Raw genomic sequence first — 57671 nt, forward strand, 5'->3', positions numbered from 1 at the left:
GCAGCGCCCGTGGCATCGGCAACGGCAGGCCGAACAGCGGCGACAGCACGAACAGCGCGATCGAAGCGCACAACGTCCCGTCCAGCAGCCACTGCGCGCTGCGCCCGACGAACAGCGGAAACGCGCTGGTCGGCGCGGCCACCAGCAGCGGCAGCGTGCCCGCCTGCCGTTCCCACGCCGTCGACGCGCACACGAACAGCGACACCAGCGCGGCGATGAACACCGCGTTCCCGACGAGCAGGTACTGGGTGCGCTCGGCCGACCCGAGCAGCCGCCCGATCACGGCGTAGAACGCCACCTGCGTCAAGATCCGGGACAGCCACGCGAACGACCAGGTGCGCCACGTGTAGATCACCTTCAGGTCGGCCCGCGCGCTGACGAACGCGGCGGCCAGCACCCGCACGTTGTCGCGGATCACGCGAAGCTCACCGCCCCCGTCGTGCGGACGCGTTGCAGGATGCGCCGCAGCACCCACACGCCCACCACCATCGCGGCCAGCCCCAGCCCGGCCACCACGGCCAGGCGCGCCGGCGCGTTCGGCACGGCGCCCGGACGCAGGCAGTCGCGGATCAGGTCGGTCGACCACGACAAGAAGATGACTTTGGTGATCGGTTGCAGCCACTCCGGCAGCAGCGGCGCGGGCACGACGGCACCGCTGAGCAGGTAGAACGGGTACGACAAGGCGTTCTGGAACGTCCGGGCCGACCGGGACAGCACGAAGACGCCCGCCAGCGCCGACGCGGTCATCGCCATCGCCACGGCGGTCAGCGCCAGCGTCGCCGCGAACAGTCCCACGTGGTGGACGTCCACCACCACGCCGAACGTGAGGCGAGCCACCACGACGCTCTCCACCAGGGAAAGCAGGCTGATCACCGTGATGGTCGTGGTCCGGCCGAGCACCACCAGCGACAGCGGCGCGGGCGTGCTGATCAACGCTTCCAGCGTGCCCTGGCCGCGGTCCGCGTCGATGATGTCGCCGGACTCGTTGATCGCCATCTGCCACACCGCGATCACCGTCGCGCCCACCACCGCGTACGGGGCCAGGTCCGCCCTCCCGGAGTGCACCATGATCGCGACCAGGGCGAGGGTGAACAGCGGTGTGGCGACGAGCGCGCTCAGGTTCGCGATCCGGCGCATCTGAAGCCCCTGGAACCACACCGCGGCGCCGAAGACCGTGATCACCGCACCACGCTGCCCCGGTCGCCGATGACGTGCAGGTAGACGTCCGCCAGCGACGGCTTGCCGGTGGAGATCCGCGCGACGCCCGCCTTGACCAGCAGCTCGACCACCCGTGCCGCCGCACCCGCCGCGTCGGTCTCCACCACCAGCGAACCCTCGGCCCGGGTGGCGTCCCGCACGCCCGGCACCGCACGCACGGCGACGGCCACGTCTTCGGGAACGTCCTCGGCGACCACCCGTTCGTAGGTGCTCAGCCAGTCGCCGATCGTCCTCGGGTTCTCGGTGGCCACGAGCCTGCCCTCGTCGATCAGCGACACCCGGTCGCAGACCGCCTCGGCCTCCGCCATGTCGTGCGTGGTGATCAGAATCGTCCGGCCCTCCGCGCGCAGTTCGCCGACCAGGGCGCGGAAGTCCCTGGCCGCCACCGGGTCCATGCCGATGGTGGGCTCGTCCAGCACGAGCAGCTTGGGGTCGCCGATCAGCCCGCGGGCCAGGTGCAGGCGCTGCTTCATGCCGCGCGAGAACGTCTCGACGCGCTCGTCCGCCCGGTCGGCCAGGCCCACCCGCTCCAGCAGGGCGGCGGACCGCTGCCTGCCGACGGATCGCGGCTGCCGGTACAGCGCCGACCAGTAACGCAGGTTCTGCCGCGCGGTGAGCCTGCCGTACAGGCCGCGCTCGCCGCCGAACACGATGCCGAGGAGACGTCGCACCGCGGCGGTGTCGGAGACCACGTCGTGGCCGAAGATCTCCGCCCGGCCGCCGGTCGGCAGCAGCACGGTGGACAGGATCTTGCACAGGGTGGTCTTGCCCGCGCCGTTCGGTCCCAGGAGGCCGTGCACCTCGCCTACGGCGACGGACAGGTCGATCCCGTCCAGGGCGACGCGCGGCTCCTGCCGTTTGCGCTCGTAGGCGCGCCGCAGCCCTTCGACGACGACGGCCGAGCCGGTCGGTTCGCTCATCAGGCCCCACCAGCGCGGTCGGCGTCGACACGGTCCAGTTCGGCGAGTGCCCGGTCGTACTGCTCCTGGGTCACCTCGGGGTGGTCCACCATCAGGTAGTCGCCGACCGGGGTCTCCATCACGACACCGCCGTCGTACCGCAGCACGCGGGACCGCGTCATGTCGTCGCGCCGCTCCTCTCGCAGCAGCAGGCCGCCGACCTCCCGGCCCGCCGCCAGCGCCGCCGCGATCGGGTCGTCCGGCGGTTCCGGCGATGACCAGGCGAGCCGCCGCTCCCGTTCCCGCGCGGCCGAGTCACGCAACGGCGGCAGCGCGTCGGCGAGCCCGCCGAGGTCGGTCTCGGGCGCCGCGAGTTCCAGCAGTTCCAGCAGTTCCGGCGCGAGGTTCCACTCGACGGCCGCGGCGGCGACGTCCGCGCCCGACCGGACCAGCGGGGCGAGCACGGCCACGTCGACCAGGTCCTTGGCGGTGAAGGCGCGCTGGAACCGCTCCTCTGCCACCGCGAGCAGATCGGACGTGACCGGGTCGGCCGGCAGCGGCACCCGGACCGGCACCGACCCCTGGTCGCCGGGGAACGCCGCGGTGGACAGCTCCACCCGGTGCTCCTTGTCCAGGAACGGGTCCGCGCCCGGCCACGCCAGGTCGATGATCAGGTGCTGCTCGGGGTGGCCGTACACCGACACCCCGACCGCCTCGACCGGGCACAGCTCAAGCACCGCCCGCACCGCGCGCCACAGCGCCTCCTCGTCGGCCACCACCAGGTCGAGGTCGCCGACCGCGCGCACCAGCCCGTCCGGGTAGTGCCGGGCGATCGACGGTCCTTTGAGGACGTTGACCGGCACGCGCGCGGAAAGCCCGGCGAGGACCCCGGCGTAGAGCGTCCGGCGCGTCGTGGTGCGGTTCAGCTCGTCCGACGAGCCGCTGCCCAGCGCCATGCCGTCGCGTGCGAACGCAGACAGCACCAAGGCGGGGAAGGACCAGCCGTGGTCGCGAGCGGTGCGCACCAGCACGTCGGGTGTGTCGTCCTCGTCCACGTCCAGCAGCCGGTGGAGCAGGGCGAGGTCGACACCGGTGGCGGTGGTGGTCATGGGGTGGTCATCCTCCGGCTCGTACCACGGTCGTCAGGTTGGCCAGCACGTCGGCGGCGGCCTCGGCGATCGCGCCGGCCGGCACCGCGGTCAGTGCCGCCAGGTCCGCGTCCGCGGACCACGGGACGCCGCCCGCACGGGACCGGACACCCGCCAACTTCGCAAGTTCCAACGGGTTCTCGGTCTGGAGCAGCAGTTGCACTTCCGCCCGGCGCTTGGCCGTGCGCAGGTCCTCGTCCTCGGGTCCGCGGTCGGCGAGTTCGCCGAGCAGGCCGCGCACGATCCGCTCGACGCGGTCGCCGTTGCCGTCGTCGACACCCACGAGCATCCGCCACGCGCCGGCCTCGGTGTAGCCGCGGTCCCACGTGTCGAACGCGTAGCCGAGCGCGTGCTCGTCACGCAGCCGCCGGTACAGCAGGGACGCGGGGCTGGAGTCCAGCAGCAGCGCCAGCAGGTCGTACGCCGGGCGTTCCGGGTCGCCCATCGCGGGGGAGCGGACGCCGAAGCACAGCCAGAAGTAGCCCTGCGGCCAGGTGATCGGGTCCCGCCGCACGGGTGTGAGCGGCGTGCGGTCGTCGGGCAGGCGGTCGTCGGCGAGGTTCGCGATCACGTCGCCGGGCAGGTCCGGGATCTCGGGTCCGACCACGGACAGGCTCACCGGGCGGGTCAGCACCGCGCCGGTGTGGTGCGCGCGCACGTGCTCGGGGCGGATCGCGCGGATGCCCTCCGGTGTTCCGCCGACCGGCGCGCCGAGCGGGTGACCGGGGAACAGGGCTTCGAGGATGGCGTCCTGCGCCTGCTCGCTCGGATCGGCCGCGCCACCGGCCAACTCCTGGAGCACGACGTCCTTCTCCCGCTCCACGGTCGCCTCGTCGGTGTCGAGCGAGAACGCCGCCTCCAGCAGCAGGTCGAGCACTTCCGGCGCGTCGTCCGCGTGCACCTGGGCGTAGAACTGCTGTTCCTCCAGGCCGGTGTGCGCGTTGACCGTGCCGCCCATCCGCTCGGTGCGCCGGCTGAACGACTCGCCGCCGCGCAGGGGGGCGGACATCACCAGGTGCTCGACCAGGTGGGTCAGGCCGCCGAGGCCGTCCGGGTCCGAACGCGACCCGCACGTGACGGTGAGGCAGAGACTGGTGGTCCGCAGACCTGGTTGGACCGCGGGCAACAGGGTCAAGCGGCGGTCAGCCACCGGGAACCACCTCCGCCGGCCGTGCGAGCGAGGACAACGGGAGTGACCAGTACGTGGTGTCCGGCCGCCAGCCCTTGGCCAGCAGCGCGTCGAAGACCTTGTCCGCGGTGGCGTCACCACCGGACACGTAGCCGCGCAGCGGGAGCCCCACCCGTCGGGCGTGCTCCACCGCAGCCGACGTGAGCAGCGGTCCCACGGGGGTGCCGTGCGCGCGGGGCAGCACGAACTGGTCGAACAGCTCCAGGCGGTCCTGGCCGGTCAGGTCGTCCTGGTCGGGCAGCACGGTGGCGTGGCCCGCGAAGCCGTCGCCGTCGTGCGCGACGAACACCGCACCCACTTCGAGCGCCTCGACGAACAGCTCGGCCGCATAGTCGTCCACTGTGGACTGGTCTGTGGTGGACCCGGACCGGCGGTAGCCGTCGACCAGCGCGGCGGCGAACAGCGGCACGACGTCGTCGGCGTCGTCCGCGGTCGCCCTCCGCACCTGCGTGCCCGGTGCCGGACGCGCGGTCACGAGCCGATCGGTGGCGAGCACGTAACGCATGTAGGCCGCACCGCCGGGTGTTGTGGGCGGCTCGCTGCCGGCGAGGAGCACCAGCACCAGTCGGTCGATCTCCGGGTGGCGTGCCGCCGCGGCCGTGGCCAGCTCCGCCACCAGGTCGGATCCGGTGTGGACGGACGGCGCGAGGAACGTGACCAGGGCGCGGGCGTCGCCGCTGACCTCGTCCACTTCGGGGGTGATCACGACGAGGTGGTCCGCCACCCGGGCGAGCGCGTCGGACCCGGCCAGCAGCTCGGCGACGTCGGCCGCGACGCCCAGCGCGCGGAGCTCGGCCGCGTCGGCGTCAGGACGCGACGACATGCGTGTAACCCTCCAACACTTGTGCGGCGAAGGCGCGGACATCGCCGTGGCTCACTCCGGCGAGCAGCCGCCGGACCGCGTCGACCGGGGGTTCGTCCGATCCGGTCCGGGGCAGCCACGCGCAGTCCAGGTGGGCCAGCGCGACCGGGTCCTCGTTGTCCAGCAGCACGGAGCCGACCGCCTGCCGTTTCGCGGCGTCGAGGTGCTCGCCCGCCAACCGGCCGGACGCCACGGCTTCGAGGCAGTCGTGGACCGTCCTCTCCACCAGCGGGACGTCTTCCGGCGGCGCGCCCACGACGACCGACCACGAGCCGACGTCGTGGTAGGCGGTGTGGAAGGACTGGAGTTGGTAGCCCATGCCGAGTTCGCCGCGCAGCCGTTCGTACAACACCGAACCGGGGGTGCCGCCGATCGCCGCCGCGAGCACTTCGGCCGCGGCCCACCGCGCGGTGGAGCGGCCCGCGCCGGGTCCACCCGCCACCAGGTACGCGTAGTCGGCGTCGGGGTCGGCGGCCGGTCGGGGCGGTTCGAGTGGTGTCCAGTCGGGTGGCGTCGGTGCGCCCGCCTGCTCAAGGCGGGCCAGTTCGCCGACGGCGAGCACGTCGAACGACTCGGCGAGCAGATCGGGCGGGCCCACCAAGCTGATGCCGACCGGGTACGACGCCAAGGTGTTCCGGTGCGCCCGGAGCACGTCCTCGGCGGACGGCTCGGGGAAGTCGTCGGGGTCGCCGCCGACGGGACGGGCGAACGGGCCGCCCGCGAACAGCTTGCCGTGGAACGATTCCCTGGCCACGTCGATCGGATCGGCCGCCGCGGCGAGGAGTTCCTGGAGGACGACCGAGCGCTCGGAGGCGCACAGCTCGTCGGTGATCCGCGGCTGTGCGACCGCGAGGTCCAGGTGGCGCACGCACTCGACCGCGGCCTCCGGGGGCACGCGGGCCCAGAACACCACTGCCTCGTGCGACGTGGAGGCGTTGGACTGGCCGCCGACGGAGTCGACCCACTTGCTCAGCGAGGTGTCACCGTGGCAGGGCGCCTCGAGCACCAGGTGTTCCACCAAATGAGACAGTCCACTCAGGTCTGCGGCATCGTGTGCGGCACCCGCTCCGAGTGACACGCACACGGTCACGCTGCGAACTCCGAGCGACCCGTCGAGCGCCACGCGGACGCCGTTGTCCAGGGCCTTCACCACGAACATCGCGCTCCCGGGGGTGTTGCGATCCGAAAGGAGTGCGGGGGCGGCGTCCGGGGACACCGCCCCCGCTCCGGGCACTACTTGCCCTTGCCCTTGATCACCAGCTTCGGGCGCAGCGTCGCCATGTGGTTGCGAGTCATTGTGAACCTCCCTTCAACGTAGTTCCCGGTCGCGCGAGCGCCACCGGAAATGGGGCTGGGCCGGGAGATCACGAGTAGGCGAGAGGCCGAGTCCCGCAAGCTCCCCCTGTTGCGGTTGCCGCCACTGTGTTTCCAGCGGGTGCAACGTGTCGGCCAGACTACGACCGGTGACCGGGTGGTGACCGAGGACGACTCGGATGTAACTTCGGACTCGCGCGTCACGACTGCCGGGCGGCTGCCCCCGCCGGCGGCGTCCGAAGCGCGGGATCTGCGCCGACGCGGGTCTTGCCGCTCTGGAACCGCCCGGCCGCCACCGCAACGGGCACTTCGGTCTCCAACTCCGTGAGACACCGCTTTGTGGCCGTAGCCGACGCTTCGCGGTAAGACTTCGCGGGGTCGCGGCGATATGCCCAGTGGACACCTAACTGGGGACGACGGTGAAAGATCATGTATGACGAGTTGAACCATCGGGCGCGGGCCCTGCTCCGCGCGATCGAGGCGGGACGGGCCGAAGTGACCCGGAGCAGCGAGCCGGACCTGAAGGTGGACGGCCTGCTCTGCTCCGACCAGGTCGCCGCCCGCGAACTGGCCCACGCCGGACTGCTCCGTCCGGCGCAACCGGGTCCCATCGGGCCGTGGGTGCGGGCGGAGTTGACGCCCGCCGGACGCGCGATCCTGGCCTGACCACCGCGAATCCCGGTCTCACGACCCTTGACGCTGCGTGCGCATAGCGGTTGACTGCGTGTCCGTAACCGGTTTCGGTACCGGTTACGCAGCCGCTTTCACTGGGGTCAGCAGCCGAGGAGTGTCACCGTGCGGGTCACGATCGCCGAAGTCGCCCAACGCGCCCAGGTGAGCAAGGCGACCGTGTCCCGCGTGCTCAACGGCAAACCGGACGTCGACGCGGCCACGGCGGCGCGGGTGCGGCAGGTGATCGCGGACGTCGGCTACGTGCCCAGCGCACGGGCCGTCGGCCTCGCCCGTGGCCGCGCCCGCACCGTCGGCATGCTGGTTCCGTCGCTGACCTGGCCGTGGACCGGCGAGGTCGTGCAGGGCGCGGTGGACGAGCTGGAGGCCGAGGGGTACGGCCTGCTGCTGTACACGGTGAACCGGGGCGCGGAGTCGTTGGCGCAGTTCGCGAGCCACGTGTCGGCGAAGGCGTTCGACGGGCTGCTGGTGATCGAGCCGCCGGACACGTTGAGCTACATCGAGACCTTGTACGACCAGGGCCTGCCGGTGGTGATGATCGACGACCGGGGCAGCAGGCCAGGCTTCCCGTCGGTGACCACCACGAACCGGGAGGGCGCGCAGCACGCGGCGCAGCACCTGATGTCGGCCGGCCGCACCGCGTTCGCCGTGGTGACGGGGCCGTCGAACTTCGGGTGCGTGCGGGAGCGGCTGGACGGTTTCCTCGACGCCCTGGGTGACGCGGGCGTGCACGTCGACCCGCGATTGGTGGTGGAGGGCGATTTCGGCACCGATCGCGGTGCGGAGGCGACGGAGAAGATGTTGGCCACCGGCCTGCGCTTCGACGCGGTGTTCGCGCACAACGACCTGTCGGCGCTGGGCGTCATCCGGGCGTTGAACGCGGCCGGCCGGACCGTGCCGGAGGACGTCGCGGTGGTCGGCTTCGACGACGTGCCGATCGCCGCGCACGCCGAGCTGACGACCGTGCGGCAGCCGATGCGGGAGATGGGCGAGGCCGCCGCACGACTGCTGTTGTCCCGGCTCGAAGGCGCGGTCCTGGCGCCGGAACCGGTCGTGCTGCCGACCGAGTTCATCGCCCGCCGATCCGGCTGAGCCGAGCCGGGCCTGTCCCGCGCGGCCGCCGCGGACAGGAGTTGCGAGTAGCCGGGCCGGGCCTGTCGCGCGCCTGCCGCGAACGGGAGCCGCGAACAGCCGGGCTGGGCCTGTGTCGCACAGGCCCGGCCCGGATCTGCACGTGCGGTGTCTCGTTACGGGTGGTCAGCGGAACAGGCGCAGCGGGATCGCCTCGGCCATCGCCTCGTTGCCCTTGTCGTTGGGGTGCAGGTGGTCGCCGCTGTCGAACGCCGCGAGGAGGCGGTCCGGTGCGGCGGGGTCGCGCAGCGCCCGGTCGAAGTCGATCACCGCGTCGAACGCGCCGCCGGTGCGGATCCACCGGTTCACCTCTTGCCTGGTGGCCTCGTTCTCCGGGCTGTAGAAGCCGAACGTGTCGTCGCGGAACGGCGTGATCGTGCCGCCGTACACCTTCAGGCCGCGTTCGCGCGCCCGTGCGATGAGCTGCGAGTGGCCGGCGATGATGTCCGCCGCGGTGACCTTCTCCGACGCGGGCGCGGTGGGCGTGCCGGGGTGGCCGATGTCGTTGACGCCCAACAGGACGATCACGTGCCGCGCGCCCGGCTGGACCAGCACGTCACGGTCCAACCGGCGCAGGCCGCTCTCGCCGAACAGCGCCGCGTAACCCTCGGCCGGTGAGCCCGCCGGCGGGTTGGGGTCGTGCAGCAGGCGGTTGCCCGCGATGCCCTTGTTCAGCACGCCCAGGTGCGGCGCGCGCCGGGCGAGGTAGTCGGACCAGCGGTTGTTGGCGTTGAGGGACGTCCCGGCGGTGATCGAGTCGCCGAACGCCACCACGGCCGGAGCCGCCGACCGCACGCTCACCCCGGACAGGAAGTACCACCGCTCGGTCGTGCTGGTCGGAGTGATGTCCGCGCTGCCGGTGACGTTGCCCGCCGCGATGTAGTTCTGCTGGTACGCGAACGCGCTGGTGGTCGTGCCGGGCGTGTGGTTCGGCAGGTGGACGCTCACGAGCAGGTCCACCCGGGCCTTGAGTCGCAGCGGGATCGGGTCGCTCAGCGCGGGCGCGCCGGGCGGGATGGTGACGGCCTTGCGGCCGCCGAACGTGACCAGGCGGTCGGTCGACGGCACCGCCCGCGCGCCGGAGTCGCGGAGTGCCACGTGCGTCTCGCCGACGACGAGCGGCGACGTGCCGAACTCGTTGGACAGCCGCACGCGCACCGAGTCGCCGCCGACGCTGGTCCGCACGACCTGCCGGATCGTCTGGTCCTGGAACGCGGTCGAGTCGCTCGCCGGCACGGTGGTGACCGCGCCGGACCACGTGCCGACCCAGCGGTCGGGGGAGGCGGCGGCCGGGGCGACCCCGAGCAACGCCAACACCAGTGCGGCGACCAGAGCTCTCACGGCGGCACTCTCCTCAGCACGTCGACAGAAAGTTTCGATCGAGTGCTCGATAGTTAAAGCCGTAGGCGACTCCCGGTCAAGAGCGGATCGCCGTGGCCGACGCACAGGACGTCCGGCCCGAGGTCCAGCAGGCGCCGCACCGACTCCAGGAGCAGCGGTCGGTCGAGGTTGAAGACGCCGGGGATCGCCGCGCCCTCCCACGTCGCCACGGTGTCGCCGGTGAACAGGACCCCGGCGTCCGGCAGGTGGATCGCGATGCTGCCCGGCGTGTGCCCGGGGATCGACAACACCCGCGCGCCGCCGCCGAAGTCCAGCACGTCGCCCTCGTCCACCTCGCGGTCCACGGGGGAGTGGGGTGCGATGGGCGCGCCGGGCGTCACGCGGTCGTACAGCTCCCGTTCCTCCGGCGGCACGATCGGCGGCGGCGCGGGGGCGTCGCCACGGATCACCGGGGCCTCCAACCCGTGCGCGTACACCGGCGCGTCCGTCAACGCCCGCAGTTCCGCCGCCGACCCGATGTGGTCGTCGTGGAAGTGCGTCAGCACGATCCGCTCGATCCGACCCAGTTCGGCGATCCGCTCGGCGTACCCGGCGATGCCGGTGTCGATCACGGTCAGCGCGTCGCCTTCCTGCCACACGTACGCCTGCCCGACCGGGAACCGCAGCATCCGCAGGCCTGGCACCACATCGATGATCTCCACGCCACCTACGCTAAGCCGCCCGAAGCAAGCCCTCACGCCGGTTTCGCCACCGGCAGACAGTCGCGTGCGCGCAACGCGATCAGGGTCGGCAGCGATCGGCTGTTCGGCGTAACGGGTTCGCCGGTCGGGCCGATTCCGAGGTATGCGCCTCTTGTTCGCGACCACGGCCAACGCGGGCCACTTCGGACCGATGGCGCCGTTCGCGCGAGCCTGTGCGGACGCTGGGCACGACGTGCGGGTGTGTGCCCCGGCCTCGTTCGCCGGCGCGGTGGAGCGGGCCGGTTTCCGGCACCTCCCGGTGCTGGATTCGGACCCCGCCGTGATGGGGCCGATCTTCGCCCGGCTGCCCGAACTGCCGATGGAGGAAGCCAACGCGGTGGTCGTCCGGGATGTCTTCGCGGGCCTGAACGCCCGTGCGGCCATGCCCGGCGTCGAGGCGGCGGTGCGGGAGTTCGAGCCGGACCTGATCGTGCGCGAGATGGCGGAGTTCGCGTCGTTCGTGGTCGCACGGCGGCTGGACGTCCCCCAGGTGGAGATCGCGCTCGGCCTGGCCGAAATGGAAGCCGCCGCGTACGCGATGCTCGGTGACGCCTTGGCGCAGCTGGGCTGCGACGACGATGGTGATCTGCTCACCACGCCGGTGCTGACCTGCGTTCCGGAGTCGCTGGACCCCACCGACGGCCTGCCCGCCCGGCCGGTCCACCGCTTCCGCTACGAGCCGCCCCCGGCGACGGCACGCGGCCTGCCGGAGTTCCCGAACCCGGACGACCCGCTGATCTACGCGAGCTTCGGCACGGTCGCCGCCGCTCTCGACCCGTTCCGCAAGACGTACCGCGCGCTGGTCGACGCGCTGGCCGACCACCCGTTCCGGGTCCTGCTCACGGTCGGCGAGGCGGCCGATCCCGACCTGCTGGGTCCGACCCCCGACCACGTGCGGGTCGAACGGTTCTGGCCGCAGCAGGACGTCATGCCGCACGCCGCCGCCGTCATCGGGCACGGCGGCTTCGGCACCACCATGACCGCGCTCGCGGCCGGCGTTCCCCAGGTCGTGGTCCCGCTGTTCGCGATGGACCAGTTCCACAACGCGCGGGCCGTCGAGCGGGCCGGGGCGGGCGTGGTGGTCGACGCCGCGCTCACCGACCTGGTCGACGCCCTGTCACGCGTGCTCCGGACCCGCCCGGCCGCCCGCCGCCTGGCCGCCGAGATCGCGGATCTGCCTCCCATCGCCGGCAGCGCGGCCGTCCTCACCGAAACGCCATCCTCACCGAAGCTCGGTCCTGACCGTCAGGACCGGGTGCCCGACCAAGCCGACCACAGCACGGCGTAACGACCACCGGCGGCCAGCAGCTCCTCGTGCGTGCCGCTCTCCACCACCCGACCGGCCTCCATCACGACCACGCGATCCGCCGTCACGGCCTGGGTGAGCCGGTGCGCCACCAGCAGCCCGGTCCGCCCGTCCAACGCCCGCGCCGCCGCAGCCTCCAACTCCCGCGCACCCGCACTGCCCGCGTCCGCCGTCGCCTCGTCCAGGATCGCCACCGGCGGATCGGCCAGCACGAGCCGGGCCAGCGCCAACTGCTGCGCCTGCGCCACGGTCAACCGGTGCCCGCCCTCGCCCACCACCGTGTCGAGCCCGGACGGCAACGCCGACACCCAGCCCGCCGCACCCACCCGCTCCAACGCGGCGAGGACGTCGTCATCCGTGGCGTCGGGCCGGGCCAGTCGCAGGTCGTCGGCCAGCGGACCGGCGAAGACGTGCACCTCCTGCGTGATCAACGCGACCGACCGCACGGCCGACCCGAGATCCACCCCGCCGAGGCTGATGCTGCCGCTGGTCGGCTCGTGCACGCCCGCGATCAACTTGGCCAACGTCGTCTTGCCCGCACCGGACGCGCCGACCAGCGCGACGCGTTCACCGGCGCCCAACTCCAGGTCGACGTCACGCAACACCGGGTGTCCGTCTACATAGGAGTAGCCGACCCCGGCCAGCTTGATCGTCGTGTCGACCGGCCGGACCCGCCCTTCCAGCACGGGCATCGGCTCGTCCGTCACGCCCACCAGCCGTGACAACGACGCGGTCGCCGCCTGCACGTCGTCCGCCAACGCCAGCGCCGCGTTGATCGGGTTGAACAGCCCGTGGAAGTACAGGGCCGCGGCGGTCGCCGTGCCGACCGAGGCGGAACCGTTGCCCACCAGCAGGAACCCGGTCACCAGCACACCGGCCAGACCGATGAACTCGGCCAGGTTCAGCCGCCCGTAGAACCGGGTCAGCAGCCGGATGCCGCGCAGCGCCAGGTCCACCGCCTCCTGCGACCGCGACCGCACCCGCGACACGTGCGACGACGCCAGCCCGAACGTCCGCACGGTCGCCGCGCCGCCGATCGAGTCCAGCAACTGCTGCTGCTGGACGCCGACTGCGACCCGCTGCGCCGCGTACAGCCGCACCGCCCGACCCCCGTACCAGCGCACGGTGTGCACGTGGATCGGCAGCGCCAGCACCACAGGGATCAGGAACCGCCAGTCCAGCACCGCGATCCCGACCACGGTCAACCCGATCGTCAACGCCGACCGCGCCATCACCGGCAGCGCGTTGCGCACCGCGTCACCGATCACCTGCACGTCCCGCGTCACCCGTGAGGTCAGGTCGCCCGCGCCCGCCTTCTCCACCCGTTCCAACGGCAGGTGCAGCGCGCGCTCCACGAACCTCTCGCGCAGGTCCGCGAGCATCCCCTCGCCCAACCGCGCCACCAGGGACGTGCCGAACGCCGTCGACACGCCCTGGACGATCGCGACCAGCACCAACACCACCACGGGCCACGTGAGGTCGGACGATCCCGCGCCGACGAGGTCCACGATCCGGCCCAGCACCGGCGCGGTCACCAACCCGGCCGCCGTGCCCGCCAACAGCACCAGCAGCGCCCTCCACGCCAACCCGCGGCGCGGTCGCACCAACTCGCCCACAGCGGCCCAGGTCCGCGTGCCGGACGCGGTCGCCAACAGCTCGCGCATCAGCTCAACACCACCAGTCGGTAGTCCTCGTCCGCCACCAGGTCCACGTGCGCGCCGGCCGAGACGACGACACCGGAAGCCAGGAACACCACCCGATCCGCCGCCGCCAACAACGCCGGGCTCGTCGCCACCACGATCGTCGTCAACCCCGCCCGCATCTGCTTGATCCCGGCGGCCAACGCCACCTCGGTCACGGCGTCCACCGCAGTCGTCGGGTCGTGCACCACCAGCACCGGGGGAGTGGCGGCCAGGGCACGCGCCAGCGCCACCCGTTGCCGCTGCCCACCCGACAGCGACCGGCCACGCGCCGAGATCACCGTGTCCAGCCCGTCCGGCAACGCCCGCGCCACGTCGTCCACCCGCGCCGCGTCCATCGCCTCGTCCACCCGCACCCCGCCGGCCGACACGTTGTCCCGCACCGATCCCTCGTACAGGTCCGCGTCGTGCGCCGCGACCAGCACCGCCGACCGCAGCGCGGAACCTTCCACAGTGGACAGCGGCAGCCCGTCCAACGTCACCGAGCCCGAGGCCGGGTCCACCTCGCGCGCCAGCACGGCCAGCAACGACACGGCGTCCGCCGGATCACGTGCCACCACGCCCAGCAGCTCACCGGGCGCGGCCGTCAACGACACCTCGCGCAGGGACCCGGACACCACGTCCGTCAACTCCACCCGCCCGGCCACTGAAGACGGCAAAGCGGACGAACCCGGCGGCACGGCCGGGGGAGCGGACAACACCTCGGCCACTCGTGCGGCCGACGCCCGGCCCTGCGCGAACAGCCCGTTCACCCACGAGAAGATGGCCAGCGGCCACAGCAGGAACTGCGCCAACCCGACCGCGGCCACCAACTCGCCCACGGTGATCGACCCGGACGCCGCCAACTTGCCGCCGACCAGCGCCACGATCGCCAGGAACACGCCGGTCATCGCCAGCATCGACCCGTCCAGCCAGGCCCGTGACCGCGCCGCCCGGATCGCCGCCTCCATGGACGACCGGCTGGTCACCCGGTACCGCTGCGCCGCGGTCGCCTCCGCGCCGATGCCCTTCAACGCCCGCAGCCCGGCGACCAGGTCGGCCGCCACCCCGGACGCCAACGCGGCCCGGTCCTGCTCGGCGTCACTGCGCCGTTCGAGTGGCTTGCCGAGGAAGTGCGCCAATCCCAACAACACCGGCGCGGCCACCAGGACCAGCAGGCCCAGCACCACGGACACCCGCAGCAAGGCCACCGCGCCCACCAGCACGCCGATCACGGCGGCGAAGGCGATCGGCAGCGCCAGGTTCACCTGACCGACGCGTTGCGCGTCGCTGGTCGCGATGTTCGCCAACTCGCCGGACAGCCTGCCCCGTGCCACGCCGCCGTCCGCCGACAGCACCCGCGCGGCCAGCTTGGACCGCACCTCGTGCGCGGCCTGGTGCGACGCCTTCTCGCTGTTGCGCAAGGAGAATCGGAAGCTCAGCGACAGCGTCACGAACACCGCGGCCAGCACGCCGATCCAGAACGCCAGCCGCCCGCCCGCGCCGGTCCGCACCGCTTCGTCGATCACCACGCCGATGAGCAGGGGCACCGCGGCCTCACCGGCTTGGTGCGCCGCGCCGAGCGCCGAAGCGACGGTCACCGACTTCCACTGCCCGGTCACCGCATCCCTCAGCACAGTATTGGGGACAGCAGTCTTGAGGTCGGGTTCCACCCGGTGCCGCCTTCCGCTAATTGGTAGGTGAGGCTACCCTAATGAAAAGAGAGGCCTGGATCACTCCCGCTGCGGATCAGCTTAGGTTAGGCTCACCAAAGTTCGATCATCTGTTGTCGCACTGATGGGACACCCATGCCACAGCCACCGGTCTTCGACGTCCTCGGCGTCGGCTTCGGGCCCTCAAATCTGGCCCTCGCGATCGCCGTCACCGAGTACAACGCCGCCGCGCGCCCCGAAGACGTGGTGACCGCCCACTTCCTGGAACGCCAGCCGGAGTTCGGCTGGCACCGGGGCATGCTGATCGAGGACGCCACCATGCAGGTGTCGTTCCTCAAGGACCTGGTGACCCTGCGGAACCCGAACAGCACCTTCACCTTCCTCAGCTACCTGCACGACCGGGGCAGGCTGGTCGACTTCATCAACCACAAGAACCTGTTCCCGCTGCGGGTCGAGTTCCACGACTACTTCGAGTGGGCCGCAGGCCGCGTGGACGACCTGGTGTCGTACGACCACGACGTGGTGGATGTCCGGCCGGTCACCGAGGACGGCCTGATCACGCACTTCGACGTCACGTCGCGCACGTCGTCCGGCGAGGTGGAGGTGCGCCGCGCCCGGAACCTGGTGCTGGCCACCGGTCTTCGCGCGGCCCTGCCCGACGGCGTCCGGCCGTCCGAGCGGGTCTGGCACAACCGGGACTTCCTGCACCGCGTCGAATCGCTCACCGACCCGCGCCGGCTCGTCGTGGTCGGAGCGGGGCAGAGCGGCGCCGAGGTCACCGCGTTCCTGCACGAGCGGTTCCCGTCCGCCGAGGTGTGCGGGGTGTTCGCCCGCTACGGCTACAGCCCCGCAGACGACAGCTCGTTCGCCAATCGGATCTTCGACCCGGACGCCGTCGACGACTACTTCGCCGCGCCCGAGCAGGTCAAGCGCCGGCTCATGGACTACCACGGCAACACCAACTACGCGGTGGTCGACAACGACCTGATCGCCGAGCTGTACCGGCGGGTGTACCGGGAGAAGGTGTTGGGGGAGCAGCGGTTGCGGCTGCTCAACCTCTCCCGCGTCGCCGAGCTGGAGGACTGCGCGGACGGCGTCACGGTGACCGTCGAATCGCTGGGCACCGGCGAGCGCGAGGTGCTGGAGGCGGACGCGATCGTCTACGCCACCGGCTACCGCGAGGCCGACCCGACCGCGCTGCTCGGCGATCTCGCCGACCGCTGCACGCGTGACGGGGAGGGCCGGCTCAGCGTCGGCCGCGACTACCGCCTGGACACCGACGACCACCTGCTCGCCGGGCTGTACCTCCAGGGCGGCACCGAACACACGCACGGCATCTCGTCGTCGTTGCTGTCCAACACGTCCGTGCGGGTCGGGGAGATCCTCCAGTCCGTGCTCGGTCGCCGTGAACCCGCCGTGTCGGTCCAGTCGGCCGATCCCGTGCAGCCCCGATTCGCGATCAGCGTCTCACCGGCTCACTGAAACCCCACGTCATAGGTTAGGTTATGCAAACCTAACTGGTAGTACTGCGGCGCGCCGCCGCGCCTCCGAAAGGGAAACCCTGATGTCCACGAAGTTCAGGCTGGTCGCGGTCGTCTCGGCCGCAGCGCTGGCGCTGGTCGCCTGCGGGGGCGGCGGCGACGCCGGCTCCGGGACGGTCCCGACCGAAGCCGCCTCCTCCTCCGGCGCGTTCCCGGTCTCGGTCGAGCACAAGTACGGCACCACCGAGATCAAGGCCGAGCCGAAGAAGGTCGTCACGCTCGGCCTGTCCGACCAGGAGCCCGTGCTGGCCCTGGGGGTGAAGCCGGTCGGCGTCGTGGACTGGTTCAAGGAGCGGCCGTTCGGCAACTGGCCGTGGACCAAGGAACTCTGGGGGTCCACCCAGCCGGAGATCGTCGGCGAGCGCGACGAGTACAACCTGGAGAAGGTCGCCACGCTCAAGCCCGACCTGATCATCGCGGTCTACTCCGGGATGAAGAAGGAGCAGTACGAGACGCTGTCGAAGATCGCGCCCGTGGTGGCGCAGCCGAAGGCGTTCCCGGACTACGCCGCGCCGTGGCAGGACCAGACCCTGCACATCGGCAAGGCGCTGGGCAAGGAGAACGAGGCCAAGTCGCTGATCGGCGCCGTGGCGAAGAGCTTCGCCGACGCCAAGGCCGCGCACCCCGAGTGGGCCGGCAAGACGATCGTGGTGGCCGACAGCTTCAAGCCCGGCCAGTACTCCGCGTTCGCTCCGACGGACCCGAAGGCCATCTTCATGAAGGAGCTGGGCTTCACCCTCGTGGACGAGATCGGCAAGCTCGCCGGTGAGAAGAACGTGGCCGAGTTCAGCGAGGAGCGGTTCGACCTGCTCGACGCCGACCGGCTGGTGTGGCTCATGTTCGACCAGACCGCGTGGGAGCGGGTCAAGTCCGTGCCCGCCTACCAGCGGCTCGGCGTCGTCAGCGAGAAGCGCGACCTGTTCCTCACCTACATGGACCCGCCGATCGGCGCGGCCATGTCGTTCAACACCGTGCTGAGCGTGCCCTACGGCATCGAGAAGGTCGTGCCGCTGCTCGAAGCGGTCAAGAACTAGTAGCTGTGTTGGATTGCCGCTGCTCCGCAGACGGCGACCTCGCGGGTGGGGGTGCCGACGTGCATCCCCACCCGTGGTGTGTGCGGGTGATGTCGGGAAGAAGCGGGAGAGGTTCGAGACCAATGGCGCTGCCCTTGACCGGTGCGCAGACCGGTGTCTGGCTGGCACAGCAGCTGGAGCCCGACAACCCCGTCTACAACGTCGGCTGGTACATGGAGCTGCGCGGCACACTCGACCTCGACCGGTTGGACGCCGCCGTCCGGCAGTCGCTCGGCGAGGCCGGCTCGCTGCACGTCCGGTTCACCGACGAGGGCCAGATCCAGGCGCCGGTGACGAGCCACGTCACGCACCTGTCGTTCGACTCGGTCGCCGACGCGCGGGCGTGGATGGACGACGACCTCTCCCGGTTGACCGACCTCGCCCACGGCCCGATGTTCCACCACGCGCTGCTGCGCGTCGCCGACGACCACGTGATCTGGTACCAGCGCTACCACCACCTGGTCGTCGACGCCTACGGCTTCGTGCTGGTCACCCGACGCGCGAGCGAGCTGTACGCGGCTCCCGGCGATCCGCGGCCCATGCCGGTGCAGCCGTTGGTCGACGCCGATCTCGCCTACCGTGATTCCCCGGCGCGGCAGCAGGACAAGGAGTTCTGGCACGCCCGGATGGCCGACCGCCCGGAGCCGGTGCGGCTCGTGCCACGTGCCGCCGGGCAGGTGCGCGAGGTCGTCCGACACACCTTCGACCTGCCGAACGCGTTGTCGTCACGGCAGGTCATCGCCGCCGTCGCCACCTACGTGCACCGCGTGACCGGCGCGTCCGACGTCGTGCTCGCCATGCCGATGACCGGTCGTCGGGACGAGGCAAGCCGGGTGACGCCCGGAATGGTGTCCACCGTGCTGCCGCTGCGCGTCACCGTGCGGCCGGACAGCACGATCACCGACCTGGTCGCGGACGTGGACCGGGAGGTGCGCGAGGTCGTTCCGCACAGCGCCTACCGGGGTGAGGACCTGGCCCGGGAACTCGGCCTGCGCGACGGCATTCCCGAGATGGTCGGGCCCACGGTCAACTACCTGGGGTTCACCCGGGAGAACCTGTTCGGCGACCTCGACCTGATGTTCCACCAGCTGTCGCTCGGGCCGGTCAACGACCTCACCACGTCGTTCCTCCAGCGTGTCGACGGGCGCATGGCGGTCACGTTCGAGGCGAACGCCGCTGTCTGCACGCCGGAGGAGTTGGTCGAGCACAAGCGCCGGTTCCTGCGCGTGCTCGACGCCGACCCGGACCAGCCGGTGGCGTTGATCGACCTGGTGGACGACGCGGAACGCGCGCGGCTGCTGGACTTCGGCACCTCACCGCGTGAGGTGGACGAGGTGACGTGGCCGGGTGCGTTCGAACGCCAGGCCTCGCGGACGCCGGACGCCGTCGCGGTCGTGTGCGAGGACGTCCAGCTGACGTACGCCGAGCTGAACGCCGCGGCGAACCGGCTCGCCCGTGCCCTTGTCGCCGAAGGCGTGCGGGCGGAGGACGTGGTGGGCGTGGCGTTGCCGCGCTCGGCCGACCTGGTCGTCACGCTGCTCGCGGTGATGAAGGCGGGCGCCGCGTACCTGCCGCTGGACCTCGACCACCCGCGTGACCGGGTCGAGTACATGGTGGCCGACGCGGGCGCGAAGCTCGTCATCACGCCGGAGACGCGGTTCGACCTGCCTTCCGACAGTTCGGACCTGGGGCTGGACATTGCGCTGGACCAGGCCGCGTACGTGATCTACACGTCCGGGTCGACCGGTCGGCCCAAGGGTGTCGTGGTGACGCACGAGGGCGTCGGCAGCCTGATCGCAACGGCCGTGGACCGGATCGGGATCACCCCGGACAGCCGGGTCGTGCAGTTCGCCTCCGTCGGTTTCGACGTGGCCGTGTGGGACCTGTGCATGTCGTTGGGCGTCGGCGGGCGGGCGATCGTCGTGCCGTCGCACCGGCGGGTCGCGGGGGAGGCGCTGACGTCGTACATCGCTTCCAATGAGGCGACGCACATGATCCTGCCGCCGTCGCTGGTCGCCGCGCTGCCGGCGGACTGCGAACTGCCTGCCGGCGCGGTGCTGATCGTCGGCACGGAGACGGTGCCGACCGAGCTGATCGCCCGGTGGGCACGTCGCCTGCGCGTGGTCGCGGCTTACGGGCTCACTGAGGCCACGGTCAACTCGACTTTGTGGGCGGCGCAGCCGGACTGGACCGGGCCGGTGCCGATCGGTGTGCCGGACCCCAACACGCGGTGCTACGTCCTCGACTCGGCGTTGCGGCCCGTGCCGGTGGGGGTCGAGGGTGAGCTGTACGTCGGTGGACGGGGGCTCGCGCGTGGTTACCAGGGGCAGGCGGCGCTGACGGCGTCCCGGTTCGTGGCCGACCCGTTCGGCGTGCCTGGCGCCCGGATGTACCGGACAGGTGACCGTGCCCGGTGGCGGGCGGACGGCAACATCGACTTCCTGGGGCGTGCGGACGGTCAGGTGAAGATCCGGGGGTTCCGGATCGAGCCGGGCGAGGTCGAGAGCGTGCTCATGGCGCACCCGGACATCGCGCAGGCCGCCGTGCTGGTGCGGGAGGACCACCGGCGGGTCAAGCGGCTCGTCGCGTACGTGGTCGGGTCGTCTGTGGACGCGCGGGAGCACGTCGCTTCGGCGCTGCCCGAGTACATGGTGCCGTCCGTGGTGGTGCCTCTGGCAGGGCCGTTGCCGTTGACGCCGAACGGAAAACTCGACCGGGCGGCGCTGCCGGAGCCGGACTGGACCGCGTTGGGCGGTGACGCGCCGGCGACGAACCCGGTCGAGCAGACGTTGGTGGACCTGGTGGAGGCCGTGCTGGGCCTGACGCCGGGGATCCACGACAACTTCTTCGAGCTGGGCGGCGACAGCATCGTCACCATGCAGCTGGTGTCGCGGGCGCGTGACGCCGGTCTGGTGATCACTCCGCGTGAGGTCTTCGAACACCGGACGGTGGCAGGTCTGGCCCGCGTCGCCCGTGCGGCTGCTCCGATCGCCGACGTGACCGGTTTCGACGGTGCCGTGCTGCCCGTGTCGCCGTTGCAGGAAGGCTTCTTCTTCCACGCGCAGTACGACACGGATGACTCGTACGTGGTGCAGGAAGTGCTGACGCTGGATGCCGGTCGGGAGGACGTGCAGGGCCTGCTGGACCGGCACCCGTTGCTGCGGGCCGGTTTCCGGCAGACCGAGCGCGGGCGGGTGGAGCAGGTGATCGCGGAGGCGTTGACGCTGCCTTGGCGCGACTACCCGGCCGCTGATGACTTGGAAGACGTGCTGGCGGCTGAGCGCGCTTCGGGCTTCGACCTGGCGGAGCCGCCGTTGATGAGGGCGGCGCGGCACGGTGACCGGCTTGTGCTGACGGTGCACCACATCTTGTTGGACGGCTGGTCGGTCGGGCTGCTGCGGCGGGAGCTGGTCGGCGGTCGGGTGGGGCCGGTTGATCACCGGCGGTATTTCGCGTGGTTGGCGAGTCGGGACCGGGACGCGGCCCACACCGCGTGGCGTGCGGCGCTGTCCGATGTGGACGAGCCGACGAAGATCGTCGGCGCGTTGGAAGCGTCGCCACGCCACGGCCAGCACCGCGTCCACCTGCCCGCCGACCTGAGCGCGGCCCTGGCAGCCGAAGCACGACGACGGGGCCTCACGCTCAGCACCGTCCTGCACGGCGCCTGGGGTCTGCTCCTCGGCGCACTCACCGGCCGCGCCGACGTCGTGTACGGCACGACGGTCGCCGGCCGCCCGGCCGAGGTGCCCGGCATCGAGAACGCCGTCGGCCTGTTCATCAACACCGTCCCCGTCCGCCAACGCTGGAAAGGCGGCGACAGCCTCGCCACCGTCTTCCAGCGCTTCCAGGACGAGCAGACCCGCCTGCTGGACCACCACCACCTCGGCCTCGCCGAAATCCAGCGGATCACCGGGCACGGCGAGCTGTTCGACACCCTGGTCGTGGTCGAGAACTTCCCGGACGTGGTGGACGACGTCGACGTCCGCGACCAGGTCCACTACCCCCTCGCCCTCATCGTCATGCCCGGCGAACGCATCGAACTCCGCCTCAAGCACCGCCTCCCGGACGCCGAAGTGGCCACCCTCGGCGACCGGCTGGTTCGGCTGCTGACCGCGTTCGCCACCACCCCCGACCGCCCGGTGGCCCGCCTCGACCTGGTCTCCGCCCGCGAATCCGACTGGATCGCCGAACTCAACGCCACCGCCGTCGACGTCCCCGAAGGCACGCTCGTCAGCCGGATCGCAGCCCAGACCGCCCGCACCCCGGACGCCGTCGCGGTCACCTACGGCGGAACGAACCTCACCTACGCCGAACTGGACCGCCGCGCCACCGCGTTGGCACGCAGGCTGCGAGCCGCCGACGCCGGTGACGTCGTAGCAGTAGCCGTGCCCCGCTCGGCCGAACTGATGGTGGCACTTCTGGGCGTGCTCAAGTCCGGCGCGGCCTACCTGCCCCTCGACCTCGACTACCCGGCCGAGCGGATCGAGTTCATGCTCGCCGACTCCGGCGCGACGACCGTCGTGCGGCCCGAGGACTGCGTCGAAGAGACCGCACCGGACGTCGAACTGCCCACCCCGCACCCGGACCGGCCCGCCTACCTGATCTACACCTCCGGCTCGACCGGACGGCCCAAGGGCGTCGTCGTCACGCACCGCGCCATCGTGAACCGCCTCGCCTGGATGGAGCACGAGTACAGCCTGGCCGCTGACGACCGCGTGCTCCAGAAGACGCCGTCCAGCTTCGACGTGTCCGTCTGGGAGTTCTTCTGGGCACTGTGCGAAGGCGCGGCCGTCGTCCTCGCCAAGCCGGACGGTCACCGCGACCCCGCCTACCTGGCCGACCTGATCCACCGCGAACGCATCACCACGCTGCACTTCGTGCCGTCGATGCTGGCCGCGTTCCTCGGCGTCCCCGAGGTGCACGAAAGCGCGAAGTGGTCCGCGAGCCTGCGCCGCGTGTTCAGCAGCGGTGAGGCGTTGACCGGGGACGTCGCCGCCAGGTGGCTGGAACTGACCGCCGTCCCGCTGCACAACCTTTACGGCCCAACGGAAGCGGCCGTGGACGTCACCTACTTCGAGTACGACGCCGCGCCGGACCTGGCCGTGCCGATCGGCCGCCCGGTTTGGAACACCCGGCTGCACGTGCTCGACCCGTTCCTGCGACCCGTCCCTGCCGGGGTGCCGGGTGAGCTGTACCTGGCGGGCGTCCAACTCGCGCAGGGCTACCACGGTCGGTCCGGGCTGACCGCCGAACGTTTCGTGGCCGACCCCTTCGGCGAGCCCGGCTCCCGCATGTACCGGACGGGCGACCTGGTCGTGCGCCGACCGGACGGTGTGATCGTCTACCTCGGCCGCACGGACCGTCAGGTGAAGGTGCGCGGGAACCGGATCGAGTTGGGTGAGGTCGAGTCCGCGCTGGGCAAGCTGCCGGGCGTGCAGCGGGCCGCCGTGATCGCACGGGACAACCAGCTGCTCGGGTACGTGACACCGGCGGACGTCGACCTGGACGCGCTGAAAGCCGGTATCGCCCAGGCGCTGCCCGCCGCGATGGTCCCGCACGCCCTGGTCGCGCTGCCCGACTTCCCGCTCACCCCCAGCGGCAAGCTCGACCAGAACGCGCTCCCGTCCCCGACCGCCACGACCACTGAACGACGTGCGCCGCAGACCGAGCGCGAACGCCTGCTGTGCGGTGTGTTCGCCGACGTGCTGGGTGTGCCGGAACCGGGCGTGGACGACGACTTCTTCGGGCTCGGCGGCGACAGCATCACGTCGATCGCGGTGTCCAGTCGGGCCCGCAAGCTGGGCGTCCAGATCAGCCCGCGCGACGTGTTCGAGCACCGCACCGTCGCCGCACTGGCGACCGTGGAGACTGTAGACAAGGAGATTGAATACAGTCTTCTGTTGGCACTGACCGACGAACAGCGCCGCGCCCTGCCCGAGGCCGAGGACGTCTGGCCGCTCTCGCCGTTGCAGGAAGGCCTGTACTTCCACTCCAGCTACGACACCGACGCGCTCGACGTCTACCTCTCCCAGGAGACGATGGACTTCGCCGGCCGCCTGGACGTCGACCGCCTGCGCCGCGCCGGAGCCGCACTCCTCGACCGCAACCCGAGCCTGCGCGCCGGGTTCACCGGCGAAGGCGTGCCCGGACCGGTGCAGTTCATCGCGCCCGGCGTGGAAATCCCGTTGCGCGTGGTCGACCTGGCAGACGAGACCGAAACCGCCGACCTCCTGGCCGCCGACCGCCGTGAACGCTTCGACCTCGCCGCACCACCGCTGTGCCGGTTCATGGTCCTGCGCCTTCCGGACGGCCGCGACCGGCTCGTCATCACGCACCACCTGATCCTGTGGGACGGCTGGTCGGCGTGGTTGTTCCTGGAGCAGCTGCTGGAGCTGTACCGGGACCCGCAAGCCGAACTCCCGCCCCCGGGCTCCTACCGCGACTACCTGGCGTGGCTCAACCGCCAGGACCACGACGCCGCACGTCAAGCCTGGCGCACCGCCCTCTCCGGCCTGCGCGAGCCAACCTTGGTCGCACCGGTGGACAGGTCCCGCGAACCGGTCATCCCGACCGAGTTCCACCAGGAACTGACCGAAGACCTGACCGACCGGATCCGCGCCCAAGCCAGGCGGCACGGCCTCACCGCCAACGCCGTGTTCAACGTCGCGTGGGCGCTGGTGCTCGCGAGCCAGGTCGGCCGGGACGACGTCGTGTTCGGCACCGCCGTCGCGGGCCGCCCGGTCGAGGTGGAGCACGTCGAGCACGTCATCGGCATGTTCCTCAACACCATTCCCACCCGGATCGCGATCGACCCCCGCGAGACCGTGCTGGACCTGCTGCGCCGCGTCCAGGCCGAGCGGACCGCGCTGATGTCCTACGAGCACGTGGGCCTCGGCGAGATCCAGCGGGAAGCCGGGCACCGGCAGCTGTTCGACACGCTGTTCGTGCTGCGCACCGGCGACGGCGAGGACCGGCAGGCCGAGCTGGCACAGGCGCACGGCGTCCTGGACGTGTCCAATGTGGACGGCACGCACTTCCCGCTGACGCTCGTCATCACGCCGGGCGCCCGCACCCGCGTCACGCTCGCCTCCCGGCCCGACATCTTCACCGCCGACGCCGCCGAAGCCCTGCTCACCCGCTACACGACCGTCCTGGAACGGCTGGTCGACGCGCCGGACGCACTGCTCGGCACGCTCGACGTCCTGCCCGACCACGAGCGCCGGGCGTTGGCCGAGGAGTGGGACGCGAGCGCCGACAGCATGGTCGAGGACACCATCGCCGACCTGCTCGTCGCCCAAGCGAGGAAGACGCCGGACGCGACCGCGTTGGTGTTCGGCGACCAGCGGCTCACCTACGCCGAGTTGCAGGACCGGATCGACACCCTGGCCCGGCTGCTGATCAGCCGGGGCGCCGGGCCGGAACGAGTCGTCGCGCTGGCGTTGCCGCGCACGATCGACATGGTGGTGGCGCTGTTCGCGGTGCTGCGCACCGGCGCCGCCTACCTGCCGCTGGACCTCGACCACCCGGCCGACCGGCTGCTGCTGATGATCGACGACACCAAGCCGCTGTGCGTGCTGTCGACCAAGGCCGTCGGTCTGGTGCCGGACGCGCTGTGTCTGGACGATCTGGGCTTGGACCGCTTGGACGGCATGCTTGGGTCACCGGCTGACTTCGAGTGGCCCCGGTTCTCGCTCGAACACCCGGCGTACGTGATCTACACGTCCGGCTCGACCGGCCGCCCCAAGGGTGTCGTCACGCCGTACCGGGGCCTGACGAACATGCAGCTCAACCACCAGCAGGCGATCTTCGCCCCGGCCATCGCGGCGGCGGGCGGACGGCGGCTGCGGATCGCCCACACCGTGTCGTTCGCGTTCGACATGTCCTGGGAAGAGCTGTTGTGGCTGGTGGAAGGCCACGAGGTGCACGTGTGCGACGAGGAGCTGCGCCGTGACGCGGCGGCCCTGGTCGCGTACTGCGACGAGCACCTGATCGACGTGGTCAACGTGACCCCGACCTACGCCCAGCTGCTCATCGAGGAGGGCCTGCTCGACCACCACGTGCCCGCGTTGGTGCTGCTCGGCGGCGAGGCCGTGCCGGAATCGGTGTGGCAGCGGCTGCGCGACACCCCCGGCACGTACGGCTACAACCTGTACGGGCCGACCGAGTACACGATCAACACGCTCGGCGCGTCCACTGAGGACAGTGAGACGGCGGCCGTCGGCAAGGCGATCCGGAACACGCGTGCGTACGTGCTCGACGCGCACCTCCGGCCGGTGCCGCCCGGTTCGCCGGGTGAGCTGTACATCGCGGGCATCGGCCTGGCCCGCGGCTACCACGACCGGTTCGGCCTGACCGCGGAACGGTTCGTCGCCGACCCGTACGGTCCGCCCGGCACCCGCATGTACCGCACCGGTGACCTGGTGCGCGCCCGCCGCGACGGCAACCTGGACTTCCTCGGCCGCACGGACGACCAGGTCAAGATCCGCGGCTACCGGGTGGAACTGGGCGAAGTCGAGGCGGCTCTGGCGACCCAACCCGGCGTGACGCACGCCGCCGTCGTGGTGGACGCCGGTCCGGGCGGCGTGAAGCGGCTCGTCGGGTACGTCGTGTCGTCCGTCGACCCGGCGGTCCTGCGCGACGGGCTCAAGTCCAGCCTGCCCGACTACATGGTGCCTGCGGCGATCATGCCGGTGGACGCGCTGCCGCTGACCGTGAACGGCAAGCTCGACGTCCGCGCGTTGCCCAAGCCGCTGGTGAGCGGTGTGGCGTCGTCCCGCGCCGCCGCCACCCGTGAAGAGGAAGTGCTGTGCGGGTTGTTCTCCGACGTGCTCGGTGTGCCGTCGGTCGGTGTGGACGACAACTTCTTCGACCTCGGCGGCCACTCGCTGCTCGCCACGCGGCTGATCAGCCGGGCCCGGTCGGCGTTGGGGGTCGACCTGGCGATCCGGGACTTGTTCGACGCGCCCACGGTCGCCGAGCTGGCGTCCCGGGCGGGTGGCGGCGCGGTCCGTCCACCGTTGGTGCCCGTCGAACGGCCGGCCGAGCTGCCGCTGTCGTCGGCGCAGCAGCGGTTGTGGCTGATCCAGCAGATGGAGGGGACGTCCGCCGCCTACAACTTCCCGCTGGTGTTCAAGGTCTCCGGCCCGCTGGACGTGCCCGCGTTCACCGCCGCTGTCGGTGACGTGGTCGACCGGCACGAGGCGCTGCGGACCGTGTTCGGCGAGCACGAGGGCATGCCGTTCCAGCGGGTGCTGCGCGACGTCACGCCCGAGGTGGTGGTGCGTTCGGCGTCCGCGGAGGAGGTGCCGGGGATCGTGCGGGACGAGGTCGAGCGGCCGTTCGACCTGCGCACCGAACTGCCGTTGCGGGTGACCGTCGCCCGGCTCGACTTCGACGAGCACCTGATCGTCGTCCTGCTGCACCACATCACCACCGACGAGTGGTCCGACCGGCCGTTCCTGCGGGATCTCGCGTCGGCCTACCGCGCGCGGCGGATCGGTGAGGCTCCGCGGTGGGCGCCGCTGCCCGTGCAGTACGCCGACTACACGGTGTGGCAGCGGGACGTGCTCGACGTCGTCGGCGAGGAGCAGTTGGACTTCTGGGCGCGGACGTTGGCCGGTGCGCCGGAGGAGCTGGAACTGCCGGTGGACCGGCCGCGTCCGGGACGTCCGACCTTCCACGGCTCGGACCTGGAGGTCGTGTTCGAGCCCGGGTTGGCGGACGGGCTGCGGTCGCTCGCGCAGACGTCCGGCGCGTCGATGTTCATGGTGTTGCAGGCCGCCGTGGCGGCTTTGCTGAGTCGGTTGGGCGCGGGGGACGACATCCCGTTGGGCGCGCCGATCGCGGGTCGCACCGACGAGGCGTTGGACGACCTGGTCGGGTTCTTCGTGAACACGCTGGTGCTGCGGGCCGACCTGTCCGGCGACCCGGGCTTCACCGAGCTGGTGGCGCGGGTGAAAGAGACTTCGCTGGCCGCGTTCTCGCACCAGGACGTGCCGTTCGAGGCGGTGGTGGACCGGCTGAACCCGACCCGTTCGGCGGCCCGGAACCCGTTGTTCCAGGTCATGGTCGGCTACCACAGCCGGGGGCGGGACGCGGGGGAGTTCGACGGGCTGCCGGTGACGTGGGTCGGGCACGAGACCACGACGGCGAAGTTCGACCTGGTGTTCAGCTTCACCGAGGTGGTGGACGGGCCGGTGGTGTGCCGGTTGGAGTACGCGACCGACCTGTTCGACCGGGTGACGGTGGAACGCCTCGGCGCTCGGTTGACCACGTTGGTGGGTGCGGTGCTCGCCGCGCCGTCCGCGCCGGTGAGCGCGGTGGACCTGCTGGCGCCGGACGAGCGCCGGCGGGTGGTGGACGAGTTCAACCGGACCGCCCGGGTGGTGCCGGAGGAGACGTTCACGACGATGTTCGCCCGGTGCGTGGCTACGACTCCCGACGCGGTGGCCGTGGTCGACCGCAACCGGTCGGTCAGCTACGCGTGGCTGGACGACCGGTCCGACCGGATCGCCCGACTGCTCGCCGCGCGCGGTGTCGGCCCGGAGTCCGTGGTGGGCATCGCGGTGCCCAAGTCGGCGGACATGGTTGCCACCGTCGTCGCCACCTTGAAGCTCGGCGCGGCCTACCTGCCGCTCGACCTCTCCCACCCGGCCGACCGGATCGCATACATGATCCAGGATTCCGCAGCCGCCCTCGTGGTCACCACCCACGACGCGCCCGTCCCCGATGTCACGGAGATCCTGACCCTCGACTCGGATGCTGCATACAAAGAACTGTCCGCAGAAACACCCGAAGGTAGTCTGTCTGCTGTAGACAATCGACCGACGAGCGCGGGCGCGGGCGACTGTCGGCCGTCGACTGTATACAGTGGACCGTCGGCGCTCGACTCGGCGATGTATGTGATCTACACATCGGGTTCGACCGGTCGGCCCAAGGGCGTGGTGGTGCCGCATGAGGGCATCTCCAGCCTCGCCGCGACCGCCATCGACCGGATGGGGCTCACGTCGGAGAGCCGGGTGCTCCAGTTCGCGTCGGTCGGCTTCGACGTGGCCGTGTTCGAGCTGACGATGGCGCTGTGCGTCGGGGGACGGCTGGTGTTCGCGCCGGACGAGGTGCGCGTGGCCGGCCCGGAGCTGACCGACTTCCTGCGCGACCGCCGGATCACGCACATGATCCTGCCGCCGTCGCTGGTGTCCGCGCTGCCCGCCGACTGCGAACTCCCCGAGGGCTCCACCATCCTGGTCGGCACCGAGACCGTGCCACCGGACGTGATCGGGCGATGGGCGGGACGGCTCAACCTGCTCGCCGCGTACGGCCTCACCGAGGCCACCGTCAACTCCACGCTGTGGAAGGCGGCGCCTGAGTGGGACACCGCCGTGCCGATCGGCGTCCCCGACCCCAACACCACCGTGTACGTGCTGGACGACCGCCTGCGGCCGGTGCCGCCCGGTGTGGTCGGCGAGCTGTACGTGTCCGGACGCGGTCTGGCCCGTGGCTACCTGGGCCAGTTCGCGCTCACCGCGTCCCGGTTCGTCGCCTCGCCGTTCGGCCCGCCGGGAACCCGCATGTACCGCACCGGCGACCGGGCGCGCTGGCGTGCCGACGGCAACCTGGACTTCCTCGGCCGCGTCGACACCCAGGTCAAGATCCGCGGCTACCGGATCGAACTCGGCGAGATCGAAGCCGCCCTCGCCCGACACCCCGCGGTCGTGCAGGCCGCCGTCGTCGCCGACCGCGCGGGTGACGTGACCAGGCTCGTCGGTTACGTCGTCGGCTCGACGGAGGACGACCTGCGGGCGTTCGTCGCCGAACGGCTGCCCGAGTACATGGTCCCGGCCACGGTGATCTTCCTCGACGGACCGCTCCCGTTGACGCCGAACGGCAAGCTCGACCGACGTGCCCTGCCCCAGCCGGACTGGTCCGCGTTGACCGGCGACGACCGGCCGGTGACGCCAGAGCAGAAGGCGATCGCGGAACTGTTCGCCGAGCTTCTTGGCGTGTCACCCGGCATCCACGACAACTTCTTCACCCTCGGCGGCCATTCGATGGCGTCCATGCGGCTGGTCGGCAAGATCCGGTCGGTGTTCGGGGTGGACATCGCGTTGCGTGACGTCTTCGACTCGCCCACCGTCGCCGGGCTGGCCGGGCGGCTGACCGGCGCCACGTCGGCCCGTCCCCGGTTGCGCCGGTTCGACCGGCCGGTGGACCTGCCGTTGGCGCCCGTGCAGCGCGGCCGGGCGTCGGGCAGGTGGGATCACGCGTTGGCGCTGCGGGCTTCCACGCCGTTCGACGTGCCCGCGCTGGTCGCCGCGTACGCCGATGTGGTCGACCGCCACGAGCCGTTGCGGACCGTGGTCGACGGTGGTGTGCAACGGGCGGTTCCCGCGCCACCGCTGGAAGTCGTGGGCGTACTCGGCCTGGACGGTGCGCTGCGCGCGATCGCGGGTGGACGGGTCCACCTGGCCTCCCAGCCGCCCGCCCGTGCACTGCTGGTGGTGGACGACCGCGACGGTGCCCAGGCGTTGCTGCTGACGATGAGCTACCTCGCGGTGGACGAGTGGTCCGTGGTGCCGCTGTTCCGCGACCTCCAGCACGCCTACGCCGCCCGCCGGGCCGGTGAAGCTCCACAGTGGACAGAGCTGCCGGTGACCTACGCCGACTACACGCTGTGGTCACTGGAGGTCGTGGAGTCGGTGGGGGAGAAGCAGCACGCGTTCTGGCGCGACACCCTGCGCGACCTACCCGTGCTCGCCCTGCCCTACTTCGACGGCCGCCATCCCGGGCGGCATCCCGCCGAAGTGATCCCGTTCGAGCTGCCGGCGTCACTGCACGCGTCCGTCGACCGGTTGGCGGCGGACACCGGGACCAGCATGTTCATGGTCGTGCAGGCAGCGCTGGCCGCCGCGATCACGCCGTACGGCACGGACATCCCGATCGGCACGATGGCCGCCGGACGGACCGAGGAGGCCTTGGCGGACCTGGTGGGCTCGTTCTTCAACCGGATCGTGCTGCGCACCGACACCGCCGGCCACCCCAGCTACACCGAACTGCTGTCCCGCATCCGCGCGACCACCCTGGCCGCGCTGGACAACGCCGACGTCCAGGTGCCCGCCGACCCACAGGTCATGATCGTCCACCACGAGAAGGCGGTCCTGTCGACCCTGGAGGGCGACACCGGCTCCCTGGAAGCCATCCCCACCGGCACCACCCCCGCCGAGCTGACCCTCAGCTTCTACGAACCGCAGGACGACGGCCCCGTGCCGTGCTACCTCGTCTACGCGACCGACTTGTTCACCCCGACCACAGCCCACAACCTGGCCGACGCGGTCCTGCGCCACCTGCACGCCGCGACGACCGACCCCGACCGGAGGATCGAGCCGTGACCAACCCCTTCGAAGACCCCGAGGGCCGCTTCCACGTCCTCGTCAACGACGAGGGCCAGCACTCCCTGTGGCCGTCGTTCGCCGACGTTCCCGCAGGCTGGACCGCCAAGTTCGGCCCGGACACCCGTGATGCGTGCGTCGCCTACGTGGAGAAGCACTGGACCGACCTACGCCCCCTCAGCCTCCGCGGCTGACGTTCGGGGGAACGGCGGCCCGGATCGGTACCGTGGCCGCCATGACCGGCGTCGAAAAGAGCCTTGTCGCCGAACGCGCTAAGCGCGTCCGCGGACTCGCGGGGCAGTACAACTAGCGGCCGGCCTGCCGACATCCCGCGAGTCGAACACCCGCGTCCACCGTGTCGAACGCTCAGGACCCCCGAGTTCGCCGTTCGGGCCCTCCAGGGTCCTGGCTCGGCCGAAGCACCACGACGCCGTGGTCGAGGTCGACGGGAAGCGGCGGTGCGCCTTGGCCGTCTTCCTCGCGCATCACGGCCATGGAATCGCGGTGGTCGAGCTCCATCCGCTTGCTGCCGTAGAACATCGCCGTGATCTCGTTGACGGTCGTCGTGGCCAGCGGCGTGCCCTTGCGCTTGCGCCGCTTCTGGCGCAGCAACTCGTACACCGCGACCCCGACCACCGTCAAAGTCCCGCCGGGAATAGTCCACGCCAACACCGTCTCCACCGCGTCCACGCCACCCCCAACGGCGGGACGTCCGGCGGAGTTCCAGGTGCTTCGTGAGGCTGTTCGGGCAACCCCACGAAGCACCCGGCCGGCACCCCGTCAGGCGATCCGATAGGCGTGGATCACCGTCTGGCGCACCGTGTTGCCCTTGCTGTCGGTCGCACCGACCCGCAGCGAAGCCCACGCACCCGGCTGACCGGTGTTGCGGACCAACGCGGTGCGGCCGACGACGGGAGCCTTCGACCACGTGGCGCCGTCGTCGAACGACACCTCGACGTCGATCCGGTCGATCCGACCGTTGTCCGCACCTCGCTGCTGCTCGACCACCAGCGGCACCGGGAGGACGCGGCCGGCGGGCGCCGCGCCGCTGTCGTCCAGCTTCGGCGTGAACCGGACGACCGACAGCGGCAGCGGCCGGACCTCGCCGCCGGCGACGGTGTCGGAGCGGAACGTCCACGCGCCGCTCACCGTGGTGGCGAACGGCGAGAGGTCGGCGGAACGCACCGCTTCGGTCTCCAACCGGTACTCGGCCGGACCCGGCGGCACGGTGAACCCGCCGTAACCGGCCGTCGGCAGCTCACCGACCGGCTGCCCGTCGCGGAACAGCGTGGTGCGCGCCTTGTCGACCATCGAGTCGCCCAGGTTGCCCGCCTTGTCGCCGAACAGCCACAACCCGGCGCGGATGTCGTCACCGCGACGGGACAGGTAGGGATCGGCCGACGCCGGCGCCGTGATGCCGAACACCGGTTCGTTGAACGACTTCCCGTACCGCCGACCCGCGCGGTAGACGTCGGGCGTCGAAAGCAGCAGCGCCTCGGCGCCGGACGCGTTCTGCTGGAGGAACGTCCACTCCCACTGGACGTCGGTCGTCACGTAGTCGATCGCGCTGCCGAGCGGGGTCACCGGGCGCATCCCCGCGACACCACCCAGCAGGTTGCCGGGCAGGCGCGCGTTGCCGCCGTGCACGTACGTCTTGTCCGGCAGGCCCGGTCCGAACCTGGTCCGCACCTCTGCCAGCTCGCCCTTCGCGGGAGCGCGCACCAGACCGGTGGGCGCCCGGCCCCGCTCCGCCCACGACAACCGGTACGACACCGGCGTGTCACCGATCGGCGCGCCGTTGAACTCCGCGCCGACGATCACCGCGGCCTGGTCCGCGGGCAGCTCCGGCCCCGCCTGACCGATCGCCATGTCCGCCGGGAAGCCGGACGGGTACACGCCTCTCAGGTAGTCCGGCACACCCTCATACGTCCGTTCGACCAGCACGGAGGCCACTCCGGTGGTGGCGGAGGCGTCCGGCGGTGTGATCCGCACGGGTTTCGCCGTCCGCGCGTCGAAAGTGATGGTGGTGTTGCCGGTGACCTCCAGGTCCGGCCGGATCAGCACCGTGTTGGCGATTCCTGCCGCACCCATGTCGGACAGCGCGTGGTAATCGCCCTTGGGCAGTCTGGTGGTGACGGAGCCGCCCGTGCCGCTGAGGAACCTCGACCGTTGGTTGGAGAGGCCGAGCACGAGCGTGAAGAAGTCGGGCTCGGGGTTGCCCGCCCGGTCGAGGTGGGTGAACGTGACGTCGTAGCTCTCGACCTCGCGGCTCAGCCCCAGCGGTGTGCGCAGAACCTCCGCGCCCGCGGAAGCGACGAGCGACCCGGAGTGGGCGCCGTCGACGGTGCCGAGCCTGGCGTCACCGGTGACGGTCACCTCCGCCTCGCCGCCCGCCGGCACCGTGACGGTGGAGGGACGACCGAGAAGACCCGGGTCGGCTCCCCGTCCGGCCCGGACGCCTCGACACGCAGGTCCAGCGTGATCGGGGAGGTGCCGGTGTTGCGGTAGGCAAGGTCGTTGCTCACCGGCACGTCGTCGTCGTGCGGCCACTTGTGCAGGCCGAAGCTGAGACTGGCCGGCTCGGTGGTGAGCGTGGTGGTGATCGCCTCGGCCAGGTCGACGCGGCCCGCGCCCTGGTCGAACGCGGTCAGGGCCGGATTGGGCTTCGCCGAAGCCATCAGCGCGGCCTTGAGTTGCGCGCCGGTCCACTCGGGGTGCTGCTGCGCGAGCACCGCCGCCGCGCCCGCCACGTGCGGGGCGGCCATGGACGTGCCGGACAGCGCCACGTGCCGGTCGCCCACGGGCGTGCCGATGACGCCGTCCGCCGACTTCGCCGCGACGATGTCCACGCCGGGCGCGGTGATCTCCGGCTTGACCGCGCCGTCGCCGACGCGGGGACCGCGGCTCGAGAAGGGCGCGATGCCGTCGTTCCGCTCGACCGCGCCCACGGCCAGCGCGGCGTCGGCGCTGGCCGGCGAGCCGACGGTCTCCGCGCCGCTGCCGCTGTTGCCCGCCGAGATGACGAACAGCGTGCCGTGCCGCGCGGACAGGGCGTCGACCGCCTCCTCCAGGAGGTCGACCTCCTCGGTGTCCGTGCCGCCCAGGCTCATGTTGACCACGTCCGCGCCCTGCTCGGCGGACCAGCGCATGCCCTCCAGGATCGAGGACTCGCGGCACCCGTCGCTCTCGCCGCACACCTTGGCGTCGAGCAACCGCACGTCCGGCGCCACCCCGCGGTACCGCGCGCCGTGGCTCGCGATGGTCGCGCCGACGTGGGTGCCGTGGCCGATCAGGTCCGCGGCATCTGGGTCGGCGGTGAAGTTGTGCTCGGCGACCTCCCGGCCGGCCAGGTCCGGGTGGTTCCCGTCCACTCCGGTGTCGACCACGGCGACCGTCACCCCGGCGCCGGTGTACCCGGCGGCCCAGGCCGCGGGGGCGCCGATCTGGGCGGTGCTGCGGTCCAGCGTCGGCTGGCGCACGCCGTCCAGCCAGACCTTGGCCGCACCGGGATCGGCCAGCAGCGACGACCACCCGGCCGCCGCGGTCGCCTTGGGCGCCACCGCGGCGACGGCGCGCACGGTGGCGAGGTCGCGGGTGATCCGCAGCGTCGACACCTGCGGTGACCGGTCGCCGGCGCGGGTGACGATGAGCGGCACGTCATCGCGGCGCGCGTCGTCATAGCCGGCCTCGACCAGACCGGTGACGTCGAACAGCCTCGGGTCGAGCCTGCCCTCGGCCAGCGGGCGGACCGCGTCACGCGGGACCACGTGCACGTGGCCGTCGCGCTGGAACGTCTGGAAGCTGGTGCCACCGCGCCCGTCGCCCGGGGTGACCGAAGCGAGCCGGTCGCCGTCGAGCAGGACGCGGTCGCCCGTGACCAGGGTGACCGCGTGGAGGCGACCGCCTTGGTCCTGGTCGGGTGCGGGCCCGGCGGCGGACGCCGGGGGTGAGGCGGTGACGGCGAGCAGCCCCACCACCATGGCGGCGGCCGGCCAGGCCACCACCCTGGATCTCGATCCGGAACCGGACACGAATACCTCCGTGATCATTCGACGTGAGGACGACCCCGGCCCGAACCTCGATCCGCCGTTCGGCGGAAATTCGTGCCGGCGAATACCCGGCGGTGTGGAATTCGCCGATCCGGGGCCGGGAAATTTCGACGTTAGGGTCACGAGGTATGTCCAGTGTCGGGATCCTCCTGGTGAACAGCGTTGCGTGGACAATCGGTCACGGCGAAGGGTGGGCACGGTGCCGCGTCGGGAAATCCCTTTGGCGTCCGAAGGAACGGTGCTGCTGCGATTCGCCAGTGATCTACGCCGTTTGCGGGACAAGGCGGGGAGGCCCACCTACCGCGAATTGAGCCGACGCGCGAACTACTCGACCGCGGCGCTGTCCGCGGCGACCGCGGGCCGGAAGCTGCCCAGTCTGGCGGTGACGTTGGCATTCGTCCGCGCGTGCGACGGTGATGTCGAGGAATGGCGTGAGCGGTGGACCGGGATCGCCGCGGAGGACGCCCCCAACCCGGCCCCCGGCGACATTCCCTATGTCGGGCTGGCGAGTTTCCAGACCAGTGACGCCGATCGGTTCTTCGGCCGGGAGACGCTCACCGCGACCCTGGTCGACCTGGTGGGCCGACGGCGGTTCACCGGCGTGTTCGGCGCGTCCGGCTCGGGCAAGTCGTCCCTGCTGCGGGCCGGCCTGGCGGCGCGCAGCGACGACCCGGTCGTCATCATCACCCCCGGCCGAGACCCGGTGGAGGAGTGCGCGGTCGCGCTGTCCGGGCTGACCGGCGAGTCGCCGGTGGCCGTGAAGGCGGACCTCGCGGCGTCTCCGGAGAACCTGCACCTGTGGATCCGCAAGGCCATGGACGAGCGGGACCTCCTGCTCGTCGTGGACCAGTTCGAGGAGGCCTTCACCCAGTGCGCCGCGGCGGACCGGGAGTGGCTGATCCGCGCGCTGACCTTCGCCGCGAACGCGGACAGCAGCCGCGTGCGGGTGGTGATCGGCGTCCGCGCCGACTTCTACGGGCACTGCGGCAGGCACCCGGAGCTGCCGCCCGCGTTGCACGGCGGCCAGGTGCTGGTCGGCCCGATGTCGGCCGACGAGCTGCGGCTCGCGATCACCGGACCCGCGGCGGGAGCGGGCGCCACCGTCGAGACCGCCCTGGTGGTCCGGCTGGTCGCCGACGTGACCGGTCGGGCGTCCGCCCTCCCGCTGGTGTCCCACGCCCTGGTCGAGACGTGGCGGCGGCGTCGCGGGATGACGCTGTCGCTGGCCGGGTACGAGCAGGCGGGCGGGGTCGAACACGCCATCGCCCGCACCGCCGAGGAGTTCTTCGGCGCGCTGTCCCCCGAGGGGCGACGCGACGCGCGGTCGGTCCTGCTGAGGCTCATCGCCCTGGGTGACGGCACCGAGGACACCAGGCGGCGGGTGCGGCGGCACGAGCTGGAGGTCGACCAGGATCTGCTGGACCGGCTGGCCCGGGTCCGGCTGATCACCCTCGACGACGACTCCGTGGAGCTGACCCACGAGGCGTTGATCCAGGCCTGGCCGCGGCTGCGGGACTGGATCGCGCACGACCGGGACGTGCTGCGGCGGCACCGCGAGCTGACCGACGCCACCGACACGTGGGAGGCGCACGGCCGCGATCCCGACGGGCTGTACCGGGGCGCGCGCCTGGGCCAGGCACGCGGCCTCAGCGACCGGCTCTCCAGCCGGGAACGGGACTTCCTCGACGCCTCCGCGGCCGCCGAGAACTCCCGGCACGCGGTCGAACGCCGACGCACCCGCCGGCTCAAGCAGTACGTCGCGCTGCTCGTGGCCCTGGCGGTGGTCCTGGCCGGCACCGCCGCCTACGCCGTGGTCGCCGAGAACAGCGCCGACCTGCAACGCAACAGCGCCCTCTCGCTGCGCGCCGCCGACGCCGCCCTGCGTCTGCTGCCGGACCGGCCCGACGACGCGGTCCGGCTCGCGCTCACCGCCTACCGGGTGTCACCCACGGCCGAGGCGCTCAACGCCGTGCGGGTGGCGTGGGCCGCGAGGAACGCCGTCGAACTGACCCTGCGACCACCGTGGCGGCGGATGTCGTTGGCGCCGGAGGGCGACATCGCGGTCTCCACGGAACCGGAGGCGCGGTCGTTCACGGTGTGGGAGGTGCGGGACGGGACGGCCCGGCGCCGTGCCGACGTGCTCGCCGAGGGGCGGGTCGACATGATCAGCGGGGACGGCGGGGTCTTCCTGCTGGAGAGCGATCGCGGGCCCACCACGGTGTGGAGCATCGCCGACCCGGACGAGCCGCGCCTGGTCGCCACGCTCCGGCAGGTGATCGTCCAGACCATGAGCCGCACCGGTTCGGTGCTGGCGGGCGTCGGGGAGCGCCACGAGCCCCAGCGCTTCGACCACCCGGAGAACGTGCTGTCCGGCACCGGGGTCGCCTCGATGTGGCGGTGGGGTGACGACGGCGTGGTCACCGAGGTCCGGTTGCCCGGCGAGCGGGTCGAGAGCGTCGCGCTGCGGGGCGACGCCCGGATCGTGGCGACCGTGCGGCTGGGCCCCGACTACTTCCAGCGCTACGTGGAGCTCTGGCACGTCGGCCTGACGGGTCGGGTGACACCCGCCGGCCCGCTGCTGATCGAGGAAGGCCAGGTGCGGGTGGTGTTCAGCCCGGACGGCGAGGCGCTGGCCCTCGTGAACGAGACCACCAAGACCGTCGACGTGCTCGACGTCGCCGACCCGTCCGCTCCACGGCACGTGGCACGGCTGGACGACCTGCCGCTGTCCGCGTCGACGGTCGGCTTCGCCGCCGGCAACCGGGCTCTGGTAATCCACGGCCGGCCGGAACTGGTCCAGGTGTGGGACATCGCCACCCCCGGGGCGCCCCGTCAGGTGGCGTCGATCGAGGGGCACCCGGCGACCGTCGACTACTTGCTCTACCGGCCGGACGAGCGTGAGCTGACGATCTCGGACCGGGACGGCGAACTGCTGCGTTTCGACCTCGACGACCGGCGGCTGCTGGGCGAGCTCTGCGAGTGGTCCGGGATGGACGAGGACCGGGTCGACTGGGGGCGGTACTTCCCGGGCGTGCCACGACAGCGACTGTGCCCGTAGCGATCGGGTCCGTGGTGGCCGGGCCAGGGATGACCGTGGGCCCGGGGTTGGCTGGGCCGGGATGGTCGGGCCGGGGTGGTCGGATTGGGGTTGGTCGGGCCGGGGATGACCGGGCGGGGGTTGGCCGTGGGCCAGGGATGACCGGGCGGGGGTTGGCCGTGGGCCAGGGATGACCGGGCCGGGGTTGGCCGTGGGCCAGGGGTGACCGGGCCGAGGATGGCCGGGCCGGTGGTGGCCGCGTCCGTGAGCCGCGTCGGTCGTGCGACCTCGTGGGGCGGCTGGGCGCCACCCCACGAGGCCTGGTGGCGTCAGTACACGAAGCACTCCGTGATACCCGCGTACCCGGCCGCACGCGCGTCCGTAGCGGCCAGCGAACCGGCGAACCGGCGGTCGACCTCAGCCCGCTCCGCCGCGTTCGGCAGGTCGTTGCGGCACGAGATGGGGGCGCTGGAGCCGGACATCAGGTCGGCGCACAGCCCGGTCCGCCGGTCCGGCAGGCCGAGGATGTGGCCGATCTCGTGGGTGGCGATCCGGGGCCGGTAGTAGCCCTGCTGCACGGCCTGGCGTCCCATGTAGACGGTGCCGTTGCCGAGCGACGAGACGTAAGCCCGGGGCCAGCCGTTGTCCGCGTAGATGCGGATGTTGGTCGGCGTGCCCGCGGCCCGGCGGGCCAGCTTCACGTTGGTCACTGAGTTGTTCCAGTTCACCGCGGCGCGATCCCAGTCCGCGGCGAACTCCTGGGCCTGGCTGACGTCGTAGTACAGCGTGCGCACCAGAGCGTGCGTGTCCGCCGACGCGCTGGGTGCGGCCACCGCGACGAGCGGCAACAGCAGGCCCAGCACGGTGGCGACGACCCACGCGGCCTTTCGTACGAGCATCGTTGGTCTCCTTGGGGGCAGGGACTTCCGGGAGCCGGTGACAGGGAGGCTCCCGGTACCCAACGAACCAGCCGTAGCCGGATGTCACCAGCCCCATACGTAGGGTTGTGCCGGTTCCGACTAGTTGACTCTGACTAGTCGGGCATGGATAGTCAGAGTTGACTAGGAGGTGGCGGTGGCGTCCAAGCGGAAAGTCGGCAACCTGCTCGGGTTGGCGGTGCTCGGCTATCTCGTCCGGGGTCCCATGCACCCGTACGAGCTGAGCAAGCTCATGCGCGACCACGGTGACGATCGAAGCATCAAGTTCACCCACGGCTCGCTCTACATGGTGTTCGGGCAGCTGGAGAAGAGCGGGTTCATCGCCGAGCACGAGACGTCACGCGAAGGGCAGCGGCCCGAGCGGACGGTGTACGCGCTGACCGACGCGGGACGGGCGGAACTCAAGGACTGGATGCGCGAACTCGTCGCCGAGCCGCGGCACGAGCACCCGCACTTCGTGGCGGCGCTGTCGATGATCGGGGCGCTGCACCCGGACGAGGTCGCCGTCCTCCTCCGTGACCGGCTGGTCGGGCTCGGACGTCAACTGGCCGAGGCCGAGGCGGTGATCGCCGGCGCCGACGCGCACCCGCTCTTCCTGGTGGAGGAGGAGTACCGCATCGCGTTGCTGAAGACCGAGATCACATTCGTCCGGCGCTTCCTGACCCGCATCGACGACTGGCGCCCCCTGTGGGCGGGATTCCACGAGGAGGAACGATGAGAGCGACCGTCATCGGTGGCGGCATCGGCGGACCCGTTGCCGCGATGGCACTGCGGAAGGCCGGGATCGAGGCCACCGTCCACGAACGTTACGACCGCACGGCCGACGGCTCGGGTGGCGCGTTGAGCATCGCGCCCAACGGCTTGCAGGCGCTGGACGTCGTGGGGCTCGCGGACGCGGTGGGGGAGGTCGGCGCGCCGATGACCGCGATGGCGTTGCAGAGCTGGACGGGGCGGACGCTCGGCCGGTTCGGCAGTGAGCCGCCGCAACTGCTGGTCTGGCGCTACGACCTCTACCGCGTGTTGCGCGACGAAGCGCTCCGGCGTGGGGTGACCATCGAGCACGGCAAGGAGTTGGTCGGCGCGGTCGACCACGGATCCCATGTCACGGCGCACTTCTCGGACGGGTCCGAAGTGGACTCCGATCTCCTGATCGGTGCAGACGGTATACGATCGACCGTACGCAAGATCCTGGATCCGAACGCGCCCGGACCGCGGTACACCGGCCTCCTAGGCTTCGGCGCCCGCCTCGCCCACACCGACGAACCATCCACCGACGGCGAAATGCGGCTGGTGTCGGGAAAGCGCGCGTTCTTCGGCTACCAGGTCCGCGACGACGGCTCCGCCGGATGGTTCGCGAACCTGCCCCGCCGGACGCCGATGACGATCGCCGAAGCCCGTGCCACCGCCCCGGAACAGTGGCTCGACGTCCTGACCGACGCCTTCGCCCCGGACCGAACCCCCGCCGTCCGCGTGATCACCGCCACCGACCCCGCCGAGCTCGTCATCACCGGCGCCCTCGAAGACGTGCCACGCGTGCCGACGTGGAGCAAGGGCCGGATGGTCCTGCTAGGGGACGCCGCGCACGCCACGTCACCCAGCTCCGGGCAGGGCGCGTCACTGGCGTTCGAGAGCGCCGTCCAACTCGCCCGCTGCCTGCGCGATCTTCCCCACCCCGAAGCGTTCCGAACCTACGAGAACCTGCGCCGGACACGCGTGGAACGGATCACCGCCCAAGCCGCGCGCACCAACCGCAACAAGGCCGCCGGCCCCATCGGCAGGGTCCTGCGCGACGCCCTGATGCCGGTGGCGATGAAGTTCGTCGACCCGGCCAAGTTCACCTGGCAGTTCGACCACCGGATCGAGTGGGAAGACACGCTGAGCACCGTGTAATGCGAGGTGGAACCGGACCCGCAAGATTGCGGAACCTTGCCGCCCCACGCTTTCCGAGCAGGTCTGTTATGTCCACGTTCAGGTGACGACAAGCGCAATCGGGACCGGTGGCCCAGAGCGGAGCTTTATCGTCGCGGCCTCCGCCGAGCCTCCCCGGGAACCACCATGAACGATGCGGGACATCCCCGTTCCACTGAACACCCGGTGGACAACCACATCACCGGCGACGCGGCCGGTGCGGTCGTGCAGACCGGCACGATCACCGGTGACGTCAACTTCCACGGCATCCCGGGTGCCGGGTTCGGCCCCGGTCTGGTGTCCATCGTGGCGCCGACGTTCCGCCTCGACGGCACCCTCTACGGGCGCGGAGACCTGATCAGGAAGTTGGTCCGGGCCGCGCGCGCCCAACTCGGCGCCCGCGTCGTGATGCACGGCGTCGGCGGGAGCGGCAAGACGACAGCCGCCCTGGCGTTCGCCGCGCGGATCGCCCGCGTCCACGACGACATCCGGGTGTGGTGGCTGGACGCCTCGGCCGAGAAGACACTGCGGGCCGGGTTCCGAGAGGTCGCGTTGGAGGCGGGCGGTCCGCTCGACCAGGTGATCCAGGCCTGGTCCGGCAAGCAGTCCGCGGCGCGGGTGCTCGGCTCCGCGCTCGCCGGCAGCACTCGCCCGTGGGTGATCATCATCGACAACGCGGACGACGGGCGGCTGCTGGACCCCTGGTGGCAGCCGCTCGTGCAGCAGAAGGGCGCCGTGCTGATCACGACCCGTGACGGTCGCCCGGCAACCTGGCGGAACGCGGAGCTGCACGGGGTCGGCCCGCTCGACGAGGAGGAAGCCGTCGCCCTGCTGCGCCACCTCGCCCCGAACGGCGGCACGGTCGCACAGGCCCGCGAGCTCGCCCGCACGCTCGCCCACCTGCCGCTGACCCTGTACCTCGCCGGCCGGTACCTCGACGCGGCGAAGTCGTTCCCGCCGGTGCCCGACGTGGACCTGCCTCAGGACTTCGACAGCTACCGGCTGACCTTCAGCAGCGACTTCGGCACCCTGGACGAGTTGCACGGGCTGGACCGCGCGCTGGAACCACGCGAACTGCTCACCCGGACGTGGGAGTTCACCCTCGACCTGTTGCACGAGCTGGGCCACCCGCTGGCCCGCCCGTTGCTGCGCTGGCTGTCCTGCTTCGCCCAGGCCCCGATCCCGTACTCGCTGGTGGACGCGCGCGTCGTCGCCCAGAGTCCGCTCTTCGCCGGTGCCACCAGCCGGTCGGTGCTGAGGACCCTGGTCGCGCTGGAGAAGTTCGGCCTCACCGAGAACGTCCCGTTCCGGCACGCCCACTCGTCTTCGGTCACTACGGAGTGCTTGCGACTGCACCCCGTGATCCGTGAGGCGAACCGCCACCAGCCGGACTTCCGGCGCGACCTCAGACCGTACGTGGCCTTGGCGGTCGCCCTGCTGGACGGCTTCACGTTCCACCTCTCCCACCTGTCCGCCGAGGTCCCGGAGGACATGTCCCGCTGGGCGGCGTTGAGTCCGCACTGCGAGCACGTAGTCGACTCGATCCATCAGAAGCAGGACGTGTTCCCCGAGGACTGGGCGCTGCTGGCCACCAAGCTCACGTGCACGGTGGCCAGGTTCGCGCAGGTGACCAACGCCCGTGTGCGCGCCGAATCGCTGTTCAACCACGCCATGGTCGTCCGGGTGCGACTGCTCGGCGAGGACCACCCGGAGGTGCTGGGCCTGCGGCGGGAAGTCGCGTGGCTGCACTGGAACAGCATCACCAACACCGACGCGGACCGGTTCCGGCAGTGCATGGACGAGTACGAACTGCTGACCGACCGGTGCCGCGAGGTCCTGGGGGAGCAGGACCCCCTCACCCTGGCGTGCCGGCTCGACCTCGCGTTGATCAAGTCGAACGACGCGGACGACCCGTCGGTGGCCGACCACTACCGCGATGTGGTCCTGCTGGGGCGCCAGGTATTCGGCAAGGTGGAGCGGACGGGCTTCTCCACGCAGGTCGGCTTGGTCGTCCACCTGTGGCGACGGATGGACCGGACCGGCACGGCGGACTACACGCTGGAGGAGGAGATCGTCCGGCTGATCGCCATGGTCGACGAACTGGACGGCGACGAAAGCGCGTGCGCCGACCTCGGCCTGCCCGCCGACCTTCTCCGGGACCAGTTCACCGGCATGCTGGAGTCCTGCAAGACTTGGAACGAGTGCGTCTCCGCAGCGCAGTCGGCGACGGCGCGGTCGGCGGACGAAATCCGGTCGACCGGTGCGCGAGGTCCTGATTACGTTCCGGTCGTGCGCCACGGCGAGTTTCGAGACTCCAGGCTTGTCCAGGTCTACGACGCGCAGTGCCCGTGGTCGGTGGACGACGACTTCTTCCTGTCCGTGGTGAACGAGACGCCCGGCGCCCGTGTGCTCGACCTGGGCTGCGGAACGGGACGGTTGGCGCTCGGCCTGGCTGCGGCCGGTCACCTGGTCACGGGGGTGGACCCGGCGGCGGCGTCGTTGGAGGCCGCGCGCAACAAGGCGGGCTCCGAGCGGGTGACGTGGGTCGATGGCTCGACGGACTGCCTGCCCGACGCGGCGTTCGACGTCGCCGTGATGACCAGTCACGTGGTGCAGTTCTTCGTCACCGACGAGGAGTGGGCGTGCGCGTTGGCCGATCTGAGGCGCGCTCTGGTCCCTGGCGGATGTCTGGTGTTCGACACGCGTGATCCCCGGGCCCGGAGGTGGGAGCGGTGGAATCCGGTGGAGTCACGGGACCGGGTCACGTTGGCCGACGGTGTCGAAGTGGTGATCTGGACCGAGGTGACGGCAGTCGAGGATGGCGTGGTCACGTTCGTCCACCACTACACGTTCTCCGACGGTGATGAGCGGCGGAGTGAGGCGACCCTGCGTTTCCGCGGTGAGGACGAGGTGCGCTCCACGTTGGCGGACGCCGGGTTCACCGTGGAGCACATCTACGGCGGCTGGCGCCGCGAGCCGATCGGCGCCCCGGACGGCGAACTCCTGGTCATCGCCCGATGACCGCGGCGGTCGGGGCGGGCAGTCGGCGGGCGTAGCAGACCGACTCCGGCTCACCGCGGTACGGGCCGAAGTTGTCGATGCGCCGGTAGCCCTCACGTTCGTAGAACCGCATGGCCTCGGGCTGCCGCGTCCCCGTCTCCAGCACCAGGTCCACCACCCCGGACCGGCGTGCGACCTGCTCCAACGCCCGCAGGATCCGCACCGCCACCCCCATGCCGCGCCACGCCGGTTCGACGTACATCCGCTTGATCTCCGCGGTTCCCGCCCCGAGGATCCGCAGGCCACCACACCCCACCGCACGCCCCGTCCCGGTCACGCGCCACCAGGAACACCGCGACGTCGTGCGCTCCCGGCGCGACACCGGGCTCGTGGTCGTCACTGCCATACCGCGCGTCCAACTCCGCACGCTGCGCCGCTCGCAGGCGCGTGCCGTCGACCCCGTCCCACGGTTCGACCTCGACCGCCTGTCCGCCGCGGTCTGAGCGGTCCTGGCGAACGCGGTCTACCCGGGCTCACCCTGCGCGCGGTCGCCGAACGGGCCGGCCGCACCACCGGGCTCGTGCTCCACACGTTCCCCGACAAGCAAGCGCTGCTCGTCCACGCCCGAGAGATGTTGCACCAGCGCACCGCCCTGCGCGCCGACGTCGCCGAAGCCGGTGCCGACGACCCGCTCGGCAAGCTCGAAGCCGAAGGCTGCTCACGCCGATCTGCCCCGACGAAGCCCGTCGTGCCCAGACCGCGAGGTCCCTGGTCGCGCTGGTCGAAGGCTTCAACGTCCTGGCCGTGCGCGATCCCGACACCTACACCCAAAACGTCAAGGACACCGCGATGGAGGCCGAACTCGACAACTTGCGGAAGTGCAGTCAGGGAACCGGCTAACCGCTCGTCATCGGCGAGACCCGGACGCGGTCAGCAGGAACCCGGGCGACCACCAGTAGTCGTCCAGTGGGGTGATCTCGACGTCGGTGAACCCCGCCCGCTCGACCTGCGACGCCCACCGCGACGCGGGCTGCTCCCAAGTCGCCCGGGTCGCACCCGGCACCAGCTGCCCGGTCAGCACCGGCATCAGGAAACCCTGTGCCACCAACGTCCGGTCGGCGTCGTACTCGGTCAGCCCGCGCTCGTACGCCTCCGCCAGGAACCGCCGGTGCTCCGGACTCCCGTGCGCCAGGTCCGGCACGTCGAACTCCACCACCGCCAGCACACCGACGTGCCCGACCAGATCCGCCAACACCCCGTCACGCACCTCGTGCGGCAACGTGTGCAGGGCGAACGTCGCCTGGGCCACGTCGAACACCGCGTCCGCGGGCAGTTCCGCCGCGAACGGCTCGATCCGGCCGTGGTGCGCGTCCACCTCGATCCCGTCCAGCGAACGCACCGCCACCTCGAGCAACGCCGCCGAAGGCTCCACCAACGTCACCGCCACCTCGGTAGAGCCCAGCGCACGCAACGCCCGACCGTCACCGCACCCGATGTCCAGCACACGAGACGGCCGGACCCGCGCGTAGACGTCCGCCAACGCCGACGTGACCGCACGGTAGAGGCCGACGTTCCCGCCGCCGTTGATGAACGCCTCGAACGCCGCCGGTTGGTCGTACACGGACCCGTCCGTGCCGGCGTCCAGGTGCGCGGCCAACGCGGCGAGCAGCGGAGTCCCGCCGCGACCGGCCGCCTCCCTGGCCCGGTCGATGTCTCCGGCCGTCAACGCCTTCAGGGCTTCGTCGATGTAGCCGTCGATGTAGTCAGTCACCCCACGAGCTAACCAAACCCCGAAAACCTACGTAACTCGTATGATACGGTACCCATATCATCTTGACTTCGTACCATCACTCGATCCGGGAGTACCTGGTGTCCACAACGCACACCGTCGTCGCACTGATCGCGATCGCGTTCAACGGTTTCTCGGGCATCGCCGCCCTGCTGCACTTCAAGCCGATCATCCCCGGCATGGTGAAGGCCGGAGTGCCGGAGTCGTGGCTGACGTTCCCCATCGGCACGCTGAAAACGGCCGGCGCGCTAGGCCTGGTGATCGGCTTCCTGTGGACGCCGTGGGTGGGCACGGCGGCGGCGTTCGGACTCGTCGTCTTCTTCGCCTGCGCCGTGCACACCCACCTGCTGGCCCGCGACCACTCGCAGCAGTTCGGCCTGGCGATCGGGTTCCTGACGCTCAACGCCGTCACCCTCGCGCTGGGACTGGCCGCGTGATCGGCGAAAGCTAACGACCGGGACTGCGCATCAGGATCAGGTCACCGTGCCCGCCGTAACCGAGGACGGGCTCGGCGTACTGCGTGCCGTCGAACGTGATCATCCACCACTCGCGCCCCACCTGAAGCAGCATCGGATGTGGGATGTTGGTGCCGTAGGGCGCATCCAGCGTGCCCAGCTTGCGCATCGACAGGTCGTACACGGGGTACTCGCGGGCGTCGCCGTCACTGGCGAAGACGTGCCACTTCCGGCCCACCCGCTGGATGATCGTGCCCTCGGTCTGGTCCACCGAGTTGTCCGCGCCGACCATCCGCAACGAGTCCGCGTAGTCCGCACCGACCGGCCCGACGGCGAGCGCCGGGTGGAACACGAACGCGGGCTGCTGCGCCTCGCTCTCCACGAACGCCACGTGCCAGCGGCCGTCGATGCGGGTCAGGGCCGGGTCCCACGAACTGACGGCCGTCGGCAACCCCAACCGCGAGGTGGGCAGGACATGCACGCCTTGCAGCACGTTCGCGGTGGTCGTGGTGTGCCGGACGTGGACGCCCCGGAACGCGAAGTCGCCCCAGGAACTCATCGCCAGGATGAACCGGCCGGTGCGGTCGTCGTACACGATCTGCCCGGCGTGGTCGCCCAGCACGACGCCGTCACGCTCGAAGAACAGCACCGCGACCTGCTCCAACCGGCTCGGGTCGGCGAGGTCGATCGTCCACACCGCCCAGTGCGCCTGCTGGAAGAAACCCAACCCGGCGTTGGTCATCGTCAGGTACAGCTTGCCGTCCCGGATGAACGGCCGGCCGTCCGCGTGCTGCACGACGTGCGGATCACGCACACCGGCCTGCCCGAAGTAACCCGCCCGGACCCGACCGAGCCGCACGTCGCCACGACCGCCGAAGGAGTAGTCGAGCCGACCCAGCACTGCGGGAACCCGCAGATCGACCAACGCCCGCACGCCGTCACGTTCGGTCAGCACCGGCTGCCACCCGGCGCCCGTGCCCGTCGTGTCGACCAGGACCGTCACCGCGTTCTCGTTCACCACCACGGCGAACCGGAACGCGCCGGCCACCCGCACCTCGGCGGACTTCACCACGGTGGTCGCGCCGCCGACGGTCACCTCGATCGTGGCACGCCCGGTGGTCGCGTCCAGCGTGCCGAGCACGGACGTGCCGCCGCCCGCCAGCCCCGCCACCACGACACCAGCGGCCCGCTGCACCTCCACCAGCACCGACCCGAACGGCGCGCGCGGCCGGACGCCCGTGCTGACGAGCGTGTCGGACGAGGCGGAAAGCGGGGTCACGGCGCTGTCGTACTGCACGAACCGCGGTGCGATCAGGTCGAACGGGCGGTACTTGTGCGATACCGCGAAGTGCAGGTCGAACGGGGTCACGGACGGCTCGGCCATCGCGGGCACGGTACCGAACAGCGCCGAGACCGCCCCGACCGCGCCCGCCGCCCCAGCGGTGCGCAGCAACCCGCGTCGACTCATGTCCCGTGCCACCATCGGTCCTCCTCGGACTTCTGCCGGTAATTTGTCAACAATGTGTTACAGGCAGTGGTGACGAAGTGTCCAGGGGCCGTTCGGTTCACCCGAAGTCCGGCTCCAGCGCGTATCTCACGTGGTGAGTGGAGTAGATCAGCGGCGTGCCGCGCCAACGTTCCACCACAGTGACCTTGAGGACGCCGTCGTCCAGGCGCAACCTGCCGTGGAACCGCGAAGTGTCTTCGACGTCCAGCACTTCGGCCAGCACTACGGCACGAAGGTCACGCCCGATGGCGAGCAGCACACCGGCGTCCAGCACCACGATCGTGCCGTCGCCCAGCACGACCGGCTCGGCCACCAGCTGTTCCCGCAACGGGTGCCCACGTTCGACCTCACCTCCCGGCAACAGCCTCACCACGGACGGACTCCGGTTGCCGCACTCGACCACCACCACGTCGTCCGTGTCGGCGAACGGGACGTAGTGCCCAGCGGTGCGCCAAGTCGCCAACTCCGTCCCATGGCGGTCGTGCAACCAGGTGTCGAACGTGTCGTAACCCTGTAGCCCCAACAAGAACCGGCCACCGTCCAGCGCCGCGCCCCGCTGACCACGCAGATCGGCCACCCGGTCACCGGTGTCGAGGCGGAGCAACAGGGCAGGCCCGAGATGGCCCCAGGGGTGGTAGTCCAGCGAATCCGTCAACACCAGCAGCCGGTCCGCGCTCCCGTGCGCGGTATGTGGATTCGCGCCGCACCGGTGCCGCCACACCACCTTGCCCGCCCTCGACGCGACGAGTTCGACGCCGGTGGCGACGAGCCGCAACCCGTCCACCGTCCCGAGTTCCCGCGACTTCGACGGGAAATCCGGGCCATCCGACGTGGTCCGGTCGACTTCGACCGCCGTCCACTTCACGCCGTCAACCACTTCACGCCGTCAACACGATCTTCCCGCGCACGTGGCCGGCGCCGCTGACGCGATGCGCCTCGGCGGCCTCGGCCAGCGGGAACGTCGCCGCCACGGTGGTGCGGAGCTTTCCCTGCACGGCGAGGTCGGCCAGTTCGGCCAGGCGCTCGGCCGACCGCTGCTGCGGACCGCCGGTGAACACCACCCCCAGCTCGCCGGCGGCGCTGTCGGCGATGGTGACGATGCGGTCCGTGCCGCCGCGCAACTCGATCGAGTCCGGCAGCGCCCCCTTGCCCGCCACGTCGAACACCGCGTCGATCCCCTCCGGCGCCAACGCCCGCACCCGTTCGACCAGGCCTTCCCCGTACGTGGTGGGCGTCGCGCCGAGGGCGGCGACGTGCTCCTGGTTGTCCGGGCCGGCGGTGCCGATGACCCGCAGACCGGCCGCCACCGCCACCTGCACCGCCACCGAGCCCACACCGCCCGCCGCGCCGTGGACCAGCAGCGTTTCACCAGGCTGGACGTCCAGCAGACGCAGCACGCGGTCGGTCGTCTCACCGGCCACGGGCAGCGTCACGGCGTGCTCCCACGACAGCCCTTCGGGCTTGCGGGCGACCGAGGTGGCGAGGGTGTACTCGGCGTAGGAACCCGAGTCGGCGAACCCGAACACGGCGTCGCCGACCGCGAGCCCGGTGACGTCCGGGCCGACCGCGTCGACCACACCGGCGACCTCGGAACCCAGGATCGTGGGCAGCGACGTGCGGAAGACCGCCTCCATCGAGCCCGAGCGGACCTTCCCGTCGAACGGGTTCACGCCCGCGGTCCGCACGTGGACGCGCACCTGGCCGGGACCGGGCTCGGGGCGTGCCACTTCGGACAAACGCAGCTCTTCCGGTCCGCCGAACCGTTCCAGCACAACGGCTTTCATCGTGAGGTCTCCTCGCTCGGGTAGGTGTGCCGGTGGGCGATCGCGTCTTCGACCACGCTGGCGAGTCGGATGAAGGTGTCGGCTTCCTCTGAGGTCAGGTTGCGCACGGAGGCGCGTTCGAGGGTGGACCAGAGTCGGGTCACCGGTTCGCGCATCGCACGGCCCTTGTCGGTGAGCCAGACGTGCAGCACCCGTCGGTCGCGTTCGCTCGGTTCCCGGGTCAGCAGACCGGCTTCCTGCATCCGGCGCAACGACTTCGAAACCGTCGAGTGGTCGAGGCCGACGTGGTCCAGCAGTTCCGACTGCGTCTGCCCGTCCTGGTCGAACAGCCTCATCAGCAGTAGTTCCTGGCCGGGGTGCAGACCCAGGTCGCGCAGCAGCGCGGTGGCGAAACCGCGATGCGCGCGGGCCAGGGTGAAGATCGCGTAGCTCAGCCTGCCCGCGTCGGCCGTGCTCGGCTGTTCCACGATCGCCTCCCTTTCATGTGGCTGACCACATGAACCTACACGCTTAGTTGGTCGGCCACATGTCGGTATTCGGACTACAGTCCGCCTCCATGGGTGACAAGCGCGGGACGTCCTGGGACGTCGAGTTGGCGGGTATCCGTGAGGCGGCGCCGAAGGAGCGTGCGGACGCGGCGCGCAACCGGGCCAAGATCCTCGACGTCGCGGCACGGCTGTTCGCGCGGCACGGCGTCGCCGACGTGTCGATGGACCAGATCGCCAGTGAGGCCGGGGTCGGCAAGGGGACGCTGTTCCGCAGGTTCGGGGACAAGGCAGGCCTGGCGTCCGCTCTCCTGGGCGCCCGCGAGGAAGACCTCCAGGGTGCGATCCTCAGCGGCCCGCCGCCGTTGGGGCCCGGTGCGCCGGCGGGGGAGCGGCTGATCGCCTTCGTCACCGCGTACGCGCACTTCCTGGAGGCCAATCTCGATCTCGTGCGGCTGTCGGAGACGGCGAACCCCGGCGCGCGCTACCGGACGGGCGCGTACCGGTTCTGGCGCCTGCACGTGCGCATCCTGCTGGCCGAGGCGCGGCCGGACCTCGACGCCGACTTCTTCGCCCACGCGCTGCTTGCCCCGTTGGCTGCCGACCTCCGGCACGCGACCGGTGAGGAGCTCTCCGCCAAGCGCTTCGCCGACGGCATCGCCCGACTCGCACGTTCTCTATCTGGTCCGCAGTTGTAGGTGGCTCCTGATCTCTAGCCTGCCGACTGTGAGGACTGGTTATGAGCCTGGTGGCTGGGTTGTGTTCCCAGCGGCCAGGCCGCCGCCACCTATGTCCACCGGGTCAACCAGGCGCACCTGAAGTTCCCCGGCCGGGTCCTGACCGGCACCGGACAAGCCCACGACATGCCGGCCAACCCGCTGTTGCAGATCTATCCCGGCCGCGCGATACCTGCGTGTTCGGCCAGGTCAAGGCACTTGCCGGCTACGCGGCCGCGAAGGCGACGTCCGCGCCACACCGGACCAGGACGACTGCCGCCCCAACCGTCAGAACATCGCCTGCACCGACCGCGACATCGCCGAAGATCGCCATCCTCGACGCGGCCGAGTTCCGGGACAACCACGACCCCTTCTCCCATCTGCAACGCGACCACCTCGCTCAATAAGCGCTGCACAGGTCTCGAAGCACTCATCCGCACCTACGCGCAGGTGATCAACGAGCTGACGCTGGAGAACAAGGCCCCACGGGAACAGGCTTCCAGCTCGACCGCCACTGTCACGCCGCTGTCCGGCACGGGTGATTTGCGAGGCTGGAACCGTCAGTCGGATGGCGGCAGCGCGAACCATCGACCCTGTTTGACCACCCGCAGTTCGCCGCAGGCAGCGAGCTGCTCGCACGCGGCGTTGACTTCCTCGTTTGTCAGAGGGTGGTATCCGTTGCCGGAGAGGAAGAGCTTGATTCGCCAGACGTCGAAGGCTTCCACCACGATGGTCGTGTGAGGGTCGGGGATCAGGTCGACATCCACCTCACGGCCGTCCTCATCGGTCATACGACATCCCACGCCATGAACCGAGTACTCGATGCCGCTGGCCGTCCGACCCTCGCGGGCCATCGTCCGCTGCGAGCGCGCCGCGAACATGCACGGTTTGTCACCACTACCGCACTTCCAGAAGCCCGCACTACGACCCGCTGATCAACAGGGCTTGACCGGTGAGAGAACGCCCGCCTGGTCCTGACGGGTTCGTGACGCGCATCGTTGACACAACCGGACCGCAGTCCGCTAAAGTCGGGGTTAACCGGACCGGAGTCCGGATGATGTCTCTCTGGAGGACTGCACCGTGACCACCCTTCTGCACATCTCCGCGTCACCCCGTGGCGAAGCCTCGGAATCGCTGGCGATCGCCCGCACGTTCCTCGACACCTACCGGGCAGCCCACCCCGATCACCGGATCGACACGTTCGACCTGTGGGACGGCACCCTGCCCCCGTTCGGTCCCGACGCGGCAGCCGCCAAGATGGCCGTGTTCGCCGGTCAGGAGCCGTCGGGTGCCGCCGCGCAGGCCTGGGACGCCGCCTCGCGCACGTTCGACCGCTTCGCCGCCGCCGACGCGTACCTGTTCAGCGTGCCGATGTGGAACGCGGGCGTGCCGTACATCCTCAAGCAGTTCATCGACGTGGTGAGCCAGCCGGGGATGGTGTTCGGGTTCGACCCGGAGCGCGGCTACTCGGGTCTGCTGACGGGCAAGAAGGCCGCCGTCGTCTACACCAGCGCCGTTTACGGGGACGGTCGTGACACGGCGTTCGGGCAGGACTTCCAGCGCCCGTTCTTCAGCGGCTGGCTGCGCTGGGCCGGCATCGCCGACGTCACCGAGATCAGCTTCCGCCCCAACCTCGTCACCGCCGATGCCGAGTTGGGGCGCAAGCAGGCCCACGAGGACGCGGTCACGGCGGCCAAGACGTTCTAGCGTTGCCCCTCGGGGAGGAGCTTGGCGACCAGTTCGCCGCGGCTGCGCACGTCGACCTTGCCGAACACCGACTTCAGGTGGTCCTGCACGGTGTGCGCGGAGATGGCGAGCCGGGCCGCGATGTCCGAAGTGGACCGTCCGGCGACGACCTCCTGGCACACCTCGCGTTCGCGGGTGGTCAGGGAGTAGGCGGCGAACAGCAGGTCGAGCAGGTCGGCACCGGACGCCCGTTCCACGGTCACCGCCGTGTCGCCGTCGTCGTCCTCCCCGATCAACCGGTCCGCCCGCAACAGGATCCAGCCGCCGGACGCGTCGCGGACCCGTGCCCGGAACGTGCCCGACGAGGCGGACCGCGCCCCGACCACCACGGCCCGCAACAGCACCGCGAACCGGCCGGGCGCGATCTCGTCCAACTCCTGCTGCCACGATCGGGCGGCGGCCGTTGCGGCTCGCGGCACGCCGTCCGGGCCGATCACGACGATCGCCGGTTCGCCGGCGGCGCGGTGGTGCCCCGACCGGGCCGCCACCCTGGTCGCGGCGGCCAACGCGGGTGCCACGGAGGCGACGAACTCGGCCTCGCGGTCGGTGAACTCGCCGCGCCGCACCATGCCCGCCGCGCCCCAGCACGTGCCGTCCACCCGGAACACCGCGCGGAGTTCGTTCTGGAGGCCGAGGGGGCGCCACACCTCGTTGAGCCGACCGCTGCGGGCGTGGCGTGGACCGTCCGACAGCCGTGCCACCGGGTTGGGGCGGCGGGCCAACTCGGCGAACGTGTGCGGCTCGGCGCCGTCGTACTCGTAGGTCGCGAGCAGCGGCTCGAACTCGGCGGGGATGCGCGTCGCGCCGCTGGTCATCGAGCTGATCACGGCGGTGTCCGGGTCGAGCGAGGCCCAGCAGGCGAGCTCCGTCGGCACCACCCGTTCGACCAGGTCGATGGCGGCGCGGTGCAGTTCGGCGACCGCGAGGCCCGCCGTTGCCAGTGCGGCGATCTCGCGTCGTGCGCCGATCGCCCGACCCTCCCACATGGCCTGAGTATGCGCCGGGAGGTGCGGTGTCGACATCCCACATTTCCGGGATGGAGGGCGGGGGTCGGCGGTTCCTACGGTCGGTTCATGAAGACACACCTCAGTAGTGCCGGCGAGGGGTTCGAGCTGAACTCGCCGGACGCGAAGATCACCGTCAAGGTGGACGCCGGGCACACCGATGGCGCCTACGAACTGTTCGAGGTGGACGCGCCGCGCGGCCCGACCACGCCGCCGCACGGGACGCCGTGGGCGAAGGCGTACTACGTGCTGCACGGCCGGATGGCGGTGCTCGTGGACGGCGAGGTGTACGACGTCGGGCCGGGCGCGTCGATCACCATCCCGCCGGGGGCGTCGCACACGTTCACCGTGCACTCGCCGTCGGTGAAGTTCCTGGCGATCAGCCTGACCGACGCGATGGGCCGGTTCTTCCGCGACGTCGACCGCGTCGTGCCCGCCGGCACGCCCCTCGGCGCCGCCGCCCCGGTGCTCCAGGACGTGGTCGGGCGGCACGGGATCACGGTGGGGGAGTGGCCGTCGTGAACGTCGGGGTGATGAGCGTCGTCGCGCAGGTGGCCGCCGGTCTGGCGGCGGGGGTGCACGTGCTGGTGTTCGTGTGGGAGACGCTGCTGTTCGAGCGGCCGGGCGTGCACTGGGGCGTGTTCAAGGTCCGGACCGAGGACGTGGCACCCGTGCGACTGTGGTCGTTCAACGTGGGCCTGTACAACCTGTTCCTCGGCTCCGGCACGGTCATCGGCCTGATCGCGCTGAACACGGGCAACGAGTCAATCGGCCGCGCGCTGGTGTTCTACACGTGCGGGTTCATGGTGCTGGCGGGCATCGGGCTCGGCGTCTCGGACCGGCTCGCGCTGAGCCGCCCGAAAGGCACCGGGGTGATCGGCACGATCTCCCAGATCACACCCGCGCTGGTCGCGGTCATCGCCTTGGCCTTGGCATAGCGCCTTGGCCCTGGTGCGCTGGCCCTAGCCAGCTCGGCTCCGGTGCGCTGGCCCTGGCGTTCTGGCCCTAGCCTCGTGGCTCCGGTGCGCTGGTCCCAGCGTCCCAGCGTCCTGGCTCTGGTGCGCTGGTCCCAGCGTCCCAGCGTCCCAGCGTCCCAGCGTCCCAGAGTCCCAGCGTCCTGGCTCTGCTGCCCTGGCTTGGCGTACTGGCTGTGGCGTCCTGGCCTTGGTGCGCTCTGGCTCTGGTGTAGCGCGCACTCGGTCTGTGCGCCCTCGCTCTGGTGTGGCTCTGGCTCTGGCGTGACCCGGCACGGTCGCGCTGTGTCGGCTGGGGCGGGTGGTTGCGGGGGGTGGTGATTGTAGGGGGTGGTTGGCGGGGCTCCTCATTGTTTTAACCGACGTTTCAGATTAAATATTACAGCGTTTCCGTTCAAGTCGGTGCCATGATCACCCGATTGGGCACCCTGTTACCAGTAAAAGTGCAGGTCAGGGGCTTGGGGTGGTCGGGCACGTGTGCAGCGCAGTGAAGGCGTCCCAGACGCTTTCCGGGCCGAACAGCCGCGCCGGCCCAAGCACGTAGTGCACCGGTTCGTACGACAAGTCGCCCCAAGGTTCACGGAGGTGGGCTCGGCTCAAGGTCTGCGAGCAGCGCGTGCAGGTGATCCACGGGACGACGACGAGGCCCTCCAGTCCCGCCGACACGAGCGGTTCGCTGTCGTCGATCAACCGCACGCCACCACCGTCCCGTGAAAGGCAGCGGCGGAGGGTGGGGGTTATGGCCTCGCGGACGCCCCAGGCCTCGGCGGTGACGGCGAGCTGTGCGCGCTCGTCGCCGTCGAGGGCGATCTCGGCCTCCGCCAAGGTCGTGACCAGGCGGTCGAGTGCGGCCTCCTGCTCGCCGATGTCCCAGCACTCGACCACGTACCGCGCCTGCTTCGGCGGCAACAGGGCGGCCAGGGCTCGAACCGCCTCCAGTTCAGCATCCACCCGGCGAGGCTAACCGGACGATCGACTTGCCCGGACGATCGACTTGCGCCGAGCGTCGGTTAGCCTTACCTAAACTTCCGGGAGGTGCGGGTGTCGCGCGAAGCGGTGCGAGGGGTCGGCCTGCTGGTGTCGATCGGCGTACTGGTCCTTGTCATCCTGCTCAGCCTCTGGATCGGCACCAAGAGCATCCCGTTCGCCGACACGTTCGCCCTCCTCCTCGCCGACGACGGCACCGGCGACGCCGCGATCGTGCGCGACGTCCGCGTACCCCGAGCCGTCCTCGGCGTCCTGGTCGGCGCCGCCCTCGGCCTCTCCGGCGCGGTGATGCAGGCGTTGACGCGCAACCCGCTCGCAGACCCCGGCCTGCTCGGCGTGAACATGGGCGCGGCGGCGGCGATCGTGTCCGCCATCGCGTTCTTCGGCATCACCAGCCCGCTCGGCTACATCTGGTTCGCGTTGGCCGGCGCGGCGGGCACGGCGACCGTCGTCTACGTGCTCGGCGCCGCCGGTCGGGGCACGGCCACGCCGGACCGGTTGGTGCTCAGCGGCGCGGCGCTGACCGCGGTGCTCTTCGCCTACGTCTCGGCGATCCTTCTACTCTTCACCCACACCTTCGACTCGTTCCGCTTCTGGAACGTCGGCTCGCTCGCCGGCCGCGACTTCGGCCTCGTCGGCCGCATCTCGTTGTTCGTCGTACCCGGCATCCTGATCGCCTTCCTCCTCGCCCGAAGCCTGAACGTGCTGGCCCTCGGCGACCACACCGGCAAGGCACTCGGCGCGAACGTCAACCGCATCCGCGCCTTCGGCGTCATCGCCGTCACGCTCATGGCAGGCGCCGCGACCGCCGCCGCCGGGCCGATCTCGTTCGTCGGCCTGACCGTCCCGCACGTGGCCCGGATGATCGGCGGCAGCGACCAGCGCTGGGTGCTCGCGTTCGCCGCGGTCCTCTCGCCGATCCTGCTCCTCGGCTCCGACATCGTCGGCCGGGTGATCATCGCGCCGCAGGAGATGGAGGTCGGCATCATCACCGCGTTCATCGGCGCGCCCGTGTTCATCGCGCTGTGCCGCCGCCGGAAGCTGGCCACGCTGTGAAGACCATCCGGACCCCAGCCTTCTCGCTCCGGATCAGCGAACGCGCCCTGCTCGTGAGCACGGCCATCGCCGCGCTGACCGTCGCCGCCGCCGTCGCCACCATGGTCAGCGGCGACTTCCCGCTGACCGTCGGCGAAGTGCTGGCCACGTTCCTCGGTCAAGGCGACGGCTACGCCGAGTTCGTCATCTTCACGTTGCGCCTGCCACGCCTGCTCACCGGTCTGCTGGTCGGCGCGGCGCTCGCGCTCAGCGGCGCGATCCTGCAAAGCCTGTCCCGAAACCCGTTGGCCAGCCCCGACATCATCGGCTTCACCCAGGGCGCGGCCACCGGCGCGATCGCGGTGATCGTGCTCGTCCAGGGGAGCATGGCGGAGACGGCTCTCGGCGCCACCGTCGCCGGGCTGCTCACGTCCGCCGCCGTCTACCTGCTGGCGTTCAAGCAAGGCGTGCAGGGGTTCCGCCTCGTCCTGATCGGCATCGGGGTGAGCGCGATGATGCTCGCCGTCAACTCCTACCTGCTCACGCGGGCCACGCTGGAAAGCGCGTTGGCGGCGCAGACCTGGCTGGTCGGCGGCCTGAACAACCGGGGCTGGGACCAAGCGCAGGTGGTCGCCGTGGTGCTCGCCGTGCTGCTGCCGTGCGCACTGATTTTGGGACGACGCCTGGCGTTGCTGGAGATGGGCGACAGCGCGGCCACCGGCCTGGGCGTGAACGCCGAACGCACGCGCCTGGCGTTGCTCGCGGTGAGCGTCGGCTTGGCCGCCGTGGCCACCGCCGCCGCCGGACCGATCACGTTCGTGGCGCTGGCCGCGCCGCAACTGGCACGCCGGCTCACCGCCGCCTCTGGTCCCGGCCTGACCGCGTCCGCGCTGATGGGCGGCCTGCTGCTGGTCATCAGCGATCTGGTGGTGCAGCGGCTGTTCCCGACGACCCCGTTGCCGGTCGGCATCGCGACCGGTGCGATCGGCGGGCTCTACCTGGTGTGGCTGCTCGCCCACGAATGGCGGAAGGGGAGCACGACGTGACACTGCCGAAAGCGGAGCCGAG

43 protein-coding genes (2 of these 43 only partly in view) are annotated in these 57671 nt (G+C 71.1%); 19 read left to right on the forward strand and 24 right to left on the reverse strand.

Annotated elements, in window-relative coordinates; all coding sequences use genetic code 11:
• The 7 genes in view from F4560_RS07110 to F4560_RS07140 are tightly spaced (at most 7 nt apart) and all read right to left on the reverse strand, a layout consistent with a single transcriptional unit that may run on beyond the window.
• On the reverse strand, positions 1-418 hold the 5' portion of the coding sequence (locus F4560_RS07110) for an ABC transporter permease (protein ID WP_184917817.1). It extends 380 nt beyond the left edge of the window; only the first 418 of its 798 coding nucleotides appear in the window; its start codon is at positions 416-418; its stop codon lies off the left edge, out of view.
• The gene (locus F4560_RS07115; RefSeq protein WP_184917820.1) at positions 415-1182 is read right to left on the reverse strand and encodes an ABC transporter permease; all 768 of its coding nucleotides are present in this window, start codon (positions 1180-1182) and stop codon (positions 415-417) included. The genes F4560_RS07110 and F4560_RS07115 overlap by 4 nt, the downstream gene beginning before the upstream one ends.
• Positions 1179-2138 (reverse strand): ABC transporter ATP-binding protein, encoded by a 960-nt coding sequence (locus tag F4560_RS07120; protein WP_184917823.1) that lies wholly within the window; start codon positions 2136-2138, stop codon positions 1179-1181. Before F4560_RS07120 ends, F4560_RS07115 begins: the two co-directional genes overlap by 4 nt.
• Positions 2138-3226 carry a nucleotidyltransferase family protein gene (locus F4560_RS07125; protein WP_184917825.1) on the reverse strand — a complete coding sequence of 363 codons (1089 nt, stop codon included), beginning with the start codon at positions 3224-3226 and terminating at the stop codon, positions 2138-2140. Before F4560_RS07125 ends, F4560_RS07120 begins: the two co-directional genes overlap by 1 nt.
• A 7-nt stretch (positions 3227-3233) precedes the next feature.
• The gene (locus tag F4560_RS07130; RefSeq protein WP_184917828.1) at positions 3234-4415 is read right to left on the reverse strand and encodes a M16 family metallopeptidase; all 1182 of its coding nucleotides are present in this window, start codon (positions 4413-4415) and stop codon (positions 3234-3236) included.
• Positions 4408-5277, reverse strand: coding sequence for a GNAT family N-acetyltransferase (locus F4560_RS07135; RefSeq protein ID WP_184917832.1), 870 nt, complete (start codon positions 5275-5277; stop codon positions 4408-4410). The genes F4560_RS07130 and F4560_RS07135 overlap by 8 nt, the downstream gene beginning before the upstream one ends.
• On the reverse strand, positions 5261-6475 hold the full coding sequence (locus tag F4560_RS07140) for a M16 family metallopeptidase (RefSeq protein ID WP_184917835.1): 1215 nt from the start codon (positions 6473-6475) through the stop codon (positions 5261-5263). The genes F4560_RS07135 and F4560_RS07140 overlap by 17 nt, the downstream gene beginning before the upstream one ends.
• Before the next feature lie 584 nt (positions 6476-7059).
• On the opposite strand from F4560_RS07140, the gene F4560_RS07145 reads away from it, so the two are divergent.
• Together F4560_RS07145 and F4560_RS07150 are read left to right on the forward strand one after the other, a co-directional pair.
• Positions 7060-7296, forward strand: a complete 237-nt coding sequence (locus tag F4560_RS07145; RefSeq protein ID WP_184917838.1) for a hypothetical protein — start codon at positions 7060-7062, stop codon at positions 7294-7296.
• 129 nt (positions 7297-7425) lie between these two features.
• On the forward strand, positions 7426-8412 hold the full coding sequence (locus F4560_RS07150; protein ID WP_184917841.1) for a LacI family DNA-binding transcriptional regulator: 987 nt from the start codon (positions 7426-7428) through the stop codon (positions 8410-8412).
• A gap of 165 nt (positions 8413-8577) precedes the next feature.
• On the opposite strand, the gene F4560_RS07155 is transcribed toward F4560_RS07150, so the two are convergent.
• Complete coding sequence (locus tag F4560_RS07155; protein WP_221483374.1) at positions 8578-9792, reverse strand: SGNH/GDSL hydrolase family protein; 1215 nt, start codon at positions 9790-9792, stop codon at positions 8578-8580.
• A 53-nt stretch (positions 9793-9845) separates the two neighbouring features.
• A complete protein-coding gene (locus tag F4560_RS07160) occupies positions 9846-10493 on the reverse strand; it encodes an MBL fold metallo-hydrolase (RefSeq protein WP_184917844.1) in 648 nt (215 codons plus the stop codon).
• A 142-nt stretch (positions 10494-10635) separates the two neighbouring features.
• Between F4560_RS07160 and F4560_RS07165 the strand changes: the two genes are divergently transcribed.
• Positions 10636-11820, forward strand: a complete 1185-nt coding sequence (locus F4560_RS07165; RefSeq protein WP_184917847.1) for a glycosyltransferase — start codon at positions 10636-10638, stop codon at positions 11818-11820.
• Here the strand turns inward: F4560_RS07165 and F4560_RS07170 are convergent.
• Positions 11778-13505 carry an ABC transporter ATP-binding protein gene (locus tag F4560_RS07170; RefSeq protein ID WP_221484056.1) on the reverse strand — a complete coding sequence of 576 codons (1728 nt, stop codon included), beginning with the start codon at positions 13503-13505 and terminating at the stop codon, positions 11778-11780. The genes F4560_RS07165 and F4560_RS07170 overlap by 43 nt on opposite strands.
• Positions 13502-15139, reverse strand: coding sequence for an ABC transporter ATP-binding protein (locus F4560_RS07175; RefSeq protein ID WP_312868701.1), 1638 nt, complete (start codon positions 15137-15139; stop codon positions 13502-13504). The genes F4560_RS07170 and F4560_RS07175 overlap by 4 nt, the downstream gene beginning before the upstream one ends.
• Before the next feature lie 186 nt (positions 15140-15325).
• Between F4560_RS07175 and F4560_RS07180 the strand changes: the two genes are divergently transcribed.
• The 4 genes from F4560_RS07180 (at position 15326) to F4560_RS07195 (ending at position 31383) form a co-directional block, all read left to right on the forward strand.
• A complete protein-coding gene (locus F4560_RS07180) occupies positions 15326-16672 on the forward strand; it encodes a lysine N(6)-hydroxylase/L-ornithine N(5)-oxygenase family protein (RefSeq protein WP_184917857.1) in 1347 nt (448 codons plus the stop codon).
• Between the two features lie 82 nt (positions 16673-16754).
• The gene (locus F4560_RS07185; RefSeq protein WP_184917860.1) at positions 16755-17765 is read left to right on the forward strand and encodes an iron-siderophore ABC transporter substrate-binding protein; all 1011 of its coding nucleotides are present in this window, start codon (positions 16755-16757) and stop codon (positions 17763-17765) included.
• Positions 17766-17887: 122 nt separating this feature from the next.
• Positions 17888-31189, forward strand: coding sequence for a non-ribosomal peptide synthetase (locus tag F4560_RS07190; RefSeq protein ID WP_246477750.1), 13302 nt, complete (start codon positions 17888-17890; stop codon positions 31187-31189).
• On the forward strand, positions 31186-31383 hold the full coding sequence (locus F4560_RS07195) for an MbtH family protein (protein WP_184917865.1): 198 nt from the start codon (positions 31186-31188) through the stop codon (positions 31381-31383). The genes F4560_RS07190 and F4560_RS07195 overlap by 4 nt, the downstream gene beginning before the upstream one ends.
• A gap of 172 nt (positions 31384-31555) precedes the next feature.
• Here F4560_RS07195 and F4560_RS07200 read toward each other — a convergent pair whose 3' ends face one another.
• The 3 genes from F4560_RS07200 to F4560_RS07210 all read right to left on the reverse strand — a co-directional run bounded on the left by F4560_RS07200 (position 31556) and on the right by F4560_RS07210 (position 35220).
• Entirely contained in the window at positions 31556-31879 is a 324-nt protein-coding gene (locus F4560_RS07200; RefSeq protein ID WP_184917868.1) for a DUF6191 domain-containing protein, read from the reverse strand.
• A gap of 90 nt (positions 31880-31969) precedes the next feature.
• Positions 31970-33565 carry a hypothetical protein gene (locus tag F4560_RS07205; RefSeq protein WP_184917871.1) on the reverse strand — a complete coding sequence of 532 codons (1596 nt, stop codon included), beginning with the start codon at positions 33563-33565 and terminating at the stop codon, positions 31970-31972.
• Positions 33562-35220, reverse strand: a complete 1659-nt coding sequence (locus tag F4560_RS07210; protein WP_184917874.1) for a S8 family serine peptidase — start codon at positions 35218-35220, stop codon at positions 33562-33564. Before F4560_RS07210 ends, F4560_RS07205 begins: the two co-directional genes overlap by 4 nt.
• Before the next feature lie 256 nt (positions 35221-35476).
• Here F4560_RS07210 and F4560_RS07215 point away from each other — a divergent pair, with 256 nt between their 5' ends.
• A complete protein-coding gene (locus F4560_RS07215; RefSeq protein WP_221483375.1) occupies positions 35477-38296 on the forward strand; it encodes an nSTAND1 domain-containing NTPase in 2820 nt (939 codons plus the stop codon).
• 308 nt (positions 38297-38604) lie between these two features.
• Here the strand turns inward: F4560_RS07215 and F4560_RS07220 are convergent, their stop codons facing one another.
• Positions 38605-39174: a snapalysin family zinc-dependent metalloprotease gene (locus F4560_RS07220; protein ID WP_184917880.1), complete on the reverse strand. Its 570-nt coding sequence runs from the start codon at positions 39172-39174 to the stop codon at positions 38605-38607.
• A 175-nt stretch (positions 39175-39349) separates the two neighbouring features.
• Between F4560_RS07220 and F4560_RS07225 the strand changes: the two genes are divergently transcribed.
• The 3 genes from F4560_RS07225 (at position 39350) to F4560_RS43430 (ending at position 44142) form a co-directional block, all read left to right on the forward strand.
• Positions 39350-39931, forward strand: a complete 582-nt coding sequence (locus tag F4560_RS07225; RefSeq protein ID WP_184917883.1) for a PadR family transcriptional regulator — start codon at positions 39350-39352, stop codon at positions 39929-39931.
• A complete protein-coding gene (locus F4560_RS07230) occupies positions 39928-41103 on the forward strand; it encodes an FAD-dependent oxidoreductase (RefSeq protein WP_184917886.1) in 1176 nt (391 codons plus the stop codon). The genes F4560_RS07225 and F4560_RS07230 overlap by 4 nt, the downstream gene beginning before the upstream one ends.
• Positions 41104-41268: 165 nt before the next feature.
• On the forward strand, positions 41269-44142 hold the full coding sequence (locus F4560_RS43430) for a class I SAM-dependent methyltransferase (protein ID WP_221483376.1): 2874 nt from the start codon (positions 41269-41271) through the stop codon (positions 44140-44142).
• Here F4560_RS43430 and F4560_RS07240 read toward each other — a convergent pair.
• Positions 44129-44521 carry a GNAT family N-acetyltransferase gene (locus F4560_RS07240; RefSeq protein ID WP_312868709.1) on the reverse strand — a complete coding sequence of 131 codons (393 nt, stop codon included), beginning with the start codon at positions 44519-44521 and terminating at the stop codon, positions 44129-44131. The two genes, F4560_RS43430 and F4560_RS07240, sit on opposite strands and share 14 nt — an antisense overlap.
• Positions 44522-45028: 507 nt before the next feature.
• Complete coding sequence (locus tag F4560_RS07250) at positions 45029-45892, reverse strand: class I SAM-dependent methyltransferase (RefSeq protein WP_184917889.1); 864 nt, start codon at positions 45890-45892, stop codon at positions 45029-45031.
• A 62-nt stretch (positions 45893-45954) separates the two neighbouring features.
• Here F4560_RS07250 and F4560_RS07255 point away from each other — a divergent pair, with 62 nt between their 5' ends.
• Positions 45955-46347 (forward strand): DoxX family protein, encoded by a 393-nt coding sequence (locus F4560_RS07255; protein ID WP_221483377.1) that lies wholly within the window; start codon positions 45955-45957, stop codon positions 46345-46347.
• Between the two features lie 10 nt (positions 46348-46357).
• Here F4560_RS07255 and F4560_RS07260 read toward each other — a convergent pair whose 3' ends face one another.
• The 4 genes from F4560_RS07260 to F4560_RS07275 all read right to left on the reverse strand — a co-directional run bounded on the left by F4560_RS07260 (position 46358) and on the right by F4560_RS07275 (position 50123).
• Entirely contained in the window at positions 46358-47848 is a 1491-nt protein-coding gene (locus F4560_RS07260; protein ID WP_184917892.1) for a hypothetical protein, read from the reverse strand.
• Positions 47849-47930: 82 nt separating this feature from the next.
• On the reverse strand, positions 47931-48737 hold the full coding sequence (locus F4560_RS07265) for a hypothetical protein (protein ID WP_184917895.1): 807 nt from the start codon (positions 48735-48737) through the stop codon (positions 47931-47933).
• A 13-nt stretch (positions 48738-48750) separates the two neighbouring features.
• Positions 48751-49656, reverse strand: a complete 906-nt coding sequence (locus tag F4560_RS07270; protein ID WP_184917898.1) for an NADP-dependent oxidoreductase — start codon at positions 49654-49656, stop codon at positions 48751-48753.
• A complete protein-coding gene (locus F4560_RS07275) occupies positions 49653-50123 on the reverse strand; it encodes a MarR family winged helix-turn-helix transcriptional regulator (RefSeq protein WP_312868713.1) in 471 nt (156 codons plus the stop codon). The genes F4560_RS07270 and F4560_RS07275 overlap by 4 nt, the downstream gene beginning before the upstream one ends.
• Before the next feature lie 89 nt (positions 50124-50212).
• Here F4560_RS07275 and F4560_RS07280 point away from each other — a divergent pair, with 89 nt between their 5' ends.
• Entirely contained in the window at positions 50213-50839 is a 627-nt protein-coding gene (locus tag F4560_RS07280) for a TetR/AcrR family transcriptional regulator (protein WP_184917901.1), read from the forward strand.
• 578 nt (positions 50840-51417) lie between these two features.
• Here F4560_RS07280 and F4560_RS07285 read toward each other — a convergent pair.
• Positions 51418-51738, reverse strand: a complete 321-nt coding sequence (locus F4560_RS07285; protein WP_184917904.1) for a DUF6896 domain-containing protein — start codon at positions 51736-51738, stop codon at positions 51418-51420.
• A 199-nt stretch (positions 51739-51937) separates the two neighbouring features.
• Here F4560_RS07285 and F4560_RS07290 point away from each other — a divergent pair, with 199 nt between their 5' ends.
• Positions 51938-52564, forward strand: a complete 627-nt coding sequence (locus F4560_RS07290) for an FMN-dependent NADH-azoreductase (protein ID WP_184917906.1) — start codon at positions 51938-51940, stop codon at positions 52562-52564.
• Here F4560_RS07290 and F4560_RS07295 read toward each other — a convergent pair.
• Complete coding sequence (locus tag F4560_RS07295; RefSeq protein WP_184917909.1) at positions 52561-53589, reverse strand: response regulator transcription factor; 1029 nt, start codon at positions 53587-53589, stop codon at positions 52561-52563. The genes F4560_RS07290 and F4560_RS07295 overlap by 4 nt on opposite strands.
• A gap of 87 nt (positions 53590-53676) precedes the next feature.
• Between F4560_RS07295 and F4560_RS07300 the strand changes: the two genes are divergently transcribed.
• Positions 53677-54129 carry a cupin domain-containing protein gene (locus tag F4560_RS07300; protein WP_184917912.1) on the forward strand — a complete coding sequence of 151 codons (453 nt, stop codon included), beginning with the start codon at positions 53677-53679 and terminating at the stop codon, positions 54127-54129.
• Complete coding sequence (locus tag F4560_RS07305) at positions 54126-54545, forward strand: DUF1304 domain-containing protein (RefSeq protein WP_312868717.1); 420 nt, start codon at positions 54126-54128, stop codon at positions 54543-54545. The genes F4560_RS07300 and F4560_RS07305 overlap by 4 nt, the downstream gene beginning before the upstream one ends.
• Before the next feature lie 486 nt (positions 54546-55031).
• Here F4560_RS07305 and F4560_RS07310 read toward each other — a convergent pair whose 3' ends face one another.
• Entirely contained in the window at positions 55032-55532 is a 501-nt protein-coding gene (locus F4560_RS07310; protein WP_184917915.1) for a hypothetical protein, read from the reverse strand.
• Positions 55533-55622: 90 nt separating this feature from the next.
• Here F4560_RS07310 and F4560_RS07315 point away from each other — a divergent pair, with 90 nt between their 5' ends.
• The 3 genes in view from F4560_RS07315 to F4560_RS07325 are tightly spaced (each overlapping or abutting the next) and all read left to right on the forward strand, a layout consistent with a single transcriptional unit that may run on beyond the window.
• Positions 55623-56624, forward strand: coding sequence for a FecCD family ABC transporter permease (locus tag F4560_RS07315; RefSeq protein ID WP_184917917.1), 1002 nt, complete (start codon positions 55623-55625; stop codon positions 56622-56624).
• The gene (locus F4560_RS07320) at positions 56621-57649 is read left to right on the forward strand and encodes a FecCD family ABC transporter permease (RefSeq protein ID WP_312868720.1); all 1029 of its coding nucleotides are present in this window, start codon (positions 56621-56623) and stop codon (positions 57647-57649) included. The genes F4560_RS07315 and F4560_RS07320 overlap by 4 nt, the downstream gene beginning before the upstream one ends.
• Positions 57625-57671, forward strand: the 5' end (the start) of a protein-coding gene (locus F4560_RS07325) for an ABC transporter ATP-binding protein (RefSeq protein ID WP_184917923.1). 805 nt of this gene lie beyond the right edge of the window; only the first 47 of its 852 coding nucleotides appear in the window; it begins with the start codon at positions 57625-57627; its stop codon lies beyond the right edge, outside the window. Before F4560_RS07320 ends, F4560_RS07325 begins: the two co-directional genes overlap by 25 nt.

The organism is Saccharothrix ecbatanensis (genome assembly GCF_014205015.1).
Classification (GTDB): domain Bacteria; phylum Actinomycetota; class Actinomycetes; order Mycobacteriales; family Pseudonocardiaceae; genus Actinosynnema; species Actinosynnema ecbatanense.

What these genes read in the sequence shown, in the direction of transcription:
- F4560_RS07120 (WP_184917823.1), bottom strand. Translation starts at nt 2,138, where the DNA reads ATGAGCGAACCGACCGGCTCGGCCGTCGTCGTCGAAGGGCTGCGGCGC.
- F4560_RS07230 (WP_184917886.1), top strand. Translation starts at nt 39,928, where the DNA reads ATGAGAGCGACCGTCATCGGTGGCGGCATCGGCGGACCCGTTGCCGCG.
- F4560_RS07295 (WP_184917909.1), bottom strand. Translation starts at nt 53,589, where the DNA reads ATGTGGGAGGGTCGGGCGATCGGCGCACGACGCGAGATCGCCGCACTG.
- F4560_RS07285 (WP_184917904.1), bottom strand. Translation starts at nt 51,738, where the DNA reads ATGTTCGCGGCGCGCTCGCAGCGGACGATGGCCCGCGAGGGTCGGACG.
- F4560_RS07140 (WP_184917835.1), bottom strand. Translation starts at nt 6,475, where the DNA reads ATGTTCGTGGTGAAGGCCCTGGACAACGGCGTCCGCGTGGCGCTCGAC.
- F4560_RS43430 (WP_221483376.1), top strand. Translation starts at nt 41,269, where the DNA reads ATGAACGATGCGGGACATCCCCGTTCCACTGAACACCCGGTGGACAAC.
- F4560_RS07185 (WP_184917860.1), top strand. Translation starts at nt 16,755, where the DNA reads ATGTCCACGAAGTTCAGGCTGGTCGCGGTCGTCTCGGCCGCAGCGCTG.
- F4560_RS07190 (WP_246477750.1), top strand. Translation starts at nt 17,888, where the DNA reads ATGGCGCTGCCCTTGACCGGTGCGCAGACCGGTGTCTGGCTGGCACAG.
- F4560_RS07125 (WP_184917825.1), bottom strand. Translation starts at nt 3,226, where the DNA reads ATGACCACCACCGCCACCGGTGTCGACCTCGCCCTGCTCCACCGGCTG.
- F4560_RS07180 (WP_184917857.1), top strand. Translation starts at nt 15,326, where the DNA reads ATGCCACAGCCACCGGTCTTCGACGTCCTCGGCGTCGGCTTCGGGCCC.
- F4560_RS07300 (WP_184917912.1), top strand. Translation starts at nt 53,677, where the DNA reads ATGAAGACACACCTCAGTAGTGCCGGCGAGGGGTTCGAGCTGAACTCG.
- F4560_RS07280 (WP_184917901.1), top strand. Translation starts at nt 50,213, where the DNA reads ATGGGTGACAAGCGCGGGACGTCCTGGGACGTCGAGTTGGCGGGTATC.
- F4560_RS07270 (WP_184917898.1), bottom strand. Translation starts at nt 49,656, where the DNA reads ATGAAAGCCGTTGTGCTGGAACGGTTCGGCGGACCGGAAGAGCTGCGT.
- F4560_RS07145 (WP_184917838.1), top strand. Translation starts at nt 7,060, where the DNA reads ATGTATGACGAGTTGAACCATCGGGCGCGGGCCCTGCTCCGCGCGATC.
- F4560_RS07165 (WP_184917847.1), top strand. Translation starts at nt 10,636, where the DNA reads ATGCGCCTCTTGTTCGCGACCACGGCCAACGCGGGCCACTTCGGACCG.
- F4560_RS07260 (WP_184917892.1), bottom strand. Translation starts at nt 47,848, where the DNA reads ATGGTGGCACGGGACATGAGTCGACGCGGGTTGCTGCGCACCGCTGGG.
- F4560_RS07135 (WP_184917832.1), bottom strand. Translation starts at nt 5,277, where the DNA reads ATGTCGTCGCGTCCTGACGCCGACGCGGCCGAGCTCCGCGCGCTGGGC.
- F4560_RS07220 (WP_184917880.1), bottom strand. Translation starts at nt 39,174, where the DNA reads ATGCTCGTACGAAAGGCCGCGTGGGTCGTCGCCACCGTGCTGGGCCTG.